Below are 57,671 nucleotides of genomic sequence, written 5' to 3'. Positions count from 1 at the left end.
TCGCGCGCGTTGAGAAACCCGCCGAAGCACGCCATCTCCCACACCTTGAAGTACTTGCGCGCGGATTCCTCCAGGATGCTGCTGGGCACGTTCGCGCCGATGTTGAAGACGAGCACGTCGATCGCGCCGATCGTCGACTCGATCTTCTCGATGAGCGCCACGACTTCTTCTTCCTTGCGCGCGTCCGACGCGAAGCCGTGCGCCTGGCCGCCGTCTGCCTGGATGCGGTCGATGAGCGGCTGCAGCTTGTCCAGCGTGCGGCGCGTCGCGCACACGGTGTAGCCGCCCTTGGCGAATCGCCGCGCGATCGCGCCGCCGGTGGCGTCGCCCGCGCCGATGACGAGCGCGACGGGTTGCCTGTCTGCCATGCTCACTCCTTGTAGTAGACGACCTGGTGCGTGGTCACCAGCAGTTCACCCGCCTCGTTCCACATCTGCGCCGTCTGGTCGAAGTAGCCGTTGCGAAAGCCCTGCGCCTGGGCCTGGCCCAGCAGGTAGCCGTCCCCCGTCTCGCGCAGGTGCTCGCTGCCCGCGTGGAAGTACACCGTCATCGTGACGGTGCCGATGGGCGTGAGCGTCGCGCGGCGGCGCCAGATGCGCGGGAAGAACACGTCGGACAGCGCGGTGAGCGAGAGGAAGTCGAGCGGGCGCGGCGGGTTGTCGCGCACCCAGAGCTGCGTGCGGCTGTGCTGGCTTTCCGAACCGTCCCACACGGCCGGGAATCCGCCGGCGATGAAGCGCATGTCGTAGCGGTTGATCCACTCGACGCGGCCCTTGCGGTCGGGCGCGGCAACGTCCGAAGGCCGGGGAACTCGAGGCAGCGGCACCTCTTCGATGCCCCAGGTCTCGCGGCGCACGGCGGTCACGGCCGTGGCGGTGATCACCGTCGCTTCGCCCTGGCGCACCTCGACGATCCAGTGCTGCGTGGAGCGATTCGTGCGCGCGGGCCTCGCGAGGACCGTGAACTCGCCGTCCTGCAGGGCCGCCGCGAAGTTGACGGTGAACGCCACCGGATCGCCGAGGCGCTGCGGATGCTGCATCACCGCCTGCAAGGCTTGCGCCGCGGTGATGCCGCCGAAGGGCCCGATCATGTTGGCGTAGGCCGGGCTGGTATGGCCCTGCCATGTGCCCTCGCCCGCGGGCGCGAGCGAGACCGCCAGATCAAATGCGTGCATTCACAGCCCTCGTGCAAACCTCAAAGACTAGACGCGTTCGAAAATCCCCGCGGCGCCCTGGCCCATGCCGACGCACATGGTCACCATGCCGTATTTCAGATTCTTGCGCTGCAGCGCGTGAACGACTGTCGCCGACCGGATAGCGCCGGTCGCGCCGAGCGGGTGGCCGAGCGCGATGGCGCCGCCCATCGGGTTGACCTTGTCCGCGTTCAGGCCGAGCGTGTTGATCACCGCCAGCGACTGCGCGGCGAAGGCTTCGTTGAGCTCGATCCAGTCGATGTCGTCCTGCCTGAGGCCCGCATAGCGCAGCGCCGCCGGAATCGCCTCGATCGGGCCGATGCCCATGATGTGCGGCGGCACGCCGCGGCTCGCGTAACTCACGAAGCGCGCGAGCGGCTTCAGCCCGAAGCGCTTCACGGCCGCCTCGCTCGCGAGGATCAGCGCGCCGGCGCCGTCGGACGTCTGCGAGCTGTTGCCGGCCGTCACGGAGCCGCGCGCGGCGAACACCGTCTTCAGCTTTGCAAGGCCTTCCACCGTGGTGTCGGGGCGAGCGCCCTCGTCGAGGTTCACGGTGCGGGTGCTCACGGTGACTTCCGCGGAGTCGAGGTCCACGCTGCGCTCCGCGACGTCCACCGGCGTGATCTCGTTCGCGAATTCGCCGGCCTTCATCGCGGCCAGGGCCTTCATGTGCGAGCGGTACGCGAATTCGTCCTGCGCGTCGCGGCTCACCTTCCACTGCTGCGCGACCTTCTCCGCCGTGAGGCCCATGCCGTAGGCGATTCCGTAGCTCTCGATGTCGTCGGGGTTGCTGAAGATGGTGGGCGAGAGCGACGGCGAGTTGCCCATCATCGGCACCATGCTCATGCTCTCGGTGCCGGCCGCGATCATCACGTCGGCCTCGCCCACGCGGATGCGGTCGGCAGCCATCTGCACGGCGGACAGGCCCGACGCGCAGAAGCGGTTGACGGTGATGCCGCCCACGCTTTTGGGCAGGCCGGCCAGCACCGCGCCGATGCGCGCGACGTTCAGGCCCTGCTGCGCCTCGGGAATCGCGCAGCCGCAGATGACGTCTTCGATGGCCGTGGGGTCGAGCCCGGGGACCTGCGAAAGCGCGGAGCGCAGCGCGGTGGCGAGCAGGTCGTCCGGGCGCGTGTTGCGGAAGAAGCCGCGATGCGAGCGCCCGATCGGCGTGCGCGTGGCGGCGACGATATAGGCTTCCTGGATTTGTTTCATGGGGGCTCCTGTGGGTCGGTCGTTCGCTGTCGCGAACGAGGTATTGGGTTTTTGCTCCCCCGGGGGAGGGAGCAAGGCGAGATCAGTTTCTGAGCGGCTTCCCCGTCGACAGCATCCCCATGATTCGCTCCTGCGTCTTCGGGTGCGTCAGCAGCGCGCAGAACGCCTGGCGCTCCAGCGTCATCAGGTATTCCTCCGTCACCATCGTCCCGGCGTCCACGTCGCCGCCCGTCACCACGTTCGCGATCAGCGAGGCGATGTGGAAGTCGTGGGCGCTGATGAAGCCGCCGTCGCGCATGTTCACGAGCTGGCCCTGGATCGTCGCCTTGCCGCTGCGTCCCGCCACCGGGAACTGGCGCTTGAGCGGCGGGCGATAACCGGCCGCGAACATCGCCTTCGCTTCATTCACCGCGACGAACAGCAACTCGTCCTTGTTCGGCACGATGAGGTCGCTCTCCAGCAGGTAGCCGAGCTGGCGCGACTCGATCGCGCTGGTGCCGACCTTCGCCATCGCCGCGGCGGTGAAGCCCTCGGTGAGGAAGGGCAGGAAGTCCTTGTTCGTCGACTTCGCGAGGTTCTCCGCCGCGCGGCGCGCGATGTAGGTGAGGCCGCCCGCGCCGGGCACGAGTCCCACGCCGACTTCCACGAGGCCGATGTAGCTCTCCATCGCGGCGACACGCCGGCTCGAATACACGGCCATCTCGCAGCCGCCGCCGAGCGCCAGCCCGCGGATCGCGGAGATCACCGGCACGTTGGCGTAGCGCATGCGCAGCATCGTCTGCTGCAGGAAGCCTTCCGCATCGTCGATCGCGCTCACGCCCACGGCCATGAAGGCAGGCAGCATCGCCTGCAGGTCCGCGCCGGCCGAGAACGGGTCGTCGCCGGACCAGATCACCACGCCCTGGTAATCCTTCTCCGCAATGTCCACGGCCATCTGGAGGCCCTCGGCGACTTCGGGACTGATCGCGTGCATCTTGGTCTTGACGCTCGCGATGAGGACCTCGTCGTCCATCGTCCACAGGCGGATGGAATCATCCTCGTGCAGCGTCTTGCCCGCGGTCTCGTACGACGGCGCACCGCTGCCGAGCATGACCTCGGGGAACAGCTGGCGCGAGTACACCGGCAGCACGCGGCGCGGCTCGAACTGCTTCGAGGTCGGGTTCCACGAGCCCTTCGGCGTGTGCACGCCGCCTGCTTCCGCCACGGGCCCCTTGGTAACCCAATCGGGCAGCGCCGCGCTCGACAGCGTCTTGCCCGCGGCAATGTCTTCCTCGATCCACTTCGCCACCTGCAACCAGCCGGCTTCCTGCCAGAGCTCGAACGGCCCCTGCTTCATGCCGAAGCCCCAGCGCATCGCGAAGTCCACGTCGCGCGCCGTCTCGGCGATCGACGCGAGGTGCACAGCTGCGTAGTGGAAGCTGTTGCGCAGGATCGCCCACAGGAACTGGCCCTGCGCGCCTTCCGAATTGCGCAGCAGCTTCAGCCGCTCACCGGCCGGCTTCTTCAGCATGCGGCCATAGACTTCGTCGGCCTTCTCGCCGCCCGGCACGTACTCCCTGCTCTCCGCCTCGAACCGCAGGACGTCGCGCCCGACCTTCTTGTAGAAGCCCGCCTTGGACTTCTGGCCGAGGTGGCCCATGTCCAGCAGCGTCTTCAACACCTCGGGCGTGCCGAAGCTCGCATAGAACGGGTCGGTGTCCGCGTTCAGGTTGTCCTGCAGCGTCTTGATCACATGCGCCATCGTGTCCAGGCCCACGACGTCCGCGGTGCGGAAGGTGCCGGAGCTCGCGCGTCCGAGCTTCTTGCCGGTGAGATCGTCGACGACGTCGTAAGTGAGGCCGAATTTCTCGACCTCCTTCATCGTCGCCAGCATGCCCGCGATGCCGACGCGGTTGGCGATGAAGTTCGGCGTGTCCTTCGCGCGCACGACGCCCTTGCCCAGCCCGCTGGTCACGAAGGTTTCCAGGTCGTCGAGGATGTGCGGGTCCGTCGTCGGCGTGTCGATCAGCTCCACCAGGACCATGTAGCGCGGCGGGTTGAAGAAGTGGATGCCGCAAAAACGCGGCTTGATCTCCTGCGGCAGCGCCTCGGACAGCTTCGTGATCGAGAGGCCCGAAGTATTCGATGCCACGATCGCGTGCGGCGCGATGAAGGGCGCGATCTTCCTGTACAAGTCGAGCTTCCAGTCCATGCGCTCGGCGATGGCCTCGATGATCAGGTCGCAGTCCTTCAACTGCTCCATGTGCTCTTCGTAGTTCGCCTGCTGGATCAGGGCCGCGTCGTCGGCCACGCCCAGCGGCGAGGGCTTCAATTTCTTGAGCCCCTCGATCGCCTTCGTCACGATGCCGTTCTTCGGCCCCTCTTTCGCGGGCAGGTCGAACAGCACGACCGGCACCTTCACGTTCACGAGATGCGCCGCGATCTGCGCGCCCATCACGCCGGCGCCGAGCACGGCGACTTTCTTCACCTGGAATCGGTTCATGGTTCGTGTTCCGTTCAGGCCAGTGCCAGGTCCGTGTCCATCAGCACCTTGCTGCCCGCGCGCGCGGTGCGCATCAGCGTCGCGGTCTCCGGGAACAGCTTGGCGAAGTAGAAGCGCGCGGTCTGCAGCTTGGCCTGATAGAACGGGTCGGTGTTGCCGGCGGCGATTTCGCGCAGCGCGACCTGCGCCATGCGCGCCCAGAAGTAGCCGAACACCAGGTGGCCGGCGACGCGCAGGTAGTCCACGGCGGCGGCCCCCACTTCGTCGGGGTTCTGGAAGCCCTTGAAGCCGATCTCCGTGGTGAACTTCGTCATCTGCTCGCCGAGGTAGGCGACCGGGTTGATGAACTCCGCCATCTTCTCGTTGACGCCCTCTTCCTCCACCAGCTGCGCGACCATCTTGCCGAATTTCTTCAGCGTCGCGCCGTTGTTGCCCAGCACCTTGCGGCCCAGGAGGTCCAGCGACTGCACGGTGTTCGTGCCTTCGTAGATCATGTTGATGCGGTTGTCGCGCACGAACTGCTCCATGCCCCATTCCTTGATGAAGCCGTGGCCGCCGAAAACCTGCATGCACGCGTTCGTCGCGATGTGGCCGTTGTCGGTGAGGAAAGCCTTCACGATCGGCGTGAGCAGCGCGACGAGTTCCTCCGATTCCTTGCGGACCTTCTCGTCCGGGTGGTGCAGTTCACGGTCGATCAGCAGCGAGCAGAACATCGACAGCGCGCGGCCGCCCTCGGCATACGCTTTGGCGGTGAGCAGCATCTTGCGTACGTCGGGGTGCACGATGATCGGGTCGGCCGGCTTGTCCTTGGCCTTCACGCCCGAGAGCGAACGCATCTGGATGCGGTCCTTCGCATAGGCCAGCGCATTCTGGAACGCGACTTCCGTGAGGCCCAGCGACTGCATGCCCACGCCGATGCGCGCGGCATTCATCATGACGAACATCGCCTGCAGGCCCTTGTTGGGCTCGCCCACCAGCGTGCCGACGGCCCCGTCCAGCACGATCTGCGCCGTCGCGTTTCCGTGGATGCCCATCTTGTGCTCGAGGCCGCCGCAGTAGACGCCGTTGCGCGAGCCGAGCGAGCCGTCCTTGTTCACGTTGAACTTGGGAACGATGAACAGGCTGATGCCCTTGCTGCCCTGGGGAGCGTCGGGCAGGCGCGCGAGCACCAGGTGCACGATGTTCGCGACGAAGTCGTGCTCGCCCGCGCTGATGAAGATCTTGTTGCCGGTGATCTTGTAGGTGCCGTCCGCCTGCGGCTCGGCCTTGGTGCGCAGCATGCCGAGGTCGGTGCCGCAGTGCGGCTCGGTCAGGCACATGGTGCCGGTCCACTCCCCGCTCGTGAGCTTGGGCAGGTAGGTCTTCTTCTGCTCGGGCGTGCCGTGCGCATGCAGCGCCTCGTACGCGCCGTGCGTGAGGCCCGGGTACATCGTCCACGCCTGGTTCGCGGAATTGAGCATTTCGTAGAAAGCCTGGTTCACCACGATGGGCAAACCCTGGCCGCCGTACTCGGGATCGCACGAGAGCGCCGGCCAGCCGCCTTCAACGTACTTGTGGTACGCCTCCTTGAAGCCTTTGGGGGTCGTGACTTCATGGGTCTCCTGGTTCAGCCTGCAGCCTTCCTCGTCGCCGCCGATGTTGAGCGGGAAGGTGACTTCGCTGGCGAACTTGCCGCCCTCTTCGAGGATGGCGTTGATGGTGTCCACGTCCACGTCGGCGTGCCGCGGCATGGCCTTGTACTCGTCGGCGATCTTCAGCACTTCGTGCATGACGAACTGCATGTCGCGCAGGGGCGGGGTGTAGGTGGGCATGGTTACTCCTTGGGGGTCTTGGTTGATCTGGGGGCTTTGGCCGGCGCTGCCGCGCGCGCGGGCGGCGCGTCCTTCGCGCCGTACTGCCTGAGGATGTTGTCGAAGCCCGCGTTGGCGCGGGCGATGGAGCCGGGGTATTTCAGGAAGCGCGCCTCGTAGTGCAACGCGAGGATGAGGCCGTGGATCTCGAAGAGCATCTGGCCCGGATCCACGTCGCTGCGCAGGTGGCCTTCCTCCTGCGCGGCGACGACGGCCCGCTGCATGGCGGCGAGCCAGGTCTTCACGGAGCCCGCGAGCGCGTCGCGTACGGGGCCCGTGCGGTCGTCGAACTCGACGGCGCCGCTGATGTAGATGCAGCCCGAGTCGATCTCGATCGAGGTGCGCTTCATCCAGTTGCCGAACATGGCGCGCAGGCGCGGCAGCCCGCGCGGCTCGCGCATCGCGGGATAGAACACTTCTTCCTCGAAGCGCGTGTGGTACTCGCGTATCACGGAGATCTGCAGCTCCTCGCGCGAGCCGAAGTGCGCGAAGACCCCGGACTTGCTCATCTGCGTGACTTCGGCGAGCGCGCCGATGGAAAGCCCTTCGAGCCCGATCTGCGTCGCGAGGCCGAGTGCCGCGTCCACGATCGCGGCCTTGGTCTGCTGGCCTTTTTGCAAGGCACGTCCGTCGCGCGGGGCGCGGGGCGATTTCACGGGCAATTCGGTGACGGACATGGGGCAGGAAATAAAACGAACGGTCGTTCTATTTTGCATGATTTGCCGGGACGGGTCACCGGGCAGGGGGGCTCTAGAGCGACGCTTCTAGCGTCGGCGCGGGTAAACCCTAGGCAACGCGCACGAAAGCGTGCGTTTCAGGGCGCGCAGGCGTCGCTCAGTAGAATGCGCCAGCCCATTCAGGGGCCCCCTTCCCGTTGCCACAGAACCTCGTCCAGCTCCTTCGCCGCGCGGCGCCGCCGCTCTGGCTGCTCTCGTTTCTCTTCCTGGCTTTCCACGGCGCGACAGTCGCCGCGCCCGACAACAAGGTGTTCCTCGCCCTGATCATCACCGGCGGGCTGATCGTCTTCGGATTGGAGCGGGAGGCCTTGCGCGGGCTGTGGCGCGACAACCGCACGATCCTCGTGACCTCCCTGCTGCTGGCGGGCGCCATCGCCCTGTCGGAGAGCATCGGCCGGTATCACGGCGTGGCGCCGGCGCATCCGTGGCCGCCGCAACTCGCGCTCTTCCTGTGCCTGCCGGTCCTGGCGGTGTTCCTGAAAGACGCCCGCTGGCTCGCGCTCGTCGTCGGGATCTTCTGCCTGCTGTGCGCGTGGCACTTCATCGCGATGCCGGTGGAAGCGGTCACGGGCTCCAAGCTGAGCTGGCACCCCTTGATGCTGTTGCCGCGCGACGCGGGGCCCCTGCACTACCAGGCCTCCGGCCTCGCGTGGCAGGCCTACTACTTCGCGGGCCTGTTCCTGCCGCTCTTCTACCTCGCGTGGGGGCCCGTGTACGAGAAGCGGGTGTTTGCCGATCTCCACGTGTCGCGGCGCGCGATGCTCGCGCTCGCACTGCTCTGGCTGATCCCCGCGGCCTGCGTTCAGTCGCGCAGCGCCTTCGCGGGGACGCTGTGCGCGGCGCTGCTGGCCATCGTCGCGACGAGCGGCCGGCGCAATGTGCGCGTGTGGTTTGCCGTGGGCCTGCTCGCCGTGTTCGCCGCCGGCATCTACTGGCAGATGTTCGCGGAGAACAAGAGCGGCGCGGACCTGCGCGTCGCCTACTTCAAGCTGTACGTGCGCGAGTCGCTGCACTGGCCGTGGATCCTCACGGGGCGCAGCTATTACCTCGACCCGGACATCCGCATGATGGTGCCCGGCATGATCCCGCTGCAGCACAGCCATAACGACATCTCGCAGATCCTCTACAGCTGGGGCCTGCCGGGCTTGCTCGCCTACGTCGCCTACCTCGCGGCGCTGGTGCGCCTCGTGTGGAAACGCTTCGTCGCGCACGGCGAGGTGTGGCCCGCTTGCGCGCTGGTGGTGCTGTTCCCGAGCATGGTCACCGATCTCGGGTTCCAGCACTACGAAAAAGCGGTCGCGCTGGTGCTGGTGACCGCGCTGTGCATGGCGCTCGCGCCGAAGCCGGCGCCGGGGCGGCCCGCTACGCCTTGAAGCCGACCACCTGCTGGCGCTGCTCGCCCAGGCCCTGGATGCCCAGCGTCATCACGTCGCCCTTCTTCAGGTAGGTCGGAGGCTTCATGCCCAGGCCCACGCCGGGCGGCGTGCCGGTGGTGATGACGTCGCCGGGCAGCAGCGTCATGAAGTGGCTCACGTAGCTCACGAGCTTGGCGCAATCGAAGATCATCGTGCGCGTGTTGCCCGTCTGCATGCGCTTGCCGTTCACGTCCAGCCACATGTCCAGGCGCTGCACGTTCTCGATCTCGTCGGGGGTCACGAGCCACGGGCCGATCGGGCCGAAGGTGTCGCAGCCCTTGCCCTTGTCCCATTGCGGGCCGCGCTCGAGCTGGTATTCGCGCTCGCTCACGTCGTTGATCGTGCAGTAGCCGGCGACGACCGACATCGCATCCTTCTTCGCCACATAGCGCGCGCGCGAGCCGATCACGATGCCGAGTTCCACTTCCCAGTCCGTCTTGGTCGAGCCACGCGGCAGCATCACCGGATCGTTCGGGCCCTGGATGCAGCTCGTCGCCTTCATGAAGACCACCGGCTCCTTCGGAATTGGCACGCCCGATTCCGCGGCGTGGTCCGCATAGTTCAGGCCGATCGCGATGAACTTGCCGACGCCGTTCACCGGGCAGCCGAAGCGCGGCGTGCCGCGCACCAGCGGCAGCTTCGACGTGTTGGCCTTGCGGATGCGCGCCATGCCCACGCCGCCCAGCTGCGCCGGGCCGATGTCGGGCACGACGCCGGAGAGGTCCCGCAGGCGTCCGTCGCCGTCGATGAGGCCCGGCTTCTCCTTGCCGGGGTTGCCGTAGCGCACGAGTTTCATGTTCTTGTCCTTTCTTGCTGCAATTGAAATCGGTTCAGTAGGTCGCCCGCCCGCCCGAGAGGTCGAACACCGCGCCGGTGGAAAACGAGCAGTCTTCCGTGCACAGCCAGCCGACCAGCGCCGCGACTTCCTCGGGCGTGCCGAAGCGGCCCATGGGGATCTTCGAGAGCATGAACTGGATGTGCTCCGCGCTCATCTGGTCGAAGATCGCGGTCTTCACCGCGGCGGGCGTCACGCAGTTGACGCGGATGTTCGTGTCGGCGAGTTCTTTGCCGAGCGACTTGGTGAGCGCCATCACCGCCGCCTTGCTCGCGCTGTACGCGCTCGCGTTCGGGTTGCCGTCCTTGCCCGCGACGGAGGCGATGTTGACGATGCGGCCGTAGCCTGCCTCGCGCATGACGGGCACGATTTCGCGGCAGCAATAGAACAGGCCGTCGAGGTTCACGGCCATCACCTGCCGCCAGCCGTCGACGGGGTAGTCCCACACCTTGGTATTCGGCCCCGTCACGCCGGCGCTGTTGACCAGCGCGTCGATGCGCGAAGTGTTTTTCCGCGTGGCCTGGACGGCGGCCTGCACGGAAGCAAAGTTCGCGACGTCGACCTGCACGGCGAAGGCTCTCGCGCCCAGCGACTCAGCCGCTTTCCTTGCGCCGGTGTCGTCGCGGTCCCATAGAGTGACGCTGCCGCCGGAGGCGACCAGGCGCTGTGCAATCGCGAAACCCAGGCCGGTCGCGCCGCCGGTGATGACCGCATGGCGGCCGTGGAAGTCGAGCTGGTTCATATCGTGATGCCCCCGTCGGCCGCGTACGCCTGCCCGGTGACGAACACCGACTCGTCGCTGGCGAGGAACACCACCAGCGGCGCGATCTCGTGCGCCTGCGCGAGCCGGCCCATGGGTTGGCGCGCGATGAAAGCCTTGCGTGCGGCTTCCGGGTCCGCGTTGGCGTTGATGCGGTCGGCCAGCGAAGGCGTGTCCACCGTGCCCGGGCAGATCGCATTGCAGCGGATGCCGTCGGCCACGTAGTCCGCGGCGACGCTCTTGGTGAGCCCCAGCACCGCCGCCTTCGACATGCCGTAGATGAAGCGGTTGGGCAGGCCCTTGATGCTGCTGCACACGCTGGCCATGTTGATGATGCTGCCGCGGCCCGCGGCGAGCATGCGCGGCAGCGCCGCCTGGATCGCCCAGAACTGCGCGCGCACGTTCAGGTTCAGCGCGAAGTTCCACTCCTCGTCCGTGGCCTGCAGCACGGTGCCGCTGTGCACGAAGCCGGCGCAGTTGAACAGGATGTCCAGCGAGGGCATGGACGCGATCACCTTGCCGATGGCCGCCTTGTCCAGCACGTCGAGCTGCACCGCGTGGACGCCTTCGACGCCGTCGTAGCCGTCCAGCAGTTTCGGGTTGACGTCCGTCGCCCAGACTTGCGCCCCCTCCGCCGCCAAGGCCAGCGCGCTCGCGCGGCCTATGCCCTGCCCGGCCGCCGTGACCAGCGCCGTCTTGCCCTTGAGTCTCATGAGTGCTCCACGCGTCGCGTTGCCGGCGGCGGCGTTCGGGTTTTGCCCGATGCTGCGCCGCCGCTTTGACGGGATATTAATTGGCCTGACCACTTGGCCACTTGTGGCTAACCCTTAAAGCCTCCCGCCGCCCCTATGCCGCTGCAATCCGTCGAGCCGCAACGCCTGTACCGGCAGATCGCCGAGCAGCTGCGCAAGCTCATGACGTCCGGCGAATTCAAGCCGGGCAGCCGGCTGCCGGCGGAGCGCGACCTGGCCAAGCAGCTGGGCGTGAGCCGCCCCTCGGTGCGCGAGGCGCTGATCGCGCTCGAGGTGGAAGGCTGGGTCGAGGTGCGCACCGGCTCCGGCGTGTACGTGCTGGAGCGCGCGGGCAAGAACGCGCGCGGGGCGAAGGCGCCGAAGATTCCGGCCTCCGAGTGGGGCCCGCTCGAATTGATCCGCGCGCGGCGCGTGATCGAAGGCGAGATCGCGGGGCTCGCCGCCGTGCAGGCCAAGCGCAAGCACATGCAATCCATCGCCGACGCGATCGATGCGATGCGCGAGGACACCGAACGCGGCGTCGCGCCACTCGCGGGCGACCGCGCCTTCCACACCGCCATCGCGCAGGCCGCCGACAACGTCGTGCTGCTGGAAACCGTGCAGACCTTCTGGGATGCGCGGCGCGGGCCGCTCTTCGAGCGGCTGGGCGACTATTTCGAGAGCGTGCCGTCCTGGCGCATGGCGATCCACGAGCACGAGATCGTGCTGGAGGCCATCCGCGCGCACGATCCCCAGGCGGCGCGCACCGCGATGCAGTCGCACATGGACAAGTCCCATTCCCGTTTCAGCGCGAGCTGGCGCCGCGCCAATTCTTCTTGACCGCCCAGCAGCAACAACCACCAGGAGACACCCCATGAACAAGCGTTCCGCCCTGCACCTGATCGCCGCCTGCGCCCTCGCGGCGGCCGGCGCCCTGCCGACCCTGGCGCAAGCCCAGACCAAGCTCAAATGGGCCCACGTCTACGAAACCTCCGAGCCCTTCCACAAGTGGTCGGTGTGGGCCGGCGACGAGATCAAGAAGCGCACCAACGGCCGCTACGAGGTCCAGGTGTTCCCCGCCTCCACGCTCGGCAAGGAGTCGGACATCAACCAGGGCCTGACGCTGGGCACCGTGGACATCATCCTCACCGGCGCGAGCTTCGCGGCGCGCAGCTACCAGCCGCTCGCCATCTCCTACTTCCCCTTCATCTTCCGCGACGCGGAGCACCAGCTGAAGTACGCGCAGAGCGACGTCTTCCGCGATCTCGCCTCCGGCTACGACAAGGCGAGCGGCAACCACATCGTCGCGCTGAACTACTACGGCGCGCGCCATGTGACGTCCAACCGCCCCATCGCGAAGCCCGAAGACATGAAGGGCCTGAAGATCCGCGTGCCCGATGCGCCGGCCTACCTCGCCTTCCCGAAGGCCCTGGGCGCCAACCCGACCCCGATCGCCTTCGCCGAGGTCTACCTCGCGCTGCAAAACGGCACGGTGGAAGCGCAGGAGAACCCGCTGCCCACCATCGAAGCCAAGAAATTCTATGAAGTGCAGAAGCACATCTCGCTCACCGGCCACATCGTCGACTCGCTGCTCACCGTCGTCTCCGGCCAGCTGTGGGGCAAGCTGTCCGACGCCGACAAGAAGATCTTCTCCGACGTGATGCATGAAGCCGCCGACAAGACCGGCCGCGAGATCATCGCCTCCGAGGCGCGCCTGGTCGACGAGTTCAAGAAGAAGGGCAACAACGTGATCACGGTGGACAAGGCCGCGTTCCGCGAAGCGGTGCTGAAGGCCACGAAGCCGGCGGACCAGGGCTATCGCCAGGCCGACTACGACAAGATCCTCGCGATCAAGTGATGAGCGCGGTCCGCCCGGAGGCCGCGACGGCGGCCAGTCCCGAACGATCCATGATCGATGAGATGCCGCAGGTCATGGGGGAGGACGGGGAGTTCCACGCGCAGGACGAAGCGGTGGACCTCTCCGGCACCACGCCGGAAGCCTGGGTCGCGCTGGGCTTTTTCTGGCTGCTGGGCCTCACGGTCTTCTACCAGTTCGTCACGCGCTACGTGCTGAACGACTCCGCCTCCTGGACGGAAGAGATCGCGCGCTACTTCCTCATCGCGACCGTCTTTACCGGCGCGGCCATCGGCGTCGCCAAGAACAACCATATCCAGGTGGACTTCTTCTATCGCCACCTGCCCAAACGCTTCTCGTTCTGGATGGCGCGTGCGGTGGACCTGTTGCGCGTGCTCTTCTTCGGCGCGGCCGTCGGGCTCACGATCCAGATGATGCTCAAGCTGGGCAACGCGCGCATGACCATCGTCGACCTGCCGATGAACATCGTGTACGGCATCTGCATGCTCGGCTTCGCGGCGATGTTCGCGCGCTCCATCTGGGTGATGCGCATCCACCTGAAGCGCGGCTACACGGTGCTTGAGCGTCCCGAATCCACCATGGAAGATCGCTAGCATGCTGAAGATCGTTTTCCTGATATTGATGGTGACGGGCCTGCCCGTCGCCATCGCGATGGCGGGCTCCTCGCTCATCTACCTGCTGTGGACCGGCAGCTCGCCGCCCTTCGTGGTGATCCACCGGATGGTGAGCGGCATCGACAGCTTCCCGCTGCTCGCCGTGCCGTTCTTCATCCTCGCGGGCAACCTGATGAACAACGCGGGCATCACCAACCGCATCTACAACTTCGCGCTCGCGCTGGTCGGCTGGCTCAAGGGCGGCCTGGGCCACGTCAACGTGCTGGGCTCCGTGATCTTCGCGGGCATGAGCGGCACGGCCATCGCCGACGCGGCGGGCCTGGGCACGATCGAGATCAAGGCGATGAAGGACCACGGCTACAGCACCGAATTCGCGGTCGGCGTCACGGCCGCATCCGCCACGCTGGGCCCGATCATCCCGCCCTCGCTGCCCTTCGTGATCTACGGGATGATGGCGAACGTGTCCGTCGGTGCGCTGTTCCTCGCGGGCATCCTCCCGGGCGCGCTGATGGCGATCCTCATGATGCTCACCGTCGCCTACTACGCGCACAAGAACGGCTGGGGCGCCGACATCAAGTTCGACTGGGGACGCCTCATCAAGGCCCTCGCGGAGACGGCCATCGTCATCGCCTGGCCGCTCGCCCTGTGGCTGCTGATCGCCAAGGCGGACTTCCCGCCGCAGGCAACCGTCGCGGCCGGCCTCGTCATCCTCTTCGGGTTGGACAAGGTGTTCAGCTTCCAGGCGGTGCTGCCCATCATGACGCCCGTGCTGCTGATCGGCGGCATGACCACGGGCCTCTTCACGCCGACCGAGGGCGCGATCGCCGCCTGCGTGTGGGCGATGGTGCTGGGGCTCGCCTGGTACAAGACGCTCACCTGGGCGATGTTCGTGAAGGTGTGCCTCGACACGGTCGAGACGACCGCGACCGTGCTCTTCATCGTCGCCGCCGCCAGCATCTTCGGCTGGATGCTCACCGCCACCGGCGTCACGGCCGCGATCTCCGAATGGGTGCTCGGCTTCACGAAGGAGCCGTGGGTCTTCCTGCTGCTCGCCAACCTGCTGATGCTGTTCGTCGGCTGCTTCCTGGAGCCGACCGCCGCGATCACGATCCTCGTGCCCATCCTCGTGCCGATCTGCCAGCGCCTGGGCATCGACCTCATCCACTTCGGCCTCGTGATGGTGCTCAACCTGATGATCGGCCTGCTGCATCCGCCGATGGGCATGGTGCTCTTCGTGCTCGCGCGCGTGGCCAAGCTGTCGGTGGAACGCACGACCATCGCGATCCTGCCGTGGCTCGTGCCGCTGCTCGGCTCGCTGATCGTCATCACCTACTTCCCGAGCGTCGTGCTCTGGTTGCCCAAGCACTTCTTCTGACCCATGACCCCCTTCATCCGCCTCCACCCCGCCGACGACGTCCTCATCGCGCGCAGCCAGCTCGTGGGCGGCGCGCAGGCGGAGAACGTCACCGTCAAGGGTCTCATCCCGCCCGGCCACAAGTTCGCGACGCACGACATCGCCGCGGGCGAGCCGGTGCGGCGCTACAACCAGATCATCGGATTCGCGAGCAAGCCGATCGCGGCGGGCGAGCACGTGCACACGCACAACCTCGGCGTCGGCCCGAACGGCGGCGACTTCGCGCGGGACTACGCCTTCGGCGCGGACGTGAAGCCCGTGCCCGCGCGCAAGGAAGCCACCTTCATGGGCATCCCCCGCGCGGACGGCCGCGTGGCGACGCGCAACTACATCGGCATCCTCTCGAGCGTGAACTGCTCGGCGACGGCGGCTCGCGCCATCGCGGACCACTTCTCGCGGCAGACGAATCCCGGTGCGATGAAGGACTTCCCGATGGTCGACGGCGTGGTCGCGCTCACGCACGGCACGGGCTGCGGCATGGACACCGAGGGCATGGGCATGCAGATCCTCGAGCGCACGCTCGCGGGCTACGCGACGCATGCGAATTTCTGGGGCGTGCTGGTGGTCGGACTGGGCTGCGAAGCGAACCAGATCAACGCCTGGCTCGCGCATTCGAGCCTGCGCGAAGGCGACACGCTGAAGGTCTTCAACATCCAGGACACGGGCGGCACGCGCAAGACGGTCGAGAGGGGCATCGCCCTCGTCCAGGAAATGCTGCCGCGTGCCAACGACGTGAAGCGCGTGCCGTGCAGCGCGTCGCACATCACCATCGGCCTGCAATGCGGCGGCTCGGACGGTTATTCGGGCATCAGCGCGAACCCCGCGCTGGGCGCGGCGGTGGACCTGCTGGTGGCGCACGGCGGCACCGCCATCCTCTCGGAAACGCCCGAAATCTACGGAGCCGAACACCTGCTCACGCGCCGCGCCGCGAAGCGCGAAGTCGGCGAAAAACTGATCGAGCGCATCCACTGGTGGGAGCACTACACCAAGGTGAACGAAGGCGAGATGAACAACAACCCCTCGCCGGGCAACAAGGCGGGCGGCCTCACCACCATCCTCGAGAAGTCGCTGGGCGCGGTCGCCAAGGGCGGCACGACCAACCTCGAAGCGGTGTACGAATATGCCGAGCCGGTGAAGGCTCACGGCTTCGTCTACATGGACACACCGGGCTACGACCCCGTCAGCGCGACGGGGCAGGTGGCGGGCGGCGCGAACATGATCTGCTTCACGACCGGTCGCGGCTCGGCCTACGGTTGCGCGCCCTCGCCTTCCCTCAAGCTCGCCACCAACACCGCCCTGTGGCAGCGGCAGGAAGAGGACATGGATATCAACTGCGGTGAGATCATCGACGGCAAGGCGAGCATCCAGGAGATGGGGCAGCGCATCTTCGAGCTCGTGCTCGCGACGGCCTCCGGCGAAGCATCCAAGAGCGAGAAGCACGGCTACGGCCAGAACGAATTCGTGCCCTGGCAGGTCGGCGCGGTGATGTAGGGGAGCGCACATGTCCATGACCATCCAGGCGCCCGCGCTGCGGCAGAAAGTCGCCGCCGTCATCGAAGCGGCGGGCAGCAAACCCGAAGAGGCGAAGACGGTGGCCGACAACCTCGTCCTGGCCAATCTGAGCGGCCACGACTCGCACGGGGTCGGCATGCTGCCGCGATACGTGGACGCGGTGCTCGAAGGCGGCCTGAAGCCCAACTCGCACGCGAAGGTCACTCTCGACGGCGGCGCGCTGCTCGCGGTGGACGGCAAGCGCGGCTACGGCCAGGTCGTCGGCGAGCAGGCGATGGCGCTCGCGATGGCGCGCGCGAAGGAGCTCGGCAGCTGCGTGATGGCGCTCGCGCATGCGCACCACCTCGGCCGCATCGGCCACTTCGCGGAGATGGCGGTGTCGCACGGGCTCGTCGCGATCCATTTCGTGAATGTGATGTCGCGTCCCACGGTCGCCCCCTGGGGCGGTGCGGATGCGCGCTTCGGCACCAACCCCTGCTGCATCGGCATTCCGCTCAAAGGGAGGCAACCCTTCATCCTGGACTTCGCGACCAGCCGGGTGGCGCAGGGGAAGATGCGCGTCGCCCACAACGAGGGCCGGCAGGTGGAGGCGGGATTGCTGATCGACGAGCACGGCCAGCCCACGACGAATCCCGGTGTTGTGGTGGTGCCCCAATCCGCGGGATTGTTCGGCGCCTTGATGCCTTTCGGTGAGCACAAGGGCTCGGGCCTCGCGGTGGCGTGCGAGTTGCTGGGCGGCGCGCTGACAGGCGGCGGTGCGTGGCACAAGCAGCATGACGGCTCGCGCTCGGTGTACAACGGCATGTTCACGATCCTGGTCGATCCGCAGAAGCTCGGGACGCGATCGAGTTTCGAGAAAGAGGCTTTGGCTTTCGTCGATTGGATCAAGCAGAGTCCACCGGGGCCCGAGTCGGAGGGCGTGATGATTGCCGGGGAGCCGGAGCGCAAGGCACGGAAGGCTCGGGAGAAAGATGGGATCGTGGTCGATGACACGACCTGGGGGGAGATCGTTGCTTCCGGGGTCAAGGTCGGCTTCCGGGTTGCGCTGTGATCGGTAGGTTTTTTGAACGCAGAGGACGCAAAGGTTACGCAGAGGGCGCAGAGGAATACCAAAAGGAAAGACAAAGGAATTCAATTTGATTTCTGAATTCCCTTTGAATCCTTTCTGAATTTTCTCTGCGCCCTCTGCGTAGCCTTTGCGTCCTCTGCGTTCAAAGAACCTATGCAATGGGCAATCCAGGAATCGCGCGCACCACATCGTCCGCCACCGGAAATATCCGATCCCCCGCTCGTGGCTCGATGCGATGCATCCCGGTGAAGCTCCCGAAAGCAGGGAGCACGCCCACGGCGTTCTCCGGCAGCGCCCCGCTGTCGTCACCAAACCAGAAACACGGCAGCCGCAGCCGCTGGAAAGCTCTCCCGCCCACGCTGATGCACGGATGCCAGTGGCCGGCCAGGACGTAGAGGCCGGCGACGGGGCGCGGATGATGGCACAGCGCGAAGGGGCCGCTGGGCAAAGGTTCATCGACCACTTCGATACCCAGGCTCGCAGGCGGATCGCCTGCCCTGTCGTCATGATTACCGCGCACCAACGTCAGATCGATGCCGACATGCTGCTCACGCCAGCGCGAGAGTGCTGCGAGCGTCGGCGCGGCGTGCGAGCGGCGCGAGTGAAGGAAGTCGCCGAGGAACACGACCCGCTTCGCCTGTGTCGCCTCGATGGCCGACGTGAGCGCATCCAGCGTCTCCGTCGTCGTTCCCTGCGGCACCGGCACGCCGAGCTTGCGAAAGCTCACGGCCTTGCCGAAGTGGGCATCCGCGATGAGGAGGGTATGGTCGGCCGACAGCAGGGCCGCGCCGCTGGGGTGCAGGACCACGTCGGCACCCGCGACGTTGATGCGCAGCATGGCTGCGCCCTAGAGCATGCGCGCGAGGCTGGCTTCGAGGTGCTCGGACGGCGCGCGCTTGAAGCCCGATCGCGCGAAGCGCTGCAGGCGGCCCACGACGAAGGACGTGAGCATCGACGCGCGCACCTGCGCGTCCGCGCTGGGCGTGGCGGAGCCGTCGCCATCGGCGGCGCTGCGCAGGCTCTGGCGCAGCTGCGACTCGATCTTGTCGAAGAACTGGTTCATCCGCTGCTGCAGTCGCTCGTTCTCGAACACCAGCGCATCGCCGACCATCACGCGCGTCATGCCGGGGTTCTTCTCGGAGAATTGCAGGAGCATGGCCACCACCTTGGCCGCCTGCTGGTTGCCCGCGGACTCGCGTTCGCTGATCTGGTTGACCAGGGTGAAGACGCTTTGCTCGATGAACTCGATCAGGCCCTCGAACATCTGCGCCTTGCTCGCGAAATGCCGGTACAGCGCCGCCTCGCTCACGTCCAGCCGCGCGGCCAGTGCCGCGGTGGTGATGCGCTCGGCGCCCGGCTGCTCCAGCATCGTTGCCAGCGCCTCCAGGATCTGCACGCGCCGCTCGCCCGGCTTGGGGCGCTTTCGCACAGGCGCCGCGGCCTCGGGGGCGGCGGGGGACTGCGGGAGATCCGGGTTGCTGATTTGCGCGTCGGGCATGGTGCTCGTAACAGGTGTTCAAAATATTCTCGCACACCGGCTCCTAGGGTTTGTCCCGGCGCGCATTGCGCGTTGCGGGGGCGCTGCGCCAAGTGCGCGCTTACCCCGCCGGCCCCGCGAAGAGCAGCGTGACCCTCAGGCCCCGCTCCCCCAAGCCGGGTTGCAGCGCGATTTGCGCGTGGTGCGCGCGCGCGATCTCGTCCGCGATCGCGAGGCCGAGGCCGTTGCCCTCGCCCTGAGTTCCCTTCACGCGGTAGAAACGCTCGAGCACGCGCTGGCGCTCCGGGGGCGCGACGCCGGGGCCGTCGTCCTCGACTTCCAGGTACGCCGCCGCGCCGCGCATGCCGCAGCGGATGGTGATGGTGCCGCCCTCGCCCGTGTACTTCACCGCGTTGTCCACCAGGTTGGACAGCAGCTCGCGCAGCAGCCACTCATGGCCCATCACCTGCGCGGGCTGCGCATCCAGGCCCAGGTCGATCCGCTTGGCCGTCGCGGCGTCGAGGTAGGCCTCCAACATCGTTTCGCACAGGCCCTTCAGGTCGACGCGCTGCATCGGTTCGGCCTGCATGCTGCGCGCGTCCGCGCGCGACAGCGCGAGCAGCTGGTTGGCCAGCTGCGAGGTGCGCCGGGTCGCGCCGCGCAGCTTGGTGACCTGGTCGATGCGCAGGCTGATCGTGCCCTGCCCGCCGCGCGCCGCGTTCGCCGCCTGCGCCCAGGCCTCGACCTGCGCCTGCAGGCCCGCGAGCGGCGTGCGCAACTGGTGCGCGGCGTCCGCGATGAAGCGGCGCTGGCTCTCGGCCTGCGCGTTGACGAGGCCGAACAGGCGGTTGAGCGAGATGACCAGCGGCCGCACTTCCTCGGGCGACGCGCCCTCGTCGATCGCCGTGAGGTCGCGCGGCGAGCGGCGCTCCACCGCCTCGCGCAGCTCCAGCAGCGGGCGCAGCGCGCGCTCCACCGCCCAGCGCACCGCGAACGCGGCGGCCGCGATCAGGATGAGGTTGGGCAGCAGCACCTTGAAGAGGACGGAGCGCGCCCACTGCTGTCGCGGATCGGAGCCGTCGGCCAGGACGACGACGATCTCGCCGAGCACCGTCTGCTGGCGCTGCCGCACGATGCGCCAGGTGACGCCGAGGTTCTCCTCGCTGTGGAACTCGATGTCGGGGTTGGCCGGCGGCAGGCCTTCGAGCCAGCCTTCCCCGCGCAGCACCTTGCCTTCGATATCGAGGATCGCGAAGGCGCGTTCGGGTGCGCCCTTGAGGAATTCCTCCACGGCCGGCGCGAGCAGCAGGACCGGGTCGCCCTTCTTCGCGCCCTCGCCGATCACGGAGTCGGCCAGCAGCGGGACGAGCGCCTGCAGGGCCTGGTCCTGCTGCGCGGCGACGTTGTCGGCGGACCGGTAATCGAACCACGCATTGACGAGCGCGAGCAGCAACAAGGGGACGATCAGCATCACGAGGAGCCGGCGCCGCAGGCCCGAGGTCATGCCCAGCAGGTCGACCGGCCGGGCCGCGCGGCCGGCCCGAAAGCGCGGCATCACGGCCCGGCGGGCTCGCTCAGCTCGAGCCGGTAGCCGAACCCCCGGATCGAGCGCAGCGCGACGCCGTGCGGCTCGAGCTTGCCGCGCAGGCGGGAGATGTAGACCTCCACCGCGTTGGGGGTGATCTCCTTGTCCCAACCGGTCAATGCCTGCAGCAGCTTTTCCTTGCTCGCGGGCTTGGGCGCGTTCATCAGCAGGTACTCCATCACCGTCCATTCGCGCGGGCCGAGCTCGATCGGCACGTGCTGGCCCGCTCGCATGGCGGTCGCGCGGCGGTTGGCGGTGTCGAGCTCGATCGGGCCGAACGTGAGCACCGCCGTGGTCGCCGCCTGCGAGCGCCGCAGCAGGGCGCGAAGCCGCGCGAGCAACTCGGGCAGCTCGAAGGGCTTGATCATGTAGTCGTCCGCGCCGAGGTCGAGCCCCTGCACGCGGTCGTGCAGCGCGTCGCGCGCGGTGAGGATCAGCACCGGCATCGCGCGGCTGGCCATCTCGGGGCGGCGCAGCCGCTTGGTGAGCTCGAGGCCGTCCATGTGCGGCAGGCCGATGTCGATGATGGCGCCGTCGAACACTTCCGTGCGCAGCACCTCCTCGGCGCGTTCCCCGCTGCCCACCCAGTCGACCGCGTAGCCGGCATCGGACAGCCCCAGCTTGATGCCGCTGGCCACCATCACGTCGTCTTCGACCAGCAAGAGCCTCATGCCCCTATTGTGTACCGGCGGCGCGGCGAAAGACCTCGCCGTCCGAACGCACCGCGAGGTAGCCGGCGTCCTGGCCGTCCAGCCAGTCGAGCGCCTCCTGCTGCTTGAGCAGGGCGACGGTGCACAGTGCGCCTGCCGCCGTCGTGTTGGGCGCCCACACGGAAATCGACTGCCAGCCCTGCACGGGCCAGCCGGTGCGCGGTTCGAGCACGTGGCAGTAGCGGCGGCCGCCCTGCTCGAAATAGCGTTCGTAGTCGCCGCTGGTGGCCACGCCGCCGCGCAGCACGGGAATCGTCGCGAGCGGGCCGGGTGGGCCGGGGCGGGGCCGGGCGATGGCCACCTGCCAGGGCTGGCCAGCGGCATCCGGCAATCCGTGCGGGCCGGCGACGTGCACGTCGCCGCCGAGGTTGACCAGCGCGTGCGCCATGCCGCGTGCGTGAAGGATTCCCGCCGCGCGGTCGGCCGCGTATTCCTTGCCGAATCCCCCGAAGTCGAGCTCCATGCCCGGCAGGGGAAGCCGGACGCTCGCCGCGCCGCGTTCGACGAGGTCCCAGCCGACGAGGGGCAGCAGGGCATCGAGTTCCCCGGCGCGCGGCAGCCGCGCCTGCGCGAAATTCCAGGCCCGGCGCAGCACGCCGGACGTCGCGTCGAACAGGCCGCCGCTCGTCTCCCAGAGCGTGCCTGCGAAGTCCAGCAGCGAAGACGTTTCCGCATCGATGTCCACCGCCCGCGCGCCGGCGGCGGCGTTGATGCGCGAGAGCACACTGCCCGGCAGGTAGCGCGAGTACTTCGCCTCGATGCGCCGCACTTCGTCGATGGCAGCGGCCGCCGCCGCGCGCATCGCCGGCTCGTCCCGGCCTTCGATCACCAGTTCGCACGGCGACGCCATGGCGGTGAAGTCGAAGCGCAGCGCTCGCCAGGCGGGCATGCCGGTCCGCTAGAACTTGCGCGACCAGCCGAGTTGCACGAAGGTCGCGCGCATCGGGTCGAGGTACGGGCTGCCGCCGCCCGGCTTGTAGTGCGCCGCCTGGCGCAATACGTCCACCCGGGCATCCATCACCTGGCCGTTGCCGAAGTCGTAAGCCGCCTTCAGCGACACCGTCACGGCGCCGAATGCCGCGAGGCGCTGGTCTGCGGAACGGTAGCCCGTGAGGCTGCCTGCGTAGATGCGCGTGGCGAGGGAATCGGGGATCCCCGACGCATTCACCACCGGGTCGAAATAGAACGAGGCCGCGCTTTGCATGTGCCACCGCAGGCCCGGCGTGAAGGTCCATGCGCCCACGGGCTGCGCCCACTCGGCCGACAGCGTGCTGGCGCGGATGCCGAAGCTGTCGCGCCAATGGCGCCAGCTCGTGCGCAGCGTGGCATCGGGGCCGTCGACGAAGTGGTTCCATCGAAAGAACGCGATGCTCGCGCGGCGCGCGCCGGGCCGGTCGTCGAAGAGTTTGTAGGGATCGCTGTAGTAGCCCGAGTCCAGGGAACGTGTGAGCTGCACCTGGACGAGGTCGCGGGCGGTGAGAACTTGCGTCGCGCCCAGCAGCAGCTCGTGCGTTTCCCGGTGCTCGCCGATCGCGCTGCCGCCCGTCGCGGAGGCGTCGATGCGGTCGCGCGAATGGCCGAGGCCCACCGTCCAGGTGCGGTTGTTGTCCTCGCTGGACCAGCGCGCCTCCAGGCTTTGCGCGCGCGAGACATAGTCGTTCTCGCCCGAATAGGCGATGCCCGCGGAAATCGCGGCGCGGTGGAAGTAGCGCGTCACCTTCACGTCGGCCGCGCGGCGCACGTCGCTCATGTAGGGCGTGGCGGTGCTGACCGTCGTGTGCATGCGGGGCGTCGCGCCCGACACGCTGTCGACCACCGCCGACCCTTCGACCGCCCAGGCGCCCGCGAACGGGAGCGAGAGGAAGACCTGCGGCGAGTGCACGCGCACCCGATCCCAACCCGGCTGCGCATCGCGGTACCAGCCGTACTTCAGCGCGATGGTGGCCTGCTCTGGCGGCTCCTCCGCGCGGACCGCGGAGACCGCGGCGAGACCGGGCAGCAGCAGGCTCGCGGCGAGGACGCGTCCGCGCTCAGTTGCAGCCACACCCGCCCCCGCCCACCGCGCCGCCGCCGCTCGCCGCTTCCTTGCTGGTGTAGACGTGCTGGGTGAAGCGCGCATCGAGCGGGTCCGCGTCGAAACGCATCCCGGGCCTCGCGAGGTCGCCCTTTTCCCATGCCTGCACCTGGCCCCAGCCTGCGCATCCCGACAGGACAGCGCAAGCGCAAACGACGGCGGCAGCCATGCCGATGCGCGCGTGCTTCATGGGGGCGGCAGCGACTGGCGGATTTTCTGTTCGCGTGCCGCGCGTTCGTCGTCCGAGAACCCCGAATGGATTTCGAGCACGCGGCCGTCGGGGCCGACCAGCACCGAGGTCGGCATGGCCTTCACGCCGTATTGGCGCGGCACTTCGCCCGCGGCATCGAAGGCGAGCGTGAAGCCGGCGGGAATGCGTTCGAGGAACCTGTCGGCGTCGGTCGCTCTCCTGTCCACATTGACGCCGACGATGCGCAGGCCCCTGTCCCTGTATCGCGCCTGCATCTCGTTCATCCACGGGAAGGACTGCTTGCACGGGCCGCACCACGACGCCCAGAAATCGACCAGGACCAGCTTGCCTTGCAGGTCGGCCAGGCGCACCGTGCCCGCGGGGCCCTGCAAGGTGAAATCGGGCGCCGGATCGCCGCGGTCCAGCGCGAAGGCCGCCACGGGCGCGAGCAACGCGACCGCACCTGCAAGCACCCAGCGCCGCACCCGGCGGGTTGTCCGGTGCTGGGGCACGGCTTGCATGGCGGGCGGCTCAGTGCGAGCGGATCATGGTCCCGTAGGCCTGGTCGGTGAGGATCTCGAGCAGCATCGCGTGCGGCACGCGGCCGTCGATGATGTGCACCGCGTTCACACCGGCCTTGGCTGCGTCGAGGGCGCCGCTGATCTTGGGAAGCATGCCCCCTGAGATCGTGCCGTCGGCGAAGAGTTCATCGATTTCGCGGGAGGTGAGGTCGGTGAGCAGCTGGCCGTTCTTGTCCAGCACGCCGGGCGTGTTGGTGAGCAGCACCAGCTTTTCCGCGGACAGCACGGTGGCGAGCTTGCTCGCGACGACGTCGGCGTTGATGTTGTAGCTCTCGTTGTTCTCGCCGAAGCCGATCGGGCTGATGACGGGGATGAACTGGTCGTCCTGGAGCGCCATCACCACCGAGGGATCGATCGTGACGATGTCCCCGACCTGGCCGACGTCGTGCTCCTTGTTCGGGTCCTTGTTGTCCAGCAGCTTCAACTTGCGCGCGCGGATCAGCCCGCCGTCGCGGCCGGTCAGGCCCACGGCTTTTCCACCGGCCTGGTTGATGAGGCCCACGATGTCCTGCTGCACCTCGCCGGCGAGCACCCACTCGACGACTTCCATGGTCTCGGCGTCGGTGACGCGCATGCCCTGGATGAACTCGCCCTTCTTGCCCAGCCGGTTGAGCGCCTGCTCGATCTGCGGGCCGCCGCCGTGCACGACGACGGGATTCATGCCCACCAGCTTGAGCAGGACGACGTCTTCCGCGAAGTCGGCCTGCAACTCGGGATCGGTCATCGCGTTGCCGCCGTACTTGATGACCATGGTCTTGCCATGGAACCGGCGGATGTACGGCAGCGCCTGGGCCAGGATTTCAGCCTTGTCGCGCGGCGCGATGTTGGAGACGTCGGTCATGGGTTGGGGTACTTTCTGCGGAAGCGCAAATTGTGCATGAATGACGGGCCCGTGGACTGGTCGGCTTTTTGAACGCAGAGAACGCAAAGGGTGCGCAGAGGACGCAAAAAGAAACAGCCAAGAAAAGTACAAAGGGAATTTCAATTCATTGGCTGTCAGATGCCATTTGGTATTTCCTCTGCGTCCTCTGCGCACCCTTTGCGTTCTCTGCGTTCCAAAAACCCGGCCGCGCTCCCAATCACCTTCGCAACCAGCTGGGCACCTTGAACCGGATGATGCTCGTGTACGCCCAAACATAGGACACGACGAAGAGCGCGCTGAAGGCCATCAGCCATCCGGTGTGATTCCAGAACATCACCGCCGGCAGCACCGTGAGCAGCGCGAAACCCCACAGGTAGGGGGAAGTGCGGTTGTTGCGCATCAGCATGCGGCGGGCCTCGTCGTCGTGGAACACGCCGCGCACGATGCGCCGGTAGATGAGCTGGTGGAAATGCAGGGCGTCCGCGACGCCGGGGGACTGGCCCCGCACCGCCTTGCGGTAGATGGAGAACATCGTCTCCCATACCGGGTAGATCAGGAGAAGGATCGGGAACCAGGGCGACACCTCCCCATGGCGCATCACGAGCTGGATGCTCGCGATCGCGATGACGACGCCCCAGAGATAGGCGCCGCCGTCCCCCGCGAAGATGAGGCCGCGCGGATAGTTCCAGACCAGGAAGCCCGCCGTCGCCCCGGCCAGCACCAGCACCATCGCGGCGAGCTGCCGGTCGCCCACCTGCAGCGAGACATACGCCAGCGCGAAGCAGCAGACGAGCGCGACGATCCCGGCCAGGCCGTTGTACCCGTCGATCAGGTTGAAGGCGTGCGGCAACCCGCTCACCGCGAACACCGCCAGCGCGACCCCGATCCACGGGTAGGCGGACCACAGCGCATCCACCGGCGCCACGCCCAGGCGGGGCACCCACAGCTTGAGCAGCCATACGGCGAGCACCGCCGCGCCCACGGTGAGCAGCAGGCGATAGCGCGCAGGCAGCCGCTGCGTGAGGTCTTCGTAGGCGCCGGCGGCCACCGCCAGGGTGACGACGATCCAGAGCGCCACGGCCATGAGCGGGTCGATGCGGATCTGGTTGCCGAGGTTCAGCTGCTGCGACAGCACCATCCAGCACCATCCCACCGTGCAGGCGACGAGCATTCCCACACCGCCCAGGCGGGGAACATGGCCTGCGTGGAAGCGTTGCGGCATGGAGTTGGCGTAGCGCCGCGAGTGGCCACGCCCATAGCGCAGCAGCAACGCAGTTGCCACGAAAGCGCTCGCGCAGCAAAGAAACAGGAGGAAAAGCATGCCGCGGATTGTCGCGGTTTTTGAATTGCGCCCCGGGGGGCTAGCTTGCGGCGGCGGTGACGTAGCGCCAGAGGACCTGCCCCGACCAGAGGCGGAACAGGCTATAGAGGTGCCAGAAGAACTGCTTGCCCGGCAGGCGGCTGCGGCGCATCGCCTGGTGCACCACGGCGGCGTCGGCGCGGCGGATGGCCAGGCCGTCCAGCCGCAGGCGCAGGCAGAAGTCGGTGTCCTCGCAATACATGAAGAAGCGCTCGTCGAAACCGCCCATCTGGCGGTAGACCGCGGAAGGCACGAGCCAGAACGCGGCGCTCACCCAGTCCACGCGCCGCTGCGGCCTGCGCAGCAGGTGCCGCCGCAGCAGGGCGACCGGTGTCACGGCCTCACGCTCGTTGTCCTGGCGCGTGCCGTCCGGGTTGAGGAGCGTGGGATAGGACAGGCCCGCGTTGGGCCGCCCGGCCTGGTCGACCAGCGCTTTCCAGATCGCGGAGCCGGGCAATTCCACGTCGGGGTTCAGCACGCAATAGAAGTCGGAGCTGCAATGCTGGAAGGCGCGGTTGTGGTTGGCGCCGAAGCCCGCGGGCTGGGCGTTGAAGACCTCGGTCACGCGGAAGGGCCAGCCGCCCACCGGCGGCTGCAGCGGCTCGCCGTCGATGTTGTGCGTGACGACGACGTGCTCGATCCAGCCCCCGTGCACTTCGCACAGGCGATGCACCAGGAAGGTGACCATGGGCCCGTGGCCGTGGCTCACGACCGAAATCGTGATGCGCGGTGCGGCCTCGGAACCGGCGCCGGGGAGCGCATTTACAATCGGGGCGGCCAAGTAGGACTTTTCGCAACAGGGAAAACACATGATTCTAGTGACCGGCGGCTGCGGCTTCATCGGTTCGGCTTTCATCCTGGGCTGGCTGGACGGTTCGGACGAACCTGTCGTCAACCTCGATCTGCTGACTTACGCGGGCCATCCGGGCAATCTCCAGGGCGTTGCCGGCAACCCGCGCTACCACTTCGTGCACGGCGACATCGGCGACCAGGAACTGCTGGGCAGGCTCCTGGAAACCCACCAACCCCGGGCGATCGTCAACTTCGCAGCGGAAAGCCACGTGGACCGCTCGATTTCCGGGCCCATGGCCTTCGCGCAGACCAACGTGGTCGGCACCCTGAAGATGCTGGAAACGGTCAACGCCTGGTGGCGCGACCGGCCCGCGCGGGAAAAGTCCGATTTCCGGTTCCTGCACGTCTCCACGGATGAGGTGTTCGGCTCGCTCGCGCCCGACGCGGCCGCATTCTCCGAATCCCACCGCTACGAGCCCAACAGCCCCTACTCGGCCTCCAAGGCGGCGTCGGACCACTTCGTCCGCGCCTGGCACCACACGTTCGGCCTGCCCACGCTCACGACCAACTGCTCGAACAACTACGGCCCGCGGCAGTTTCCCGAAAAACTCATCCCCCTGATCATCCACAACGCCCTGCTCGGCAAGCCGCTGCCGGTCTATGGCGACGGCCTGCAGGTGCGCGACTGGCTGCACGTGGACGACCACTGCTCCGCATTGCGCGCCGTGCTGGAGCGCGGCCGCCCCGGCGAAAGCTACAACATCGGCGGGCGCTCCGAGCGCACCAACCTCGAAGTCGTGCGTGCGATCTGCAGCGCACTGGACGCGCTGCGCCCCCGCGCGGATGGCGCGCCCTATGCCCAGCTCGTGACACACGTCAAGGACCGTCCGGGCCACGACCGGCGCTACGCGATCGACGACAGCAAGATCGCCGGCGAGCTCGGCTGGAAGCCGGCGGTCGGGTTCGAAGCCGGCATCCGGGGCACCGTGGAGTGGTACCTTGGCCACCAGGACTGGGTGGATTCCGTGACCAGCGGCGCCTACCGCGAATGGGTGGGGCAGCAGTACGCGGCCCTCGCCCCCGCGGCATGAAGATCCTGCTGCTCGGGGCCAATGGCCAGGTCGGCTGGCAGCTTCGGCGCAGCCTCTCCGTCATCGGTGAAGTCACCGCCCTCGCGCGGGGCACCGAGCCCCTGTCGGGCGACTTGTCCCGGCCCGACGCGCTGGCGCGCACCGTGCAGGCGGTGGGTCCGGACGTCATCGTCAATGCCGCCGCCTATACCGCGGTCGACAAGGCGGAGACCGAACGCGAGGCCGCGTTCGCGATCAACGCCACGGCTTGCGAGGTGCTGGCCGCACAGGCCGAGCGCATCGGCGCCTGGTTGGTGCACTACTCGACCGACTACGTGTTCGACGGGACGGGAGAACGCCCCTGGACCGAGGACGACGCCACCGGCCCCATCAACGCGTACGGCGAGAGCAAGCTGGCGGGAGAGCACGCCGTCACCGCCGGCACGAAGCGCCACCTCATCCTGCGCACGAGCTGGGTGTTCGACACCTGGGGGCAGAACTTCCTCAAGTCGATCCTGCGCGCCGCGGCGCAGCGCGACAGCCTCAATGTCGTCGCGGACCAGTGGGGCGCACCGACGCGCGCGGCGCTGATCGCGGACGTCACGGCGCACCTGCTCTCCCGCCTGCGGCCGGAGGCGCCCGGCGTCTACCACCTGGCTGCTGCCGGACAGACGTCCTGGCACGGGTACGCGCGGCTCGCGGTGGCACATGCGGCCGAATGCGGCATGGCGCTCAAGACGTCGGCGGACCGGGTCCTTCCGATCCCTGCATCGCAATACCCGGTGGCCGCGGCCCGGCCCGGCAATTCGCGCCTGGACACCACCCGGCTGCGCCGCACCTTCGGCCTGGACCTCCCGCCCTGGGAGGACGGCGTGCGCAGCGTCGTCGCCGAACTCGCGGCGTTTTCCCCCAAACCATGAGTCCTTCCGCCATGTCTCCCTACACCAGCGCCCGCAAGGGAATCATCCTCGCCGGCGGGGCCGGCACGCGCCTGCACCCGGCGACCATCGCCATTTCCAAGCAGCTGCTGCCCGTCTACGACAAGCCGATGATCTATTACCCGCTGGCCGCGCTGATGCTTGCCGGCATCCGCGAAGTACTGATCATCAGCACGCCGCAGGACACCCCGCGCTTCGAGCAGCTGCTGGGCGACGGCAGCGCCTGGGGCATGCAGATCCAGTACGCGGTGCAGCCGCGCCCCGAAGGACTCGCGCAGGCCTTCATCATCGGCCGCGAGTTCCTGGGCGGCGCGCCGAGCGCGCTGGTGCTGGGCGACAACATCTTCTACGGGCACGACCTCGTGAAGCTGCTGCACGACGCCGACACGCAGAACGACGGCGCCACGGTTTTCGCCTATCACGTGAAGGATCCGGAACGCTACGGGGTGGTGGAATTCGACGCGCAGGGCAAGGCCCTGTCCATCGAGGAGAAGCCCCGGCAGCCGAAAAGCCGCTTCGCCGTCACGGGGCTGTATTTTTACGACCCCGAGGTGTGTGAAATCGCAGCCCGTGTAACACCTTCCCCGCGCGGGGAACTGGAAATCACCAGCGTGAATCAAGCGTACCTCGAGCGTGGCAAGCTCAACGTCCAGACCATGGGACGCGGATTTGCCTGGCTCGACACCGGAACCCACGAAAGCATGCTGGAAGCTACCCAATTCATTCACACGCTGGAACAGCGGCAGGGCCTGAAGGTCGCGTGCCCGGAAGAAATCTCCTGGCGCAACGGCTGGATCGACCGCGAGCGGCTGCTCGCGCTCGCCGAACCGCTCGCCAAGAGCACCTACGGCGTGTACCTGCAGAACGTGGCGCGGGGCACGGCGTGAGCCTGAAAGCGACCGCCACGCGACTGCCGGAAGTCGTGATCCTGGAGCCTCGCGTGTTCGGGGACGAGCGCGGCTTCTTCATGGAAAGCTTCAACGCCGCATCCTTCCAGGAGGCCACCGGCGTCGCCCTGCCCTTCGTGCAGGACAACCATTCGCGCTCCGCGCACGGCGTGCTGCGCGGGCTCCACTACCAGATCCGCAATCCCCAGGGCAAGCTCGTGCGCGTGACGAGCGGCCGCGTTTTCGACGTGGCCGTCGACATGCGCCGCTCCTCCCCCCGCGTGGGCCAGTGGGTCGGTGTGGAACTCTCCGCCGACAACAAGCGCCAGCTCTGGGTGCCGCCGGGCTTCGCGCACGGTTTCGTCGTGCTGTCGGACAGCGCGGACTTCCTCTACAAGACCACCGACTACTACGCGCCCCAGCACGAGCGCGCGCTCGCATGGAACGACCCCCACGTGAACGTGGAGTGGCCGCTGTCCGAGTTGCGCCAGGCGCCCGCGCTGTCCGCCAAGGACGCCGCGGCCGCGCGCTGGGACAGCGCCGAATTCTTCGACTGACGTTGCCATGCCGAACAGCCAGACGGTGATCGCCTATCCCTACACCGGGGACTATCGCATCGACGTGCTGCTCGACAGCCTGTCCGAGCGCTGGAACTTCCAGTCCGCCCTGGGCACGCCCGTCAACGTGACCTTCAGCTTCATGACGGCCAAGCCCGTCTACGGCGGCACCGACGACGGCGACGGCGACGTCGGCTTCCAGCCTTTCTCGGCGCAGCAGATGGCCGCGGTGCGCGACATCTTCGCGCGCCTGCAGGTCGAGCTGAACATCCACTTCACCGAGGTCCCCGACTCCTCGTTCAGCTACGGCCAGATCCGCTTCGGCAACAACTACCAGCAGTCGTCGGCGGGCTACACCTGGCTGCCCAACAGCACGGACAGCGCGCTGAGCGGCGACGTCTGGATGGACCTGGGCAGCAGCGGCACGACCAACCCGGTGGTGGGGAGCTATGCGTACGCCACGCTCGTCCACGAGATCGGGCACGCGCTCGGGTTGAAGCACCCGGGCAACTACAACGCGGGTTCCGGAACGAGCCAGGAGCCGGGCAACTACCTCGGAACGCTGGAGGACAACGTCGGCTACACCGTGATGTCGTACAACGACGTGCCCGGCGGCCAGCAGCGCGACTGGTTCGGCGTCTACGACCTGCTCGCCCTGAAGAAGCTGTATGGCGCCGGCACGCTGGGCGCCGGCAACACGACGTACAGCTACAGCGACGCCGCGGGGACCATGCTGGAGATCATCGACGACGCATCCGGCTACGACACGCTGGACCTGTCCGGCGTCACGCAATCGGGCGTCACGGTGGATATGCGCCCCGGCGCGTTCAGCTCGGTGGGACGCAACTCCAGCGTCGCGGCTTCGAACAACCTGTCCATCGACTTCACCACGACGATCGAGAAATTCATCGGCACGAGCCACGACGACCATGTCACCGGCAACGACGCGAACAACGCCTTCCTGCTCGGCAACGGCGCGAACACGGCCGATGGGGGCGCGGGCATCGACACGGCGCTGTACACGTCGGCACGCGCAGGATTTTCGGTGGCGGGCTCCGCCGGGTCGGTGCATGTCGGCGCAAGCGGCATCGACGACACCCTGAGCCATGTGGAGCGCGTGGAATTCGCGGACCGGAAACTGGCGTTCGACATCCCGGGCAACGCCGGCGTGGTCGCCGAGGTGATCGGCGCGGTGTTCGGCGCGGCCGTGCTCGCGCAGCGTCCGGACTACGTGACGATCGGCCTGTCGCTCATCGATGCCGGCATGGGCATCGTCGACGCATCGCAGGTCGCACTGGACGCGCGCCTGGGCGCCGCGCATACCAACATCGACGTCGTCAATTTGCTCTACACGAATGTGGCAGGCACCGCCCCGTCCGCCTCGGACCTCGCGTCCTTCGACGCACCCCTGGAAAGCGGCGCGCAGACGCAGGCGCAGCTCGCGGTCTTCGCGGCGGAGCACGCGCTCAACGCGAGCAACATCAACCTGGTGGGGCTGGCCCACGACGGCCTGGCCTACGCCTGATCAGGCCGCGGGCATCGGTGGCTGGGCGGGCAGGTAAGGCAGCCCCGTCAGCACCAGCGCGGCAAACCCGATGTTGGAAGCGTTGAGGTCCGTCAGCGCGGCGTAGCCCGCCAACCCCACCTGCGAGATATCGTGCTGGTCGAGCAAAGCGACGAAGTGCGCACGAACCTCGGGCGAGGGCGCGGCTCCCGTGACATTCGTGTAGAGCAGGTCCACCACCGCCGCATTCCCCGCCCCCGCGCCCAGGCGTACATCGAGCGCGAGCTGCATGAGGTCCGCCTCGCCCATTCCCGCATCCAGCCGCACGAGGCCCTGCCCCGCGCTCGCGGCGTCGCCGGCCGCCCAGGGACCGAACACCGCACCGAGGATGCGCGCGACGACACCGGCGTTTCCGGAGAGGTCGAACGCGAGGTTGCCGTCCGTGAATTGCAGGCGCTCGATCGACGCCAGCCGGTCCGTGCCGTCGCGACCGCCCTGGTTGTCGTGGACCACGAGGGAGCCGCCGTCCGGGCCGATCGAGTACGCGGAGCGCCAGACACTGAAGCGCGCGAGGTCGAGGCCATCGCCGCCGTCCAGCGTGTCGTCGCCCCCCGAGCCCACCAGGGTGTCGTCGCCGGCATTGGCGGTGAAGAGGTTGTCGTTGCCGTCGCCGAGCAGGAAGTCCGCGCCCGTCGTGCCGGTAATCGCCGACTGGGGATGGGCAGGCAGCAGGCTGTCGTTGGCGGCCATGGCCTGCTGCAGCCAGTCGAGGGTGCCGGAACCGAAGACACCCGCATAGGTCGATGCGCTGTTGTTCGACGTGCCGCTGGACAACACGCCGGCCACATAGGAGACCCCCTCGCGCGTATAGACCAGGGGTCCGCCGGAGGCGCCCGCGCCGAGCGAGCCCGATACGTCGTAGGTTCCGTAGCTTGTCGACGCATCGGCAAACATCGCCTGCTGCATCAGGCCCAGGCCCGCGCTGATGGGAGGCCGTGCCGGATACCCCGCGGCGATCCCGGTGAAGTCCGCCGGCACCGCGATGGGTTGCAGCCACCCAGCCGCGTCGCCGATGCGCTGGCGCAGGCCGATGACGGCCATGTCGCCCTGCGCCTCGGCCTGCGTGATGAGCCCGTCGCCATCGAAGTCCCAGTTGGCGGCGCGGCCCGAGAGCGAGCCGAAGTCGGAGATCACGCCGTAAGGCGTGTCGTAGGGCGAGGTGTCCGCGCCGGGGGCGACGCTCACCTGCGTCGCCCAGCCGCCGTGGCTGCCCTGGTAGACCATGTGCAGCGCGGTGAGCACGTCGTTCGGGCCCACCAGCACGCCGGAGCCGCGCTGGGAGGCGCCGTCCGGAAACACCACCGTGACGTAGCACACCGCGCTGTAAGGCAGGCTCGTGCGGTCGAAGACCTCCTGGATCGCCGAGGTCACATCACGGCTTCAGCCAACCATTCACTTCGGCGATGGCGGTGGCGTCGGCCTGGCCCACGAGCGCGCGCAGGCGCACGTGCGACGCCATGTACTGGTAACGCGCCTGGGCGAGGTCGCGCATCGCGGTGACGCGCTGCTGCTCGGAGTTGAGGATGTCCACCAGCGTGCGGCTGCCGCCCTGGTAGGACCGGCGGTTCGACTCCACCGTGATTTCGGCGGACCGCACCGCCTGCTCGAGCGCGCGGATCTGCGCCACGCCTTCGGTCACACCGCGGTATTCCTTTTCCACGCGCAGGTTCAGGTCGCGGCGCGTGGCTTCGAGCGCCTGTTCGGCGCGCTCCAGGTCGGCCAGCGCCTGGCGCACCTGCGAATTGACGTAGCCGCCGGCGAAGATCGGCACGTTCAGCTGCACGCCGATGGAGCGGTTGTCGTATCTGGAATTGATGCGAGTCACGTTGTCGCTGTCGCTGACGGACCACTGCGCGACCGCGTCCAGGGTGGGCAGGTGGCCGGTTCGCGCCTTGTCCACTTCGCGCTGCGAGGCGACGCGCTGCGCGCGCAGCGACACGAGCTCGGGGCTGTTCGCTTCGGCGCGGTCGATCCAGTCTTCCAGGCGCCCTGCGGACGCGCTTGCGATGTCCAGCTTCGCCGGGTCCACCGTCGCGAGCTTCGTCACCGGCACATTGACGATGACCTGCAGCTGCCGGCGCGTGTACTCGACGTTCTGCTGCGCGACCAGCTTCTGCGCGATGGCCATGTCGAGGCGCGCCTGCGCGTCGTCGACGTCGGTGCGAACGCCCGCGCCACCCGCGAACAGGCGCCTGGCCGCGGAGAGCTGCGTGCTGTAGGCGGTCTCCTGGACGAGCGCAAGGGCGTACTGGTCCTGCGCGAGCAACGCTTCCAGGAAGGCGCCCGAGACGCGTGTCGCGAGGTTTTGCGTTTCACGTTCGAGCTGCGCATTCGCATCGGCCACCTGCGCCTTGGCTTGCTGGTAGTCGAGCGCCTGGAACGGGCGGAAGATGGGCTGGCGGATCGTGAGCGCGCGGCTGCTGCTGCCGTAGAAAGTCTCGGAATCGACAGGGCCGGTCAGGCCCGGCTGCGAGCTGAGCAGGTCGTTGCGGTTCTTCGAATAGGTGGCCGACACGTTGGGCAGCAGCTGGGACAAGGCCTGCGGCAGGCGCTCCCGCTTCACGTCGGCAGTGGCGCGTGCCGCGCGGATCACCGCGTCCTGCGCCAACGCCGCCTCGTAGGCCTGCGAGAGGGTCATGCCTCCCGTCACCTGTTGCACCACGGGCAGCGCAGGCACGGCGGCCTGTGCGGGCGCTTGCGCGAATGCGCTCGCCCAGGGGCCTGCCACGACCAGGCTGGCCGCAGCGATGCGCGTGAGGCAAAGCGCGCCGAGCGCGGGACTCTTCGTTGTTGTATCCGACATGTGATCAATCCTCTTTCATCGCACCGGCCATGCGCTTGGTAAGTGGGTGCAGCAGGTAAGCCAGCATGGAACGCTCGCCGGTCTTGAGCACCACGTCGACGGGCATGCCGGGTTGCAAGGTGCGGTTGCCCAGTGTCTTGTATCCGGCCGGCGTCACCTGCACCCGCGCCAGATAATAAGGATTGTTGCCCTGCGAATCGGTGAGCAGGTCCCCCGAGACCGAAATCACCTTGCCTTCCACGATCAGTTGCGGCGAACTGGCGAAGTTGGTGAAGCGGATGTCCACGGGCAAGCCCGGCCGCACGCGCTCGATCACGTTCGGCGGCACCTTGGTCTCCAGCGTCAGCAACTCGTTGTCGGGCACGATGTCGGCGAGCTTCTGGCCGGCCTGGATCACGCCGCCCACGGTCTGAGCGACGATCCCCAGGACCTGGCCCGTGGCAGGCGACTTGATATCCGTGCGGCCGAGTTCGTCGGCGAATGCGCGGAACTTCTGCTCGTCGGACAGCACGTCGCGGTTGGCGTCGGACAGCTGGGACTCGACGTCCTTGCGGTAGGCCTGCTGCATCGAGATGACCTTCTGGCGCAGCTCGGAGATCGCGCTTTGCGTGCGCATGATGTTGCCCAGCATCTCGGCGATCGAGGTGTTGGCGTCGGCGACCATGCGCTCGAGCTCGAGCTGGCGGTTGCGCGGCGCGTAGCCGTCGCGCACGAGGTCCCGCGTGCTGGCCAGCTCCTCGTTGACGAGCTTCAGCTGTTCGCGGCGGCTGACGATCATGTTCTGGTAGGACGCCAGCAGCGCCTGCTGGCCCGCGATGCTTTCCTTGGCGCCCTGCAAGTCGGCCTCGATCGAGGCGCGGCGCGAACGGAACAGCTGCTCCTGCGTGGAGATCTGCGCCTGGATGAGCGGGTCCTTGCTGGCCGCGATCAGGTCGGGGTGCAGGGTCATGCTGGGCGCACCCGTCTGCTCGGCCACCAGCCGCGCCTGGGTGGCGCGCAGGCCCAGGTAGTGCTGGCGGATGGATTCGAAGTTCGCGCGCGCGGCGGCCTCGTCGAGGCGGAACAGCACCTGGCCTTCCTTGACCCGCTCGCCCTCGTGCGCGAGGACTTCCTTCACGATGCCGCCCGTGGGGTGCTGCACCGCCTTGCGCTTCGTATCGATGGAGACCATGCCCTGGCTGGGCACGCCTTCGTCCAGCGGCGCGAGGACGGCCCAGATCAGGAAGCCGCCGAGCCCGAGGCCCAGCGCCCACATGCCCACGCGCGCAGCCTTGCTGGATTCCGTCGCGGCATCGAAGTCGTCTTCCTGCGCTTCGACGCGGGCAGGGGTGGCCTCGTCGGGCAGGAGCTTGTTGGAGAAGAATTTCGGGAGTGCAGGTTTGGCCATGTCAACGCTCTGTGGTCAGGTGTTCGGTCGGGAATCCGGCATCACGCCGGTTGGGGCGCGTCGAGCGCTGGGTTCGCCGGCTGCTTGCGCTCGGCGACGCCGCGCAGCGCGGCGATGACGGCATCGCGCGGGCCGTCGGCCCGGATTTCGCCGTCTTGCAGGTACAGGATGCGATCGGCGGCCGCCACCGCGCCCGCGCGGTGCGTGATGAGGAATACGGTGCGGCCCTTCGCCTTGAGCTGGCCGATGGCCTTGACGAGGGCGGCCTCGCCGGCGTCGTCCAGATTCGCATTGGGTTCGTCCAGCACGATGAGCGCCGGGTTGCCGTAGATGGCCCGCGCCAGTCCGATCCGCTGGCGCTGGCCCCCGGACAGCAGGCTGCCGGCTTCGCCGATGGGCGTGTCGTAGCCCTTGGGAAAGCGCAGGATCATCTCGTGCAGGCCCGCGCCGCGTGCCGCGTCGATGACCTTCGTGGAGTCCATCTCGCCGAACCGGGAGATGTTCTCGCCGATGGTGCCCTCGAAGAGCTCGATGTCCTGCGGCAGGTAGCCGATGTGCGGGCCGAGCTCCATGCGGTTCCAGCCGGAGATCGGCAGGCCGTCGATGAGGACTTCTCCGGCCACGTCCGGCCAGATGCCCACCATCACGCGCGCGAGCGTGGATTTGCCGGAGCCTGAAGGTCCGAGGATGGCGGTGACGGTGCCCGGCTTCGCGGTGAAGCTCACCCGCTTGAGGATCGGCTGCGCCCGGCCGGGAGCGCTGGCAACGACATCGCGCAGCACGAGCTCCCCTTGGGGTGCCACTCGCGAGAGATTGGGGTCGCGCTCGGGGTAATCGGCCAGCAGTTGTTCCAGACGCTCGAACGCGGCGCGCGTGACGATGTAGCTGCGCCACACGCCGACCAGCCCGTCGATCGGGGCCAGCGCGCGGGACATCAGCAGGTTGGCCGCGATCATCGCCCCGGGCGAGAGCTGGCCCTCGATCACCAGCAGCGCGCCGGTGGCGAGCGACAGCGACTGCTGGCTGTAGCGGATGAACTTGCTCCATGCCATGACGCGCGAGTTCACGTTCTGCGAGATGCCGTTGTACTTGAGGTAGACGTTCTGCCAGAGGCGCCAGCGCTTGCGCAGGTCGCCCAGCATGCCCATGGACTCGATCACTTCCGCGTTGCGCAGCTTGCTTTGCAGGTAGGCATTGACGTCGGAGGACGCCTTGGACGCGACTTCCGACGGTTCCACGGTCTGGCGGTGGCCGAACCACGCGAGGGCGGCCTGGAAAATCGCGAAGACGGTCGCCACGATACCCAGCACGGGGTGCAGGAAGTACGTCACCGCGATGTAGATCGGCGCCCACGGCGCATCGAAGAAAGCGAAGATGCCCGAACCCGTGATGAACTGGCGCAGGGTGATCAAGTCGTTGAACGCGCGGGAGGGGCTCGCGCTGGCCTGGCTCAGGTAGGACTCGAAGCTGGCGTTGAAGACGCGCGTGCTCAGGTGCTCGTCGAACCGGACACCGGCGCGCACCAGGATGCGCGAGCGCGTCCAGTCCGAGAAGGCCATGACCACGAACAGGAACAGCGTGATCAGCGAGATCGCGAGCAGGGTGAGCTCGCTGCCGCTTCGCATCACGCGGTCGTAGATCTGCATCATGTAGAGCGTGGGCGCGAGCATCAGCAGGTTGGCAACCAGGCTGAAGATGCCGACGACGAGGAATTCGCGCCGGAACGCCCACAGGGCGGACGTCAATTCGCTGCGCTTGAAGAAATCAGGGGTATTCATCGTTCTTGTTCCTTCGCCAGGGCTCAAGGCGCCGGGACGAGTTGGTTGCCCGCCGGCGCGCTGCGCTGCTGCGCCGCCTGCTGCGCCTGTTGCGCGGCCTTGGCGAGCGCGGCGAGCACGTCGTCGCGGGGCCCGAAGGCATGCACCTGGCCGTCGCGCAGCACGAGCATCTTGTCGGCGACGGACAGCACGCTCGTGCGGTGCGTCATCACCACGAAGGTGGTGCCGCGCGACTTCAGCTGCTGGATGGCGGAGGACAGCGCGGCGTCGCCGGCCTCGTCCAGGCTCGAGTTGGGTTCATCCAGCACCACGAAGACCGGATCGCCGTAGATGGCGCGCGCGAGTCCCACGCGCTGCCGCTGGCCGCCCGACAACATCGCGCCTTCGCGGCCCACCGGGCTCTCGTATCCTTGCGGCAGTTCCATGATGAATTCGTGCAGGCCCACGGCCTTCGCGGCGGCTTCGACCTTGGCCATGTCGACCTCGCCGAAACGCGCGATGTTCTCGGCCAGCGTGCCGTCGAAGAGCTCGATGCCCTGCGGCAGGTAGCCGAGATACGGGCCGAGTTCAGCCTTGTCCCACGAATAGATGTCCACGCCGTCCAGCCGAACCTTGCCGGCGGCGGTGGGCCAGAGCCCCACCAGCACCCGGGCCAGGGAAGTCTTCCCGGAAGCCGAAGGACCCACCACGACCAGGACTTCTGCGGGTTGGATCGCGAAGGCCACATTACGCAGGATGGCCGTGGGGCTGCCCGGTGCGCCGGCCACCACGCTTTCCGCCTGCACGGCGCCCTTGGGCGGCGGCAGCGGCATCGCACGTCCCTTGGGAGGCACGGATGCGAGGAGCTGGTCGAGACGGCCCCACGAATCGCGAACTCCGACGACGCTGCGCCACTGCGCGACGATCATGACGAGCGGTGCGAGCATGCGGCCACCCAGAAGGGAAGCGATGATCAGCATGGAGCCTCCGCCGTTCAGGTCATGGTTGAGCGCCAGGTAGGCCGCCAGCCCGAGCAGCAGGGAACTCATCGTCGTCTGCATGAATTTGGTGATGGCTTGATAGCCACCCGCCTTGTCGGAAGCTCCCGCCTGGAGCGTCAGGAATTCCCGCTGCTTGTCGATCCAGCGCTTGTGGATGTCGCGCTGCATGCCCATGGATTCGATCACTTGCGCATTGCGCAGCGTCCCGTCCGCATATTGCTGCGCCTGCACGGCGCTGCGGCCCGCCGCCACCAGCGGCGGCTGCGTCGCGCGCTCGTTCATGATTCCCACTCCGACCTGCACGATCGCCGCGGCCACCGCCACCCAACCGAGCACCGGGCTGATCGCGTAGAGCAGGATCATGTAAACCAGCGCCATGGGCGCTTCCATGATGGCGAAGACGACGGCGGAGCCGAGGAAGTCGCGCAGCACCCGGAAGTCGGACATGAGTTGCGCCGTTCCGCCGGGTTGGCGGCGCAGGTTGGCAGTGAAGACCGCCGTGAAAATCCTGTCGCCGAGCTCGCGGTCGAGCGCAAGTCCGGCGCCGTGCAGAATCTTCGAGCGCGACCACTCGAGCAGTTCCATCACCGCATAGCAGCCGAGCACGAGGACCAACAGCATGGCGAGCGTGAGATGGTTGCGCGTACTCACGACCCGGTCGTACACCTCCAGCATGAAGCCGGTGGGCGCGAGCACCAGCAGGCTCGCAACGAAGCTGTACCAGAAGGCCCGTACGAAATAGGGACGCAGCAGGACGAGCGCCTGCTTCAATTCGGGAGACTGGGGGGAGATGATCATGCGGAGGCCTCTACCTGGACATAGGCGGGGATGGCGCCGCGCGCGCGCAATGCGGCGACAGGCTTGGCGGGTGCGTCTTCGTCACGCACTTCCGCGAAATTGAACATGAGCTCGAACACGCCGTCGGCGCGGCGGGACAGCACGACGTCGCGCAGCTTGCGCTCGTGCACCATGTGCTCCTCGTCGCTCGTGAGCTGCAGCGCGCAGCGCATGCGCCCCTGCAGCGTGTAGAGGGAGAGGGTTCCGCCCTTCACGCTCATGGTGTGGCGGTCGAAATAGACGGGGCTGTTTTCGGAAAATCGCAACAGCGGCAAGCGCTTGCCTTCCAGCTTGGCATGGTGGAACGGGCTGTCCGGGTGCTGGAACACCATGCGCCCGGTGAGCGAGACGGAATAGATGGCGTTGCAGATCATCTGGGAGCCCATCTCGGGGAACTTGTCCCGCAGCGACCGGTAGGCCAGGTGGTGGAGCGTGACCCGGTTCCAGCACCGCTGGTCCTGCACCAGGGGCGCCAGCGAATTGCAGGCCTGGGAGAACGACGCCTGCAGTTCGCGCAAGCGCGCCGCCTGCTCGGGCGATGCATTCAGGACGACACAGAGTGAGCTGTTCATATAGGAGGATTGTAGCTCACTCCTATATGAATTTACATGACTTGCGGATCTGCAACGAAAAATAGGGCTGCCGACCGCCTTACAGGCTGGGAAAGGTGGCGGCCGGGTCCCCCAGCGCCATGAAATACGGGTTGAGGATCGGCCGACCCGGCCCGTACCGCAAGGGCGCGCCCGACGGGTCCAGCACCGCGCCGCCCGCCTGCTCGAGCACGGCATGCGCGGCGGCGGTGTCCCATTGGCTGGTCGGCCCGTGGCGCGGATACACGTCGGCTTCGCCTTGGGCAATGCGGCAGAACTTGAGCGAACTGCCCGCGGCCACGAAGCTGTGCTCGCGTCCCAGGCGGGAGAGCCATCCGGCCAACGCGTCGCCGCCATGGGAGCGGCTGCCCATCACGCGGACCGGGGTGTCGCCGGCGCATCGCGACGTGCGCAAAGGCTCGTCGCCCGAAGCCGTGCGGCGCCATGCGCCCAATCCCTGCGCTGCGAAGTACAGCTCGTGGAGCGCCGGCGCCTGCACCACGCCCGCCACGGGGCGGCCATCCACGACGAGCGCGATGTTGACCGTGAATTCATCGTTGCGCTTGAGGAATTCCTTGGTGCCGTCCAGCGGGTCGACCAGGAAGAACACATCTGCCTGCACGCCATGCGAGGAGGATTCCTCCGACAGGATGTACACGCCGGGGAACGCACGCTCGAGTCCCTCGCGGATCACCCGGTCGGCGCGAAGGTCCGCTTCGGTGAGGGGCGACGCATCGTCCTTGCTCCACGCAGCGATATCGCCCGCATAGACGTCCATGATCTCGCGCCCCGCCGCTTCGGCGATGCCGCACAGCGTATCCAGTTGGGATCGGCTCAACTGCATGAAATTCCTATACCTTGTAGAAAGCGCGATACCACTCGACGAATCGCCCCACACCCTCGGCCACGGGCGTCGAAGGACGAAAGCCCACCCAGTCGTTCAGGGCTTCGACGTCCGCGAATGTGGCAGGCACGTCGCCCGGTTGCATGGGCATGAAATTCTTCCTTGCCTCGACGCCCAACGCGCGCTCCAGGGCGCTCACGTAATCCATCAGCGGCGTGGGCTGGTGGTTGCCGATGTTGAACACGCGGTAAGGCGCATTGCTCGCGGCCGGATCCGGATGCGCGGGATCGAACGCCGGGTCGGGCGTCGCGGGCTTGTCGAGCACCCTCACCACGCCCTGCACGATGTCGTCGATATACGTGAAGTCGCGCACCATCTGCCCGTTGTTGAAGATGTCGATGGGCTTGCCCGCAAGGATGGCGCGCGTGAACAGGAAGAGCGCCATGTCCGGCCGTCCCCACGGCCCGTAGACCGTGAAGAAGCGCAGGCCGGTGACCGGGAGGCGATACAGGTGGCTGTACGAGTGCGCGATCAGCTCGTTGGCCTTCTTGGTCGCCGCATACAGGCTGATCGGATGGTCGACGCCGTGGTGTTCGGAGAAAGGCAGCTGCGCGTTGCCCCCATACACGCTCGAAGAGCTCGCGTACACGAGATGGCCGACGCCGTGATGGCGGCATCCTTCCAGCACATTGCCGAAGCCGGTGAGGTTGGAGTCGAAGTAGGCATCGGGATGCGTGATCGAATAGCGCACGCCCGCCTGCGCCGCCAGGTGCACCACACGGTCGGGACGCTCCCGTTCCCACCATGCGCGCAAGGGCTGGCGGTCTGCAATGTCCAGGGTCTCGAAGCGAAAGCGCGGGTGAGCTGCAAGACGCTCGAGCCGCGCCTGCTTCAGCGACACGTCGTAGTAGTCACTGAGGTTGTCGATGCCCACCACCTCGTCGCCGCGCGAGAGCAGCGCCTGCGCCGTGTGCATGCCGATGAAGCCTGCGCAGCCGGTGACCAGGACTTTCATACGCCGCCGCGGCCGATCGGGAAGTACTCGAAGCCCAGGCCGCGCATCTTCGCCGGGTCGAACAGGTTGCGCCCGTCGAATACCAGAGGCTGGCGCATGGCGGCCTTCATGGCTTCGAAGTTCGGGCTGCGAAAGACCTTCCACTCGGTCAGCACGAGCAGCGCATCCACGCCATCCAGCGCCTTCATCGGGTCGTCGACGAGCGTCAGGTCCGGCCGCTCGCCATGGATGCGGCGCGCCTCGGCCATCGCGGAAGGGTCGTGCGCCACCACGCTCGCGCCGCGTGCCCAGAGCGCCTGCAGCACTTCGGTGGAAGGCGCTTCGCGCATGTCGTCGGTCCCGGGCTTGAATGCCAGGCCCCACATCGCGAAGCGCTTGCCCGCGAGGTCTTCGCCGAGTCTCGCCACGACCTTGGACACCAGCACCTGCTTCTGCGCCGCGTTGGCCGTATCCACGGCTTCGAGCACCCGCAGCGGCACACCGCCCTCCTGCGCCGTATGGCGCAACGCCCGCACGTCCTTGGGAAAGCAGGAGCCGCCGTAGCCGCAACCCGCATACAGGAAGTGATAGCCGATGCGGGGATCGGCGCCGATGCCCTTGCGAACCTGCTCGATGTCGGCGCCCAGCACCTCCGCGAGGTTCGCCATCTCGTTCATGAAGGAGATGCGGGTCGCGAGCATGGCGTTGGCGGCATATTTCGTGAGTTCCGCGGAACGGATGTCCATGAGCACGAGCCGCTCGTGGTTGCGCTGGAACGGCGCGTAGAGCTCGCGCAGGATTTGCGTGGCCCGCTCGGAATCGGTGCCGATCACGATGCGGTCGGGCCGCATGAAGTCCTCGACCGCGGCACCTTCCTTCAGGAATTCGGGGTTGGAGGCCACCGCGAATTCGTGGGCGGCGCCGCGTTCGCGCAGCGTTTGCGCGATCGTTTCGCGGACCTTGTCCGCCGTGCCCACGGGAACCGTCGACTTGTCCACGACCAGCTTGAAGCCGGTCATGTGCTGCCCGATGTTCTTCGCGGCCGCGAGCACGTGCCGCAGGTCCGCGGACCCGTCCTCGTCCGGCGGCGTGCCGACCGCGATGAATTGCACGTCCCCGAAGGCAACGGCCCGCTCGACCTGCGTCGTGAACGAGAGCCGGCCCGCCGCGACGTTGCGCTGCACCATCTCTTCCAGTCCGGGCTCGTAGATCGGAATGCCGCCCGCCTCGAGCGTCGCGATCTTGGCCGCGTCCAGGTCCAGGCACAGCACGTCGTTGCCGACTTCCGCGAGGCAGGCGCCCGTCACCAGCCCGACATAGCCCGTTCCGACGACCGTGAGTTTCATGCTTGTTCCTGTGCGGGAAGATCAGTTGCGATGGACGATTTTGCGCAGCAGCAGGAAGATGACCAGCACCACGGGCACCCCGCAGATGGCCATCAGCGGCGGCGCGCCGAGCAGGACGGAAGCGATATCGGGATGCGCATGATGTAGGTAATTCACGGCTTCGATCAGCCCCACGATCACGATGGCCACGGAGTAGAAGAGCAGCGCCGCCGTGCCGAGGAATATCTGGCGCCTGTCCGGGCGGGGCACGTAGAACTCGTCCGCGCCATCGAGCCATGCACGCGCCAGCGCACGGTCCAGCACGTCGTCCGGCACGCCCATGCGGCGCAGTTCATGGACCCGTTTGCTGGTCGGCGAGGCATAGGGCGCCGCCTGCAGCACGCTCTTGCGGATGATGGGTGCGGCTGCCTCGACGAAAGCATCGCCCCCGCCGGTCTGCTGCATCAGCGCTTCCTTGCGGTACGCCTGCTGGACGAAGCGCTGGAACTCGGGGAGGTCCGCGCAGGGGCGCGGGATCAATTGTGCGTTGGATTGGGCCATGTCTTTGCAGGAAACGCCGGGGACACTTCGGTCGCCAGCGCCAGGGAGCATTCCGCGGGCGATTCGAGCGAGTGCACGGCGTACGACCTGGACGCCCCCGAGTCGTCCGTCAGGGTAGCCGCCGATTTTAGCGCCGCAGCCGCGCCCAGGGAGTCCACGCCCAGCCCCGCGGCTTTCAGCAGCGCTTCCTTTCTCGACCATATCGCGAAGAACCGGCCAAGGGATGGGCCGTGGCCCCCGGCGAGCACGTGGCGCCGCTCTTCATCGGTGTAGAACCGGCCGGCGATGCCCGCAATGTCGATGTCGGGACGGATGACCTCGACGTCCACCCCCAGCGCGACGGTCCCCAGGGCGATGGCTGCCCAGCCGGGCCGCCGCGAAAGGTTGAAATGCAGCACCCCATTTCCATGCACGAGGCTGGGCTTGCCGAACTGTCCCGCCTCGAATTCGAGATCCGCCGCAGAAGCGTCGATTTCACGTGCGAGCCACATGCGAAGGCACGCGTGCGCGAGGGTGAAGGCGCTTCGGGCATCCGCGTCGCGCAGCTTGCTTGCGCGCGCGGCTTCCTCCGTGCTCAGGACTTTCCCGGCGGCGGCGAGCAGTGCTGCGTCCGGTTCAATCTCGAGGAAGACGGGCGTTGGCGGAGCGACCCCCATGCCGGCGTGCTGCCATAGCGATTTCGCCGGGCACGCATCGACCACTTGCCGGAGCGACGAGGGCGCACCCCGGGAGCCGATGCGCAGCAACACGACGGCCACAGACTCCTGCGGGCTCGATGGAGCATCGGGCCGCATGGCTCGCGCTAGAGCTGGCGCTGGCTGAGGAACTTCTCGATCTCGAGCTTGTTCTTGGCGAGGTGGTCGCGCACGAAATTCTTCTGGCTTTCGTCCAGGAGCTTGCCGCATGCGAGGCGCGCCAGGATGTCGGGCTGGTAGAAGCGCAGCGCCGCGGAAAGCACATAGATTTCGTCCACGAGGTCGGCGGTCGTGCTCGGCGAGCAGATGTCCGCGATGTTGTCCGAACCCACGCGCACGTGCACGCCGGCCGCGACCATTTCCAGGATGCGCGGGATCGAGTTGTAGGTCGGCGTGTTGACCGGGCGCAGTTGGCGCATGCCCAGCGCGGCCGACGGGCAGGTGATCATGCCGACGTTGTACTTGACCATCCCCTCCACCAGACGATCGAAGCGCGCATCGTCGTAGGTGGACGGCGAGATGCCGTGCACCGCCCAGACCGACGGCTCACCGTTCTCCGAAGGCGGCGCGCCGAATTCCTTCACGCACTGCACGACCTGCTCGGTGCCGTCCTCGGTGGGCTCGTTGCGCTGGTCGGTGTGCACGTGCAGCATCTTGCCGTGCTCCTTGGCGAGCAGCAGCATGCGCTTGCAGTGCTCGTAGAAGCCGATGTGGCTCGGGTATTCATCCGTGTCGTCGGCTTCGGGCAGCGCCGCCAGGAAATCCGCCAGCTTCGCGCCTTCGACCATCAGGTTCCAGCGGGCCGGGTCGGCGTCGTCGAAGCCGAACGGCGAATAGGTGCCGATGCGCACGTCGATCTGGCCGGCGCGCTGCTTCTTGATGTCCATCATCCACTTGAGCGCCGTCATGCCCAGGCCGTCCGCCGTGACGTCGACGAGCGTGTCGGCGCGCACGGTATTGCAGGCGACCATCTCGTCCAGGAACGCATTGACCCGGCGATGGAAGTCCTCGTGCGAGTAGGCCTTGCCCGAGTGCAGGTTGGTGATCAGGCTGTGCTTGCGGTGCAGCGAGATGTGCGAGGTGTCGAGGATCCGGTGCCCGATGCTCTCCATGTACACCTCGTCGAGCGTGCCCGCCCGGTCGAGGTGCAGGTGCGCATTGAACATGCCGCCCTGCTGCTTGATGGCCGCATCCAGCCTTCGGTACCAAAGATTGTTCGCCAGCCTGTCCTGCATTCTCGAAGCTCCTGAAATACGAAAGGTTCAACTCGTGATCAAACCACAGACAATTCTATCTGACAGGGTTTGGATCCCCTGTCCCTGAACCAGCCCACGCCTTCGTCGACGATGTCGATGTCGAGCCGCCAGCGCCCCGGCTGTGCCGGCGCCGTGACGTCGAGCTGCATCTCGCGCGATGCGCCCGCGGCCAAAGCCGGATCGATCGGCGCGCGACCGTCGAGCCATACCTTGACGCTGCCCTGAGCGTCCGACCAGGTGTTCGCCAGATAAAGCCCGCTCGAGCTCGACGGCTGCCAGTCGACCGGGCTGGCGTTCGTGAGGCGCACCTTCAACGAAAGGGGCTGTCCCGCCAGCACGTGCGTCGGGACATCCGCCGCGATGCCCGCCCGGCACGCCTGCGGCGCAAGCACCTGCCCCGCCGCGCCCGGTGTGCGAGCGACGTCCGAAGCGAAAGTTCCTGCCTGCGCGGCCTCGACGTACTTTTTGATCGTGGATGTCAAAACCTGCACGTTCGGCTCACGGAAGAACTGGCCGTGGCCGCCCTGGATCTGCGTAAAGGACACCGGCCCGCTGTAGTACTTGTGCCAGCCCTGGTGGGGCGACTTGAAGTAGCGCAGCGGGTTGTAGTCGCTCCTGTCGCCGAACAGCAGGGCCACCGGCCCGTCGTACGGGAAAGGCGCGAATTTTTCCTGCATCACGAGCAGTGTGATCTCGTGACCCAGCGCGCGCAGCCGGCTCGCCACCTGGAACGCGATGAGGGCGGCCTGGCAATTGCCGCCGACGAGGTACGGGCCCTCGGGTTGCACGGCCAGGATTTCGCCCACGTAGTGCTGCGCGAGGAGCTCGATGTTCTCCTGCGTCTTCACCATCACCCGGTTCCCGGAGCGCATCCCGTAGACGGGTTGGTCGGGCCCGAGGTAGCGCGCGAGCTGCGTGAGCTCCTGGTAGCGTTGCAGGCACCAGAACAAGGCCTGCCGCGAGCCATCGGTGTTCAGGCCCACCATCACCGAATCGGGGGACGCGCGCTTGCCTTCCCACGAAGCGGTGTGGCTGCGCAGGCCGTGATAGATATCCGCCGGCAGCACGCTGCCCGCAGGCATTTTCGGTTCGGCCGCGTCATCGCCACCGCCCTGCTCGAGCGCCACCGCAAGTTCCGCCACGGTGTTGAGCGTGGCGAGGGCGCGCGGCGGCACGGGCCGTTGCAGCGCCTTCTCGACTTCGACCACCAGCTGGACCGACAGGAGGGAATGCCCGCCGAGGTCGCGGAAGCGGTCATGGATGCCGACCTCATGGTCCAGCCACAGCACCTTCTTCCAGATTTCCGCCAGCGACTGCTCCAGCGGAGTGCGAGGCGCGGCGTATTCGGTGGGCAGGCGGCTGCGGTCGGTCGCCGGCGCCGGCAGCGCGGCCCGGTCCACGGAGCCGTCCGCCGCCAGCGGCATCTCGTCCACTGGAATGAAGGTCGCGGGAACCCGGTACGCCGGAAGCTTCTTCGCCGCGTACGCGCGCACGGCGTCCAGGCTGGGCACGTCGTGTTCGTTGAGCACGAGGTACGCGTTCAACTGGCCGCTCGCGGTGTCGGGAACGAGCACCGCCTGGTCGATCTGCGGGTGGCCCTGCAACAGCTGCTCGATCTCCCCGAGCGGCCGTCCATAGGACGGCATCGCGTCGAGGCGGCGGTCCGGGTCCTCGCCCAGCATGCCGAGCAGGTGCACGAAGCGTTGCAGCAAGCGCTTGATGCGTTCGGGCGCGAAGATGTCCGCGTTGTAATCCAGCACGCCGGTGATGCGGTCGCCTTCGCGCTCGGTGTAGAGGGCGATGTCGAAGTCCGCCGCGTCCTTGCGCACGGTCAGGGCCCGTGCCTCGAGCCCCGGCAAGTCCAGCGTGCGGCTCGACGCGTCCTGGAACGAGAACATCGCGCGCGTGAGCGGCGTGCGCACGAGGTTGGGCAACTGCGCGAGATGCTGCAGGGGCACGTACTGGTTGTCGAAGGCCTCGACCGCGCGCCTGCGCACCTGGCCGATCAACTCGCGCATCGTCGGGTTGCCCGAGAGGTCGGTGCGCAGGACCACGATGTTGTTGAAGTAGCCGAGCATGCGCTCGATCTCGGCCTTGTCGCGGCTGGCCATCGGCGACACGACGACCAGGTCGCGCTGGCCGGTGTAGCCGTGCAGCACGACGTTGAACGCGGCCAGCAGCACGACGAAGAGGCTCGCCTGCTCCCTGGCCCCGAGCTCGACGAGTGCCTGCGTCAAGGCAGGCGGCACCTGGAACTGGATGCTGCCGGAGCGGCCCTTTCCGGCCGGTCGCGGCTTTTCGTTGGGCGTGGCGAGCGCGGGCACGTTTCCGGCCAGCCGCTCCTTCCAGTACCCGAGCTGGCGCTCCAGCGCCGCGTCGTCCATCCGGGCACGCTGCCAGACGGCGAAATCCGCGAAGTGCAGCGCCGGAGGAGCGTCGTCGCGCGCACGGCCCTCGATCGCCGCGCGGTATTCCGCCGCCAGTTCATCGAGGAAGATCGCCTTGGACACGCCGTCGAAAGCGATGTGATGCATCGTGAAGGCGAGGATGTGGTCCCCGGGCGCAATCTCGAAGAGCTTGACCCGCCACAACGGACCGCGCTCGAGGTCGAACGGCTTGCCGGCCTCGTCGTGCAGCAGGCCGTGCAGCGCACGCTTCGCCTTGTCCTGCGGCAGCTTGGCCAGGTCGGGGCCGATTCGCGCGAGGGGCACGGTGACGGGCCAAGGCTCGAGGATGCTCTGGTGCGCATCGGTGAGGTCCGTCCCGGGAAACACCGTGCGCAGGATGTCGTGCCGGCGCAGCAGCGCGGCCAGCGCCGTCTCGAGCGCGCCCTTGTCCAGCGCGCCGGTTAGGCGGAACACCGTGGGCACGTTGTAGACGCTGCTGCGCGGCTCGAGCTTGGCCAGCGACCAGATGCGCTCCTGGCCGTGGGTGAGCGGGATGCGGCCGCCGGCCGCACGGGGCACCAGCGCGTCCGACCCGGTCGAGGGAAGCTCCGCGCGGCCGAGGAATTCGAGCAGCTCCGGCTTGCGCGACGACAGCGCCGCCTTGAGCTCCGGGGTCATCACCCCCTGCGGTGCGTTGACCCGAAGCTTTCCGTCCTCCACCCACAACTTCACATCCAGCCGCGCGAGCTCGGCCAGATAGTCCGCGATGGGTGTCATATCTCGATGTCTTCCCGGCCGCGCACGTCCGCCACGGTCTCGGTGTAGCCGAGGGATTGTGCGAGCCGGATCGTGGCCTCGCACAGGAAGTCGATCTCGTAGGCGCTCTTCCAGGTGTCGGCCACGCCCGACTCGATTTTCTTGTGCTGGTGGAATTTCGGGTCGCCGATCATGCGCGAGACCGCGTGGATGCCGTCGGTCATGCGCTGTTTCTGATCCTGTTGCGGCGTCACCATGGCAGGCGCGTAGTCCAGCCCGAGGCGCGCGCAGACGTCGCGCATGGCCGCTTCGGGATGGCCCACCACGTTCTCGAAACGCAGCTGGAACTGCCGCGCGGCCGGGATCTTCTTCAGGAAAGCCAGGATGTTCTCGTGGAGGATCACCCAGATCATCTCCGCGAGCTGCCGGCGGCCATAGGGACTCGCATCGGGGTGGCCCGCATCGGCGCCGACGAGCCGCGGATACCAGAGTTGCTCGAGCTTGGCTTCCTCGAAGGAGCGGATCATGCCGTAGGGGTGGCGCAGCAGGTGGATGTAGATCGCATCCTCGAAGTAGTCCTCGGCGCGCTCGAGCGTCTCGGGATGGATGGCGTAGGCGGGCGTCTTGTCGACGATGAGCCGCTTGCCGAGCCACTCCTGCATCATGCGGTAGTAGTCCTGCGTGGGATACGCCTTGGCCTCGAGGTCCGCCATGAAGGCCTGCACTTCCTCGAGCGGCTGGTTGCGGATCTGCATCAACGCGCGGATGTTGCCTTCCAGCTGGAAGCGCTGCGACCCGGAGAACCAGGCCTTGCGGTCCGCCAGGGTGTTGAAGGACAGCAGGTAGAGCTCGGGCGGCGAGAACAGGTCCGGATGGCCGCCGAGCATGGCACGCAGCAGCGTGGAGCCCGAGCGCGGCGGGCTCAGCACGAACACCGCCGGCGGGTTCTTGCGCGCCGGGCGCGCGAGCATCGGCGCAGGACGCGCGATCGCCGCGCGCAACTGGTCGATCATGGCCGGCGTGACCTTGCTCTCGGCGGCCTTGGGCGCAACGGACTGGCCGAGCATGCGGGCGACGACGTCGGGGTAGTGCTGCTTGAGGTAGTTTTCGTAGCGGGCGAGCGTGGGCGCGTCGAACACGGAGGACACATACAGCGTGTCGCCCCACTTCTGCTGCAGGGCGTTCACGAAGCTCGCGGCCTTCAGGGACTCGCCGCCCAGGGCGAAGAAGTCATCGTTCATGCCGACCGCGTCGACTTTCAGGATGTCCTGCCACATCGACGCGATGAGCTTGCCCACGGGGTCCTGCGGCGCCACGAACTCGGCACGCGCGCCGGCGGCGGCCGCCGCCGCCTTGCCGAATCTTTCCGTCAACACCGCCCGTTGCAGCTTGCCGTTCGCGCCGCGCGGGATCGCGTCGATGAAGTGCATCACGCGAGGAATCTTGAAGAACGCGAGCCGGTCGCGCAGGAAGGCCGTGAGCTCTTCCTGCGTCGCCTTCGCGCCATCCCTGAGCACCACGACCGCGCCGACGTCCTCGCCCAGGGTCGCGTGTGGAACCGCGAAGCTCGCGGCATCGGCGACCGCGGGATGCGACAGCAGGAGCTGATCGACTTCGTGCGGCGACACTTTCTCGCCGCCGCGGTTGATCATGTCCTTCACGCGGCCGGTCAGGAAGAGATAGCCGTCCGCGTCGAGGTAGCCGAGGTCGCCGGTGCGAAAGCCGACTTCGGAGAAGAGGCGCTCGTTTTCCTTGGGGTCGGCGTCGTAGCCGCCCATCAGGTTGGCGCCGCTCACGACGACTTCGCCGATCTGCCCGGCGTTCATCGACTGGTTCTTCGCGTCCACGATCCGCACCTGCGTTCCGGCGGCAATGCCGACGGAGCCGGCAATCCGCTTCGCCGGAGGCAGCGGATTGCTCGTGATCACCCCGGCGGTCTCGGTCATGCCGAAAATTTCGATGACGGGGACCTTGAATCGCTTTTCGAATGCCTCCATCAACACCGCAGGAAGCGGCGCCGAAACGGAGCGAACGAATCGCAAGGAGTGGTGCGCCACGATGTCCGCGTGCGCATCCGCGTTGTTCAGGATTTCCTGGAGCATCACCGGGACGGCCTGCGTCCACGTCGGCTTGAAGTCCTCCATGTCCCGGAAAAACTCGGCCGAGGAAAAGCTCGGCGCGATGAAAGTCGAGCCCCCCACGAGCAAGGGCGCGATGAGCACGTCCACGATGCCGCCGATGTGGAACATCGGCAGGAAATGCAAGCAGCGGTCCTGCGCGGTCAGTTGCAGCGAGCGTGCGAGGTTGCCGGCGGATGCGACGAGGTTGTCCTGCGTCAATGGCACCGTCTTGGGAACGGAGGTGGTGCCGGAGGTCTGCAGGATGAGCGCGACATCGCCAGGCTGCGCGAGCCCGGGCCTGGCGGCGGTGAGGCCGGTGGGGGCGGCACTGGCGAGGTCGAAAGCGCCGGCGGCCGCGCCCTGCCGGGGCACGACATCGATCACCGGGATGTTCAGCGCCCGGGCCGCGGCGCGAACAGGATGCTGTCCGCCCGCGAGGGTCAGCACGATGCGGGGTGCCAGGCGGGCCAGCACCACTTCGTATTCGGCCTGCTTGAAGTCCGGGTTGACCGGCGTCGCGATCGAGCACGCGGCCACGCCCAGGCAGGCCGTGGCCAGCTCGGGGCCTCCGGGAAGGACGATGGCCACGCGATCGCCGCGGCCCGCGCCGAGCCGGTTGAGGGAGGACTGGATCGAGACGATGTGGTCGCGCAGTTGCGCGAAGGAGAGTCCCGTGCGTCCATGGGCGTGGATCGCAAGGGTGTCCGGCGTCGCTTGTGCACGGCTGGAAAGCAGGTCGAAGACGGTGGTGTTCACTCGAGGACTCCGGATGAAAATCACGCCACGGGGGGCAGGCCGAGGTAGGCGTGCAGGTCGCGCCGCAACCGGTCGTTCAGTTCTCCCGATTGCTTCTCGATGGGCTGGGCCGGAATCGCCGCGACCTGCCCGTCGATCCCCAGGTATCGCAACACCTGCCGGCCCTGCTCTTCGTATTGCGACACCAGGTCTTCATACCAGATCTGGTGCACATCGAGCGGCGCCTGTTTCACGAGCTGCTCCCAGCCCGTGTCGTCGCGGGCGACCACCCGCAAGGTTTCGACGCATTCGTAGGGGTGGACCGAAATGTCGGGGTTCTTGCGAAAGCGCGTGTCTTCCGAACTCCACACATTGGTCTTTGCGGCGACCGCTTGCGAAATCGCTTGCCCGATGCGGTCGCGCCGGCGGATCCAGATGAGCTTGTCGAACTTGCGCAGGAAATTCACCACGTTCTGGTTCGGTTGCGCGGCGCGAAACACGGAGAGAACCTGCGAGTAATGCATCTTCATGCCGAACACCCCGTTGGGCGACGTGCGGCGCTTTTCCATGACCCGCAGGAACTGGTTCATGTTGAGTTTCTCATTGCCGGGCTTCTGGCGCTCCAGCGCGATCAGGGGCGGGTTGAAAAACTCCTGCGGATCGCCGGCCGCCTTGGTTTCGTGCAACAGGCGGCCCAGCAAGGTGCTGCCGGATCGCGGGCTGGACAGGATGCCGTAGCGGAGGGTGACCGGCGTGGCCTCCGGGAAGTCCCGCTCGGGGCTCATCTCGCGCTTGTGCTTGTCGGTGATCGCAATGGTGACCATGCGTGGGGTTCCTGATGGGTAAGACGGGCCGCGCGCGTCGAATGGAGGGGAGGCCCGAGATTTTACGTGCGTTGGCACCTCGCGCGGGCCGCCTGCGGGCATGCGTGAAAAAGCCCGCCGTCTCTCGACGGCGGGCTTTTGATGAGGCTACCGGGCGCGGGTTAGACCAGCGGCTGGAAGTTTGCGAGCACGAGACCGCCGATGGCGCTGCTCGTCGTCGCGTTGACCACGCCGATGAGCACGACTTCGCCGGCTTCGACGGTCGCATCCCCGTCGTCCGTCACGTCGAACACATACAAGGCCGCCGATGTCGCCGAGTCCGTCGTGACGATGGTGAAGTGGCTTCCCGCCGTCACGTCGACCGAGGCGTATTCGCCGCCCGGGTTCAGTGCGGTCACGAGGCCCGCGGCCGTCTTGATGTCCTGGCCCGCCGAGATATCGACGAGTCGGTACACGTCGCCGCTGATCGCGGTGGAAGCAGCGTCGGCGGACATGACCGGCTTGAGCGCGAGCGCCCCTGCCGGCACATCCATGATGTCCTTGCCTGCGCCGACCGCGAACTTGAACACCTGGTCCGCGTGCGTGGGCGTCGGATCGAACTTGACCGTATCGACACCCGATCCCAGGAAGATGCTGTCCGAGCCTTCGCCGCCCTGCACCCACGAGCCGCCCGCGCCGACCTGCACCGTGGTGCCCAGCTGAACGGCCGCGAGGTTCACCGTGGTATGGCCGAGCCATTGCGACGCGTCCACACCGCCCATGACGGCGATGTCCAGTCCGTTCGCGCCCAGCTGGATGTTCGCCACGCTGGCCGAATCCCCACCCACCAGCGTCACCTGGCCGAAGGACGCGTACGATGCGCCGGACCAGGGTTCGATCGAGATGCCCGCGCTCGCATTGGCGCCGAAGGTCAGCGAGACATCGCCCACCGACATGCCCGAGCCGCCGCCGGAAATCAGCCGCATGCTGAACTCGCCGTTGTCTCCGAACTGCACGCCGACATTGCCGATGTCGCCTTGCGAGAAGCCGTGCTGGCTGAGGTCGAACTGGCCGTTGTCGCCGAAGTTGATCAGCACGTTGCCGACATTGACGTTGCTGTTCTGGTTCGAATAGAAATCGAAGCTGCCGCCGTCCGCGAAACTGACGACGACATCACCGACGTCGGTATCGCTGTTGTTCACGAAGCCCATGGTGAAGCTGCCGTCGGACGCGAACGTCATGTCGATGTCGCCGACGACGGTGGAGGTCGTCGCGAGAATCTCTGCGGAAGCCGGGAAGAAGCCGCTGCCCTGCGTGGTCCAGTACCCGCTGAACGAGCCGTTGTCGCCGAAGGTGGCGGTGATGTTCCCGAAGTCGTAGAGGCCCGACACGGTCATCGAGAGGTGGCCGTCATCCGCGAACGTCGCCACGACATTGCCGACCTGGGTCGGGGTCGCGCCGCTGACGACGAGGTTCGTGTGCGACTCGAGCGCGCTCAGGAAGGTGAAGCCGCTGCCGCTCGGGCCGCCGCTGCCGCCGCTTCCGCCGCTGCCCGGCGTGCCGTACACGAGCTGGACGAACGCGCCGTCGTCGCCCGCGATGGACGTGTCGCCGATTTCGGCCGACTGCAGCGCCATGTAGAAACGCGCGTCGCCATCCTGGCCCACGTCCACGCTGATGTCGCCGAGGTTGCCGCCGCTCACGGCGGTGAAATAGCCGCTGAAGCCGGCGTTGTCGCCGACGGACACGGTGACGTTGCCGATGTCGCCATTGGGCCCGCCGCTCAGGTCGAAGTTGAGCGTGCGGACCTGGACGCCGCCGCGAGCGTCGTTGCCCTCGACGGAAGCCGTGATGTCACCCACGCTGCCTTCGACGGAGAAGGCAGCGATCCGGCCGTGCGCGTCGTTGCCGTCGACGGCCAGGTTGATGTCGCCGATGTTGCCGCCGAATGCGTAGTCGCTCGCGAAGGAAGCCGCCAGGCCGCCGCTCGTCGCGCGGAACACGGCTTGCGCAGCCAGCTGACCATCGCCGTCGTCGCCCGTGACGGTGAGGCTGAGATTGCCGACGTCGCCGCCACCGGCCACCGCATAGCCCGAGAAGCTGACGCTGTCCCCGGCGAGGTTGATATTCACGTTGCCGACGTCGTGAGGGGCGCTGCCGCCGGAAGACACCGCGAAGACGAACAGCTGCCCGTGCGAATCGTCACCCGTCAACGTGTAGCTCGCATCGCCGACGGAGCCGCCCGACGAGAAAGCGCCGATGCGCAGGAAGTTGTCGTCACCCACCGCCGTCGCCGTGATGTCGCCGATGTCGCCGCGGGCGAAGACCGGCACGCTGATGTTGCTCGCGTCGCCCGCGAGGTCGATGGTGACGTCGCCGACATCGCCGTCCACCGTGAACTGCTGCTGCACGTCCGTCTGGCCGAGCGCGGAGATGCTGAGCGAGTCGAGGTCGCCATTGATGGCCGTATAGCCCGAGAACGAGGCGCCCGCTGCCAGGGAACTCGTGAAGGCGCCGACGTCGCCATCGATGGTCATCGTTCCCCAGGCGAAGCTGGAGCCGGCCGCAGCGGTCAGGCCGACGGAGGTCTGGTCGCCGGCGATGGTGATGCCATCCGCGTCGTGATCCAGTGCACCCAGCAGGCTGATTGCCACGCTGTCCGTGTGGCTCAGCGTGATGGCGCCGAAATTGACACCGGTCGCCCCCGTGGCGCTGCCGACGTTGAGGTGCAGCGCCCCTTCGGTGGAGGCGCCATAGCTGAACTTGAGGGCCGAGTCGTCGGTGGTGAGGCTGGTGACGTTCAGGTTCGCGACGCTGGCCTGCGCATTCTGGAACGTCATGTTCGCGGTAGAGGCGGACACGTTGACCGTCGTCAGGCCGCTCGCCTTGGTCAGGTCCACGATGGCGGCTGCAGCGAACGTGGTCGACAGCGTCTCGACGCTGGTCATCGTGGGCGAGACCAGGGTGGGCGTGTTGAGGGTGGTGCTGACGGTATCGGCACCCGTGCCGCCGAGGATCTTGGTGCCGGCGTTGATGTTGCCGCCCACCGAGAACACATTCGTGCCGGTCGAGGCCGACGCGTCGATCGTGGCGATGGCCGCCAGGGCCCCGGTGCCCGAGAGACCGAAATTGTTGGTACCGTTGCCCGTGACGGTCAGCGTCGCGGCGGAGGTCCCGCCGGCAATGGTGACGAAGTTCGTGCCGGTCGTGGCGACGGTGATCTTCTCGATGGTGTTTCCGTCCGAGACGTCGACGGTGCTGCGCGCGGACGACGAGGTGCCCACGCCATCGAGCGAAATGTTCGCCGTGTCCGCGGAGCCGGACGTGTTCGAGAAATCGACGGTGAGGTTGCCCTTGCCCTGCAAGCCGTAGACGGAAGCGAGCGAGGCGTTCGTCACGGTGGACGTGACACCCGCCAGCGTGTTGGCGAAATTGATCGCGGGGGCGTTCTCGACGAGCAAGCCGTTGAACGAGGCACCCACCGTGTCCTGGATGGTGATGATCTCGACGTTCTTGACGGTGATGGCCGCGGAAGACACGCCGCCGAGTGCCACCAGGTTCAGGCGATCCACGCCCGCTGCGCCGTCGACCACGTCGCCGGCGGTATAGGTGTTGTCGGTCGCCGTGGCGCTGCCGAAAAGGCCCGTGACGGTGTCGCTGGCATTGGTGCCGATCACGTTGTCCTGCGAAGGCGTCAAGGTCACTTCGATGCCGCTCACGCCACGCGTGCCGTTGGCGATTTCGGCCTCTGCGGCCGTCACGGTGGCGGGATCGGCGGTGATGCCGTTGAGGACCAGCTGGAGGATGTTGATATCGACCTGGTCGATGCCGAGCGTGACCGAGTAGTACTCGGAAACCGCCGTCTTGTTTTCCAGGATCGCCTTCGCGATCAGGTACTGCGAAGCGGCGCCGGAATCGACCTGGTGAAGTGCCTGCAGCGCGTCATAGACGATCGCGCCCTTGGATTCGCCGGCGTTGTACTTGTCGATGATGAAGTTCTTCGCCACGGTGTCGTCCTGCAGGCCCAGGGGCGTGAGGAATGCGGCGGCGAACTCTGCGGCTGTCTGGAAGTTCGGGTTGAGATGCTGGTACGCCGGAATGTCGTCCAGCGTCTCTGCCAGCGCGAGAAGGTTGTGCCCGAGCGACTCGTAAATGTTCACCACCTGGCTCAGGTAGGAGGCTCCGGGAGCCGCGTTGAACATCAGTACGAGAAGCTCGAGGATCTCGGTACGTTCGCTTGTGGTGATCGACATATTCACTCCGTATGGGTTCGGCCTCGACTGCGACCGTTAACCGTCGAGTATATGTGTGCAGACGTGTTTTACCTCTGCAATTTACAAGTTGCGCGGCCATAAATCACAGCCGCGCAACGGGCGCGCCACCCTACTTCCGCTTCGCCGTCCGCTGCTGTTTCTTCGCCAGGGCCTGCTTGACGGCGGACTTCATGTCGCCGGCCGCCGGAGCGGCCTTG

49 protein-coding genes (2 of these 49 only partly in view) are annotated in these 57,671 nt (G+C 67.3%); 12 read left to right on the top strand and 37 right to left on the bottom strand.

Going from position 1 to position 57,671, the window contains the following annotated elements:
- The 6 genes from I5803_RS17545 to I5803_RS17520 all read right to left on the bottom strand — a co-directional run.
- Positions 1–368: the beginning of an SDR family oxidoreductase gene (locus tag I5803_RS17545; protein ID WP_196987609.1), read on the bottom strand. Its footprint begins 376 nt before the window's first position; the window shows 368 of its 744 coding nt (coding positions 1–368); its start codon is at positions 366–368; its stop codon lies off the left edge, out of view.
- 2 nt (positions 369–370) lie between these two features.
- A complete protein-coding gene (locus I5803_RS17540; RefSeq protein ID WP_196987608.1) occupies positions 371–1,174 on the bottom strand; it encodes an acyl-CoA thioesterase in 804 nt (267 codons plus the stop codon).
- Between the two features lie 27 nt (positions 1,175–1,201).
- On the bottom strand, positions 1,202–2,407 hold the full coding sequence (locus I5803_RS17535) for an acetyl-CoA C-acyltransferase (protein WP_196987607.1): 1,206 nt from the start codon (positions 2,405–2,407) through the stop codon (positions 1,202–1,204).
- 82 nt (positions 2,408–2,489) lie between these two features.
- A complete protein-coding gene (locus I5803_RS17530) occupies positions 2,490–4,889 on the bottom strand; it encodes a 3-hydroxyacyl-CoA dehydrogenase/enoyl-CoA hydratase family protein (RefSeq protein WP_196987606.1) in 2,400 nt (799 codons plus the stop codon).
- A gap of 14 nt (positions 4,890–4,903) precedes the next feature.
- Positions 4,904–6,700 (bottom strand): acyl-CoA dehydrogenase C-terminal domain-containing protein, encoded by a 1,797-nt coding sequence (locus I5803_RS17525; protein ID WP_196987605.1) that lies wholly within the window; start codon positions 6,698–6,700, stop codon positions 4,904–4,906.
- A gap of 2 nt (positions 6,701–6,702) precedes the next feature.
- Positions 6,703–7,416, bottom strand: coding sequence for a TetR/AcrR family transcriptional regulator (locus tag I5803_RS17520; protein ID WP_196987604.1), 714 nt, complete (start codon positions 7,414–7,416; stop codon positions 6,703–6,705).
- 197 nt (positions 7,417–7,613) lie between these two features.
- Here I5803_RS17520 and I5803_RS17515 point away from each other — a divergent pair, with 197 nt between their 5' ends.
- The gene (locus I5803_RS17515; protein ID WP_196987603.1) at positions 7,614–8,849 is read left to right on the top strand and encodes an O-antigen ligase family protein; all 1,236 of its coding nucleotides are present in this window, start codon (positions 7,614–7,616) and stop codon (positions 8,847–8,849) included.
- On the opposite strand, the gene I5803_RS17510 is transcribed toward I5803_RS17515, so the two are convergent.
- Genes I5803_RS17510 through I5803_RS17500 form a run of 3 tightly spaced genes read right to left on the bottom strand, consistent with a single transcriptional unit; the run spans position 8,839 to position 11,199 of the window.
- Complete coding sequence (locus I5803_RS17510; RefSeq protein WP_196987602.1) at positions 8,839–9,687, bottom strand: fumarylacetoacetate hydrolase family protein; 849 nt, start codon at positions 9,685–9,687, stop codon at positions 8,839–8,841. The two genes, I5803_RS17515 and I5803_RS17510, sit on opposite strands and share 11 nt — an antisense overlap.
- 34 nt (positions 9,688–9,721) lie before the next feature.
- On the bottom strand, positions 9,722–10,468 hold the full coding sequence (locus I5803_RS17505) for an SDR family NAD(P)-dependent oxidoreductase (protein WP_196987601.1): 747 nt from the start codon (positions 10,466–10,468) through the stop codon (positions 9,722–9,724).
- Positions 10,465–11,199, bottom strand: coding sequence for an SDR family oxidoreductase (locus I5803_RS17500; RefSeq protein ID WP_196987600.1), 735 nt, complete (start codon positions 11,197–11,199; stop codon positions 10,465–10,467). The genes I5803_RS17505 and I5803_RS17500 overlap by 4 nt, the downstream gene beginning before the upstream one ends.
- Positions 11,200–11,334: 135 nt before the next feature.
- On the opposite strand from I5803_RS17500, the gene I5803_RS17495 reads away from it, so the two are divergent.
- Genes I5803_RS17495 through I5803_RS17470 form a run of 6 tightly spaced genes read left to right on the top strand, consistent with a single transcriptional unit; the run spans position 11,335 to position 17,684 of the window.
- Positions 11,335–12,057: a FadR/GntR family transcriptional regulator gene (locus tag I5803_RS17495; RefSeq protein WP_196987599.1), complete on the top strand. Its 723-nt coding sequence runs from the start codon at positions 11,335–11,337 to the stop codon at positions 12,055–12,057.
- 34 nt (positions 12,058–12,091) lie between these two features.
- A complete protein-coding gene (locus I5803_RS17490; protein ID WP_196987598.1) occupies positions 12,092–13,075 on the top strand; it encodes a sialic acid TRAP transporter substrate-binding protein SiaP in 984 nt (327 codons plus the stop codon).
- Positions 13,076–13,125: 50 nt separating this feature from the next.
- The gene (locus I5803_RS17485; protein ID WP_196988606.1) at positions 13,126–13,686 is read left to right on the top strand and encodes a TRAP transporter small permease; all 561 of its coding nucleotides are present in this window, start codon (positions 13,126–13,128) and stop codon (positions 13,684–13,686) included.
- A gap of 1 nt (position 13,687) precedes the next feature.
- Entirely contained in the window at positions 13,688–15,082 is a 1,395-nt protein-coding gene (locus tag I5803_RS17480) for a TRAP transporter large permease (RefSeq protein WP_196987597.1), read from the top strand.
- A gap of 3 nt (positions 15,083–15,085) precedes the next feature.
- A complete protein-coding gene (locus I5803_RS17475; protein WP_196987596.1) occupies positions 15,086–16,612 on the top strand; it encodes a UxaA family hydrolase in 1,527 nt (508 codons plus the stop codon).
- A gap of 10 nt (positions 16,613–16,622) precedes the next feature.
- The gene (locus I5803_RS17470; protein ID WP_196987595.1) at positions 16,623–17,684 is read left to right on the top strand and encodes a malate/lactate/ureidoglycolate dehydrogenase; all 1,062 of its coding nucleotides are present in this window, start codon (positions 16,623–16,625) and stop codon (positions 17,682–17,684) included.
- A gap of 169 nt (positions 17,685–17,853) precedes the next feature.
- Here the strand turns inward: I5803_RS17470 and pdeM are convergent, their stop codons facing one another.
- The 11 genes from pdeM to I5803_RS17415 form a co-directional block, all read right to left on the bottom strand.
- Positions 17,854–18,540 carry a ligase-associated DNA damage response endonuclease PdeM gene (pdeM, locus tag I5803_RS17465; RefSeq protein ID WP_196987594.1) on the bottom strand — a complete coding sequence of 229 codons (687 nt, stop codon included), beginning with the start codon at positions 18,538–18,540 and terminating at the stop codon, positions 17,854–17,856.
- 9 nt (positions 18,541–18,549) lie between these two features.
- Entirely contained in the window at positions 18,550–19,200 is a 651-nt protein-coding gene (slmA, locus tag I5803_RS17460; RefSeq protein ID WP_196987593.1) for a nucleoid occlusion factor SlmA, read from the bottom strand.
- A gap of 100 nt (positions 19,201–19,300) precedes the next feature.
- Positions 19,301–20,683, bottom strand: a complete 1,383-nt coding sequence (locus tag I5803_RS17455) for an ATP-binding protein (RefSeq protein ID WP_196988605.1) — start codon at positions 20,681–20,683, stop codon at positions 19,301–19,303.
- Positions 20,684–20,733: 50 nt separating this feature from the next.
- The gene (locus I5803_RS17450; RefSeq protein WP_196987592.1) at positions 20,734–21,435 is read right to left on the bottom strand and encodes a response regulator; all 702 of its coding nucleotides are present in this window, start codon (positions 21,433–21,435) and stop codon (positions 20,734–20,736) included.
- A gap of 4 nt (positions 21,436–21,439) precedes the next feature.
- The gene (locus I5803_RS17445; RefSeq protein ID WP_196987591.1) at positions 21,440–22,363 is read right to left on the bottom strand and encodes an FAD:protein FMN transferase; all 924 of its coding nucleotides are present in this window, start codon (positions 22,361–22,363) and stop codon (positions 21,440–21,442) included.
- Positions 22,364–22,372: 9 nt separating this feature from the next.
- Entirely contained in the window at positions 22,373–23,518 is a 1,146-nt protein-coding gene (locus tag I5803_RS17440; RefSeq protein WP_354001683.1) for a DUF3570 domain-containing protein, read from the bottom strand.
- Entirely contained in the window at positions 23,505–23,738 is a 234-nt protein-coding gene (locus I5803_RS17435) for a DUF4266 domain-containing protein (protein ID WP_231402448.1), read from the bottom strand. The genes I5803_RS17440 and I5803_RS17435 overlap by 14 nt, the downstream gene beginning before the upstream one ends.
- A complete protein-coding gene (locus I5803_RS17430; RefSeq protein WP_196987589.1) occupies positions 23,735–24,259 on the bottom strand; it encodes a TlpA family protein disulfide reductase in 525 nt (174 codons plus the stop codon). The genes I5803_RS17435 and I5803_RS17430 overlap by 4 nt, the downstream gene beginning before the upstream one ends.
- A gap of 10 nt (positions 24,260–24,269) precedes the next feature.
- Positions 24,270–25,160, bottom strand: coding sequence for an acetylglutamate kinase (argB, locus tag I5803_RS17425; RefSeq protein WP_196987588.1), 891 nt, complete (start codon positions 25,158–25,160; stop codon positions 24,270–24,272).
- 238 nt (positions 25,161–25,398) lie between these two features.
- Positions 25,399–26,502, bottom strand: coding sequence for an MraY family glycosyltransferase (locus tag I5803_RS17420; protein WP_196987587.1), 1,104 nt, complete (start codon positions 26,500–26,502; stop codon positions 25,399–25,401).
- Positions 26,503–26,542: 40 nt separating this feature from the next.
- Positions 26,543–27,250 (bottom strand): glycosyltransferase family protein, encoded by a 708-nt coding sequence (locus I5803_RS17415; RefSeq protein ID WP_196987586.1) that lies wholly within the window; start codon positions 27,248–27,250, stop codon positions 26,543–26,545.
- Positions 27,251–27,350: 100 nt separating this feature from the next.
- Here I5803_RS17415 and rfbB point away from each other — a divergent pair, with 100 nt between their 5' ends.
- Genes rfbB through I5803_RS17390 form a run of 5 tightly spaced genes read left to right on the top strand, consistent with a single transcriptional unit; the run spans position 27,351 to position 32,310 of the window.
- Positions 27,351–28,424 carry a dTDP-glucose 4,6-dehydratase gene (rfbB, locus tag I5803_RS17410; RefSeq protein WP_196987585.1) on the top strand — a complete coding sequence of 358 codons (1,074 nt, stop codon included), beginning with the start codon at positions 27,351–27,353 and terminating at the stop codon, positions 28,422–28,424.
- A complete protein-coding gene (gene rfbD / locus I5803_RS17405; protein ID WP_196987584.1) occupies positions 28,421–29,323 on the top strand; it encodes a dTDP-4-dehydrorhamnose reductase in 903 nt (300 codons plus the stop codon). The genes rfbB and rfbD overlap by 4 nt, the downstream gene beginning before the upstream one ends.
- An 11-nt stretch (positions 29,324–29,334) precedes the next feature.
- Positions 29,335–30,228 carry a glucose-1-phosphate thymidylyltransferase RfbA gene (gene rfbA / locus I5803_RS17400; RefSeq protein WP_196987583.1) on the top strand — a complete coding sequence of 298 codons (894 nt, stop codon included), beginning with the start codon at positions 29,335–29,337 and terminating at the stop codon, positions 30,226–30,228.
- Positions 30,225–30,785 (top strand): dTDP-4-dehydrorhamnose 3,5-epimerase, encoded by a 561-nt coding sequence (gene rfbC / locus I5803_RS17395; protein ID WP_435520859.1) that lies wholly within the window; start codon positions 30,225–30,227, stop codon positions 30,783–30,785. Before rfbA ends, rfbC begins: the two co-directional genes overlap by 4 nt.
- Positions 30,786–30,792: 7 nt before the next feature.
- Positions 30,793–32,310 carry a M10 family metallopeptidase C-terminal domain-containing protein gene (locus I5803_RS17390; protein ID WP_196987582.1) on the top strand — a complete coding sequence of 506 codons (1,518 nt, stop codon included), beginning with the start codon at positions 30,793–30,795 and terminating at the stop codon, positions 32,308–32,310.
- Here the strand turns inward: I5803_RS17390 and I5803_RS17385 are convergent, their stop codons facing one another.
- The 17 genes from I5803_RS17385 to I5803_RS17305 form a co-directional block, all read right to left on the bottom strand.
- Positions 32,311–33,720: a trypsin-like serine peptidase gene (locus I5803_RS17385; protein ID WP_196987581.1), complete on the bottom strand. Its 1,410-nt coding sequence runs from the start codon at positions 33,718–33,720 to the stop codon at positions 32,311–32,313.
- Between the two features lies 1 nt (position 33,721).
- Positions 33,722–35,152 (bottom strand): TolC family outer membrane protein, encoded by a 1,431-nt coding sequence (locus tag I5803_RS17380; RefSeq protein ID WP_196987580.1) that lies wholly within the window; start codon positions 35,150–35,152, stop codon positions 33,722–33,724.
- A 4-nt stretch (positions 35,153–35,156) separates the two neighbouring features.
- Positions 35,157–36,539 (bottom strand): HlyD family type I secretion periplasmic adaptor subunit, encoded by a 1,383-nt coding sequence (locus I5803_RS17375; RefSeq protein WP_196987579.1) that lies wholly within the window; start codon positions 36,537–36,539, stop codon positions 35,157–35,159.
- A gap of 41 nt (positions 36,540–36,580) precedes the next feature.
- On the bottom strand, positions 36,581–38,317 hold the full coding sequence (locus I5803_RS17370; protein ID WP_196987578.1) for a type I secretion system permease/ATPase: 1,737 nt from the start codon (positions 38,315–38,317) through the stop codon (positions 36,581–36,583).
- Between the two features lie 23 nt (positions 38,318–38,340).
- Positions 38,341–40,095: a type I secretion system permease/ATPase gene (locus I5803_RS17365; RefSeq protein WP_196987577.1), complete on the bottom strand. Its 1,755-nt coding sequence runs from the start codon at positions 40,093–40,095 to the stop codon at positions 38,341–38,343.
- Positions 40,092–40,706 (bottom strand): hypothetical protein, encoded by a 615-nt coding sequence (locus I5803_RS17360; protein ID WP_196987576.1) that lies wholly within the window; start codon positions 40,704–40,706, stop codon positions 40,092–40,094. Before I5803_RS17360 ends, I5803_RS17365 begins: the two co-directional genes overlap by 4 nt.
- 79 nt (positions 40,707–40,785) lie before the next feature.
- A complete protein-coding gene (gene cysQ / locus I5803_RS17355) occupies positions 40,786–41,562 on the bottom strand; it encodes a 3'(2'),5'-bisphosphate nucleotidase CysQ (protein ID WP_231402447.1) in 777 nt (258 codons plus the stop codon).
- 13 nt (positions 41,563–41,575) lie between these two features.
- Positions 41,576–42,583 carry an NAD-dependent epimerase gene (locus tag I5803_RS17350; protein ID WP_196987574.1) on the bottom strand — a complete coding sequence of 336 codons (1,008 nt, stop codon included), beginning with the start codon at positions 42,581–42,583 and terminating at the stop codon, positions 41,576–41,578.
- Entirely contained in the window at positions 42,580–43,908 is a 1,329-nt protein-coding gene (locus I5803_RS17345; RefSeq protein WP_196987573.1) for a UDP-glucose dehydrogenase family protein, read from the bottom strand. Before I5803_RS17345 ends, I5803_RS17350 begins: the two co-directional genes overlap by 4 nt.
- Before the next feature lie 21 nt (positions 43,909–43,929).
- The gene (locus I5803_RS17340) at positions 43,930–44,448 is read right to left on the bottom strand and encodes a hypothetical protein (RefSeq protein ID WP_196987572.1); all 519 of its coding nucleotides are present in this window, start codon (positions 44,446–44,448) and stop codon (positions 43,930–43,932) included.
- Positions 44,424–45,197 (bottom strand): 4'-phosphopantetheinyl transferase family protein, encoded by a 774-nt coding sequence (locus I5803_RS17335; RefSeq protein WP_196987571.1) that lies wholly within the window; start codon positions 45,195–45,197, stop codon positions 44,424–44,426. The genes I5803_RS17340 and I5803_RS17335 overlap by 25 nt, the downstream gene beginning before the upstream one ends.
- Positions 45,198–45,250: 53 nt before the next feature.
- Positions 45,251–46,378, bottom strand: coding sequence for an amidohydrolase family protein (locus tag I5803_RS17330; RefSeq protein ID WP_196987570.1), 1,128 nt, complete (start codon positions 46,376–46,378; stop codon positions 45,251–45,253).
- A gap of 38 nt (positions 46,379–46,416) precedes the next feature.
- Positions 46,417–49,563: a condensation domain-containing protein gene (locus tag I5803_RS17325; protein WP_196987569.1), complete on the bottom strand. Its 3,147-nt coding sequence runs from the start codon at positions 49,561–49,563 to the stop codon at positions 46,417–46,419.
- A complete protein-coding gene (locus I5803_RS17320; protein WP_196987568.1) occupies positions 49,560–52,418 on the bottom strand; it encodes an AMP-binding protein in 2,859 nt (952 codons plus the stop codon). The genes I5803_RS17325 and I5803_RS17320 overlap by 4 nt, the downstream gene beginning before the upstream one ends.
- Positions 52,419–52,438: 20 nt before the next feature.
- Positions 52,439–53,221, bottom strand: a complete 783-nt coding sequence (locus I5803_RS17315; protein ID WP_196987567.1) for a Stf0 family sulfotransferase — start codon at positions 53,219–53,221, stop codon at positions 52,439–52,441.
- A gap of 161 nt (positions 53,222–53,382) precedes the next feature.
- Entirely contained in the window at positions 53,383–57,453 is a 4,071-nt protein-coding gene (locus I5803_RS17310) for a beta strand repeat-containing protein (RefSeq protein WP_196987566.1), read from the bottom strand.
- A 130-nt stretch (positions 57,454–57,583) separates the two neighbouring features.
- Positions 57,584–57,671, bottom strand: the final stretch of a protein-coding gene (locus tag I5803_RS17305) for a glycosyltransferase family 4 protein (RefSeq protein ID WP_196987565.1). Its footprint extends 1,280 nt past the window's final position; only the last 88 of its 1,368 coding nucleotides appear in the window; the start codon falls outside the window, past its right edge — the gene reads right to left on this strand; its stop codon occupies positions 57,584–57,586.

Origin of the sequence: Caenimonas aquaedulcis (assembly GCF_015831345.1) — a bacterium.
Classification (GTDB): domain Bacteria; phylum Pseudomonadota; class Gammaproteobacteria; order Burkholderiales; family Burkholderiaceae_C; genus Ramlibacter; species Ramlibacter aquaedulcis.
Note: the sequence above shows the minus strand (reverse complement) of the source record. Positions and strands in the feature narration are given on the sequence as shown.

Excerpts from the sequence above, each read along its gene's own strand:
- I5803_RS17435 (WP_231402448.1), bottom strand. The coding sequence starts at position 23,738 with ATGAAGCACGCGCGCATCGGCATGGCTGCCGCCGTCGTTTGCGCTTGC.
- rfbB (WP_196987585.1), top strand. The coding sequence starts at position 27,351 with ATGATTCTAGTGACCGGCGGCTGCGGCTTCATCGGTTCGGCTTTCATC.
- I5803_RS17495 (WP_196987599.1), top strand. The coding sequence starts at position 11,335 with ATGCCGCTGCAATCCGTCGAGCCGCAACGCCTGTACCGGCAGATCGCC.
- I5803_RS17340 (WP_196987572.1), bottom strand. The coding sequence starts at position 44,448 with ATGGCCCAATCCAACGCACAATTGATCCCGCGCCCCTGCGCGGACCTC.
- I5803_RS17485 (WP_196988606.1), top strand. The coding sequence starts at position 13,126 with ATGATCGATGAGATGCCGCAGGTCATGGGGGAGGACGGGGAGTTCCAC.
- I5803_RS17315 (WP_196987567.1), bottom strand. The coding sequence starts at position 53,221 with ATGGTCACCATTGCGATCACCGACAAGCACAAGCGCGAGATGAGCCCC.
- I5803_RS17430 (WP_196987589.1), bottom strand. The coding sequence starts at position 24,259 with ATGCAAGCCGTGCCCCAGCACCGGACAACCCGCCGGGTGCGGCGCTGG.
- I5803_RS17310 (WP_196987566.1), bottom strand. The coding sequence starts at position 57,453 with ATGTCGATCACCACAAGCGAACGTACCGAGATCCTCGAGCTTCTCGTA.
- I5803_RS17350 (WP_196987574.1), bottom strand. The coding sequence starts at position 42,583 with ATGAAAGTCCTGGTCACCGGCTGCGCAGGCTTCATCGGCATGCACACG.
- pdeM (WP_196987594.1), bottom strand. The coding sequence starts at position 18,540 with ATGCTGCGCATCAACGTCGCGGGTGCCGACGTGGTCCTGCACCCCAGC.
- rfbA (WP_196987583.1), top strand. The coding sequence starts at position 29,335 with ATGTCTCCCTACACCAGCGCCCGCAAGGGAATCATCCTCGCCGGCGGG.
- I5803_RS17480 (WP_196987597.1), top strand. The coding sequence starts at position 13,688 with ATGCTGAAGATCGTTTTCCTGATATTGATGGTGACGGGCCTGCCCGTC.
- I5803_RS17420 (WP_196987587.1), bottom strand. The coding sequence starts at position 26,502 with ATGCTTTTCCTCCTGTTTCTTTGCTGCGCGAGCGCTTTCGTGGCAACT.
- I5803_RS17535 (WP_196987607.1), bottom strand. The coding sequence starts at position 2,407 with ATGAAACAAATCCAGGAAGCCTATATCGTCGCCGCCACGCGCACGCCG.
- I5803_RS17540 (WP_196987608.1), bottom strand. The coding sequence starts at position 1,174 with ATGCACGCATTTGATCTGGCGGTCTCGCTCGCGCCCGCGGGCGAGGGC.
- I5803_RS17370 (WP_196987578.1), bottom strand. The coding sequence starts at position 38,317 with ATGAATACCCCTGATTTCTTCAAGCGCAGCGAATTGACGTCCGCCCTG.
- I5803_RS17365 (WP_196987577.1), bottom strand. The coding sequence starts at position 40,095 with ATGATCATCTCCCCCCAGTCTCCCGAATTGAAGCAGGCGCTCGTCCTG.
- I5803_RS17345 (WP_196987573.1), bottom strand. The coding sequence starts at position 43,908 with ATGAAACTCACGGTCGTCGGAACGGGCTATGTCGGGCTGGTGACGGGC.
- I5803_RS17520 (WP_196987604.1), bottom strand. The coding sequence starts at position 7,416 with ATGTCCGTCACCGAATTGCCCGTGAAATCGCCCCGCGCCCCGCGCGAC.
- I5803_RS17380 (WP_196987580.1), bottom strand. The coding sequence starts at position 35,152 with ATGTCGGATACAACAACGAAGAGTCCCGCGCTCGGCGCGCTTTGCCTC.
- I5803_RS17505 (WP_196987601.1), bottom strand. The coding sequence starts at position 10,468 with ATGAACCAGCTCGACTTCCACGGCCGCCATGCGGTCATCACCGGCGGC.
- I5803_RS17455 (WP_196988605.1), bottom strand. The coding sequence starts at position 20,683 with ATGACCTCGGGCCTGCGGCGCCGGCTCCTCGTGATGCTGATCGTCCCC.
- rfbD (WP_196987584.1), top strand. The coding sequence starts at position 28,421 with ATGAAGATCCTGCTGCTCGGGGCCAATGGCCAGGTCGGCTGGCAGCTT.
- argB (WP_196987588.1), bottom strand. The coding sequence starts at position 25,160 with ATGACCGACGTCTCCAACATCGCGCCGCGCGACAAGGCTGAAATCCTG.
- I5803_RS17450 (WP_196987592.1), bottom strand. The coding sequence starts at position 21,435 with ATGAGGCTCTTGCTGGTCGAAGACGACGTGATGGTGGCCAGCGGCATC.
- I5803_RS17470 (WP_196987595.1), top strand. The coding sequence starts at position 16,623 with ATGTCCATGACCATCCAGGCGCCCGCGCTGCGGCAGAAAGTCGCCGCC.
- I5803_RS17490 (WP_196987598.1), top strand. The coding sequence starts at position 12,092 with ATGAACAAGCGTTCCGCCCTGCACCTGATCGCCGCCTGCGCCCTCGCG.
- I5803_RS17510 (WP_196987602.1), bottom strand. The coding sequence starts at position 9,687 with ATGAAACTCGTGCGCTACGGCAACCCCGGCAAGGAGAAGCCGGGCCTC.
- I5803_RS17330 (WP_196987570.1), bottom strand. The coding sequence starts at position 46,378 with ATGCAGGACAGGCTGGCGAACAATCTTTGGTACCGAAGGCTGGATGCG.
- slmA (WP_196987593.1), bottom strand. The coding sequence starts at position 19,200 with ATGCCCGACGCGCAAATCAGCAACCCGGATCTCCCGCAGTCCCCCGCC.
- I5803_RS17375 (WP_196987579.1), bottom strand. The coding sequence starts at position 36,539 with ATGGCCAAACCTGCACTCCCGAAATTCTTCTCCAACAAGCTCCTGCCC.
- I5803_RS17360 (WP_196987576.1), bottom strand. The coding sequence starts at position 40,706 with ATGAACAGCTCACTCTGTGTCGTCCTGAATGCATCGCCCGAGCAGGCG.
- I5803_RS17530 (WP_196987606.1), bottom strand. The coding sequence starts at position 4,889 with ATGAACCGATTCCAGGTGAAGAAAGTCGCCGTGCTCGGCGCCGGCGTG.
- I5803_RS17500 (WP_196987600.1), bottom strand. The coding sequence starts at position 11,199 with ATGAGACTCAAGGGCAAGACGGCGCTGGTCACGGCGGCCGGGCAGGGC.
- I5803_RS17445 (WP_196987591.1), bottom strand. The coding sequence starts at position 22,363 with ATGCCCGCCTGGCGAGCGCTGCGCTTCGACTTCACCGCCATGGCGTCG.
- I5803_RS17525 (WP_196987605.1), bottom strand. The coding sequence starts at position 6,700 with ATGCCCACCTACACCCCGCCCCTGCGCGACATGCAGTTCGTCATGCAC.
- I5803_RS17390 (WP_196987582.1), top strand. The coding sequence starts at position 30,793 with ATGCCGAACAGCCAGACGGTGATCGCCTATCCCTACACCGGGGACTAT.
- I5803_RS17475 (WP_196987596.1), top strand. The coding sequence starts at position 15,086 with ATGACCCCCTTCATCCGCCTCCACCCCGCCGACGACGTCCTCATCGCG.
- I5803_RS17325 (WP_196987569.1), bottom strand. The coding sequence starts at position 49,563 with ATGACACCCATCGCGGACTATCTGGCCGAGCTCGCGCGGCTGGATGTG.